The organism is Acidimicrobiales bacterium (assembly GCA_040219085.1).
GTDB lineage: Bacteria > Actinomycetota > Acidimicrobiia > Acidimicrobiales > JAVJTC01 > JAVJTC01.
The window spans coordinates 1-42,034 of the sequence record JAVJTC010000045.1 but is presented as its reverse complement, the minus strand read 5'-3'; the positions used below and the strand labels follow the sequence as shown (position 1 = coordinate 42,034).

General features: G+C 68.4%; 44 protein-coding genes and 1 pseudogene. 30 read left to right on the top strand and 15 right to left on the bottom strand.

Annotated elements, in window-relative coordinates:
- The first annotated feature begins 46 nt into the window (after positions 1–46).
- Both guaA and RIE08_18595 read left to right on the top strand, forming a co-directional pair.
- Positions 47–1,585 (top strand): glutamine-hydrolyzing GMP synthase, encoded by a 1,539-nt coding sequence (gene guaA / locus RIE08_18600; protein ID MEQ8719617.1) that lies wholly within the window; start codon positions 47–49, stop codon positions 1,583–1,585.
- On the top strand, positions 1,582–2,151 hold the full coding sequence (locus RIE08_18595; protein MEQ8719616.1) for a TIGR03086 family metal-binding protein: 570 nt from the start codon (positions 1,582–1,584) through the stop codon (positions 2,149–2,151). Before guaA ends, RIE08_18595 begins: the two co-directional genes overlap by 4 nt.
- On the opposite strand, the gene RIE08_18590 is transcribed toward RIE08_18595, so the two are convergent.
- The 3 genes from RIE08_18590 to RIE08_18580 form a co-directional block, all read right to left on the bottom strand.
- Positions 2,107–3,636 carry a S1 RNA-binding domain-containing protein gene (locus RIE08_18590; GenBank protein MEQ8719615.1) on the bottom strand — a complete coding sequence of 510 codons (1,530 nt, stop codon included), beginning with the start codon at positions 3,634–3,636 and terminating at the stop codon, positions 2,107–2,109. The two genes, RIE08_18595 and RIE08_18590, sit on opposite strands and share 45 nt — an antisense overlap.
- Positions 3,637–3,707: 71 nt before the next feature.
- Positions 3,708–4,640, bottom strand: coding sequence for a TIGR03621 family F420-dependent LLM class oxidoreductase (locus tag RIE08_18585; protein ID MEQ8719614.1), 933 nt, complete (start codon positions 4,638–4,640; stop codon positions 3,708–3,710).
- Positions 4,637–5,362, bottom strand: coding sequence for an alpha/beta hydrolase (locus RIE08_18580; protein ID MEQ8719613.1), 726 nt, complete (start codon positions 5,360–5,362; stop codon positions 4,637–4,639). Before RIE08_18580 ends, RIE08_18585 begins: the two co-directional genes overlap by 4 nt.
- 81 nt (positions 5,363–5,443) lie before the next feature.
- Here RIE08_18580 and pcrA point away from each other — a divergent pair, with 81 nt between their 5' ends.
- On the top strand, positions 5,444–7,711 hold the full coding sequence (pcrA, locus tag RIE08_18575; GenBank protein MEQ8719612.1) for a DNA helicase PcrA: 2,268 nt from the start codon (positions 5,444–5,446) through the stop codon (positions 7,709–7,711).
- Between the two features lie 9 nt (positions 7,712–7,720).
- On the opposite strand, the gene RIE08_18570 is transcribed toward pcrA, so the two are convergent.
- Positions 7,721–8,248, bottom strand: a complete 528-nt coding sequence (locus RIE08_18570; protein MEQ8719611.1) for a hypothetical protein — start codon at positions 8,246–8,248, stop codon at positions 7,721–7,723.
- A gap of 118 nt (positions 8,249–8,366) precedes the next feature.
- Here RIE08_18570 and sucC point away from each other — a divergent pair, with 118 nt between their 5' ends.
- Together sucC and sucD are read left to right on the top strand one after the other, a co-directional pair.
- Positions 8,367–9,509: an ADP-forming succinate--CoA ligase subunit beta gene (gene sucC, locus RIE08_18565; protein ID MEQ8719610.1), complete on the top strand. Its 1,143-nt coding sequence runs from the start codon at positions 8,367–8,369 to the stop codon at positions 9,507–9,509.
- Between the two features lie 10 nt (positions 9,510–9,519).
- Positions 9,520–10,404: a succinate--CoA ligase subunit alpha gene (gene sucD, locus RIE08_18560; protein MEQ8719609.1), complete on the top strand. Its 885-nt coding sequence runs from the start codon at positions 9,520–9,522 to the stop codon at positions 10,402–10,404.
- 210 nt (positions 10,405–10,614) lie between these two features.
- Here sucD and RIE08_18555 read toward each other — a convergent pair whose 3' ends face one another.
- Together RIE08_18555 and RIE08_18550 are read right to left on the bottom strand one after the other, a co-directional pair.
- The gene (locus RIE08_18555; GenBank protein MEQ8719608.1) at positions 10,615–11,043 is read right to left on the bottom strand and encodes a hypothetical protein; all 429 of its coding nucleotides are present in this window, start codon (positions 11,041–11,043) and stop codon (positions 10,615–10,617) included.
- A 10-nt stretch (positions 11,044–11,053) separates the two neighbouring features.
- Positions 11,054–11,464 (bottom strand): hypothetical protein, encoded by a 411-nt coding sequence (locus RIE08_18550; GenBank protein MEQ8719607.1) that lies wholly within the window; start codon positions 11,462–11,464, stop codon positions 11,054–11,056.
- A 123-nt stretch (positions 11,465–11,587) separates the two neighbouring features.
- Between RIE08_18550 and purH the strand changes: the two genes are divergently transcribed.
- From purH to RIE08_18515, 7 genes are all read left to right on the top strand, one after another.
- Entirely contained in the window at positions 11,588–13,090 is a 1,503-nt protein-coding gene (gene purH, locus RIE08_18545) for a bifunctional phosphoribosylaminoimidazolecarboxamide formyltransferase/IMP cyclohydrolase (GenBank protein ID MEQ8719606.1), read from the top strand.
- A gap of 59 nt (positions 13,091–13,149) precedes the next feature.
- On the top strand, positions 13,150–13,380 hold the full coding sequence (locus tag RIE08_18540; GenBank protein MEQ8719605.1) for a hypothetical protein: 231 nt from the start codon (positions 13,150–13,152) through the stop codon (positions 13,378–13,380).
- Positions 13,377–13,772 carry a type II toxin-antitoxin system VapC family toxin gene (locus RIE08_18535; protein MEQ8719604.1) on the top strand — a complete coding sequence of 132 codons (396 nt, stop codon included), beginning with the start codon at positions 13,377–13,379 and terminating at the stop codon, positions 13,770–13,772. Before RIE08_18540 ends, RIE08_18535 begins: the two co-directional genes overlap by 4 nt.
- A 75-nt stretch (positions 13,773–13,847) precedes the next feature.
- Complete coding sequence (locus RIE08_18530; protein MEQ8719603.1) at positions 13,848–14,708, top strand: tetrahydrofolate dehydrogenase/cyclohydrolase catalytic domain-containing protein; 861 nt, start codon at positions 13,848–13,850, stop codon at positions 14,706–14,708.
- Positions 14,705–15,550 (top strand): methylenetetrahydrofolate reductase, encoded by an 846-nt coding sequence (locus tag RIE08_18525; GenBank protein MEQ8719602.1) that lies wholly within the window; start codon positions 14,705–14,707, stop codon positions 15,548–15,550. Before RIE08_18530 ends, RIE08_18525 begins: the two co-directional genes overlap by 4 nt.
- Before the next feature lie 36 nt (positions 15,551–15,586).
- Positions 15,587–16,783, top strand: coding sequence for an NADP-dependent isocitrate dehydrogenase (gene icd / locus RIE08_18520; GenBank protein MEQ8719601.1), 1,197 nt, complete (start codon positions 15,587–15,589; stop codon positions 16,781–16,783).
- Between the two features lie 56 nt (positions 16,784–16,839).
- Positions 16,840–17,829, top strand: coding sequence for a malate dehydrogenase (locus tag RIE08_18515; GenBank protein ID MEQ8719600.1), 990 nt, complete (start codon positions 16,840–16,842; stop codon positions 17,827–17,829).
- A gap of 50 nt (positions 17,830–17,879) precedes the next feature.
- Here RIE08_18515 and RIE08_18510 read toward each other — a convergent pair whose 3' ends face one another.
- Positions 17,880–18,266: a hypothetical protein gene (locus tag RIE08_18510; protein MEQ8719599.1), complete on the bottom strand. Its 387-nt coding sequence runs from the start codon at positions 18,264–18,266 to the stop codon at positions 17,880–17,882.
- Between the two features lie 3 nt (positions 18,267–18,269).
- Positions 18,270–18,848 (bottom strand): superoxide dismutase, encoded by a 579-nt coding sequence (locus RIE08_18505; GenBank protein ID MEQ8719598.1) that lies wholly within the window; start codon positions 18,846–18,848, stop codon positions 18,270–18,272.
- Positions 18,849–18,901: 53 nt separating this feature from the next.
- Between RIE08_18505 and RIE08_18500 the strand changes: the two genes are divergently transcribed.
- Entirely contained in the window at positions 18,902–19,474 is a 573-nt protein-coding gene (locus RIE08_18500; protein MEQ8719597.1) for a hypothetical protein, read from the top strand.
- Between the two features lie 214 nt (positions 19,475–19,688).
- Here the strand turns inward: RIE08_18500 and RIE08_18495 are convergent, their stop codons facing one another.
- Positions 19,689–20,615 (bottom strand): DUF368 domain-containing protein, encoded by a 927-nt coding sequence (locus RIE08_18495; GenBank protein ID MEQ8719596.1) that lies wholly within the window; start codon positions 20,613–20,615, stop codon positions 19,689–19,691.
- Positions 20,616–20,641: 26 nt separating this feature from the next.
- On the opposite strand from RIE08_18495, the gene RIE08_18490 reads away from it, so the two are divergent.
- A complete protein-coding gene (locus RIE08_18490; protein ID MEQ8719595.1) occupies positions 20,642–21,559 on the top strand; it encodes an alpha/beta hydrolase in 918 nt (305 codons plus the stop codon).
- Here RIE08_18490 and RIE08_18485 read toward each other — a convergent pair.
- From RIE08_18485 to RIE08_18470, 4 genes are all read right to left on the bottom strand, one after another.
- Entirely contained in the window at positions 21,525–22,301 is a 777-nt protein-coding gene (locus RIE08_18485) for a succinate dehydrogenase/fumarate reductase iron-sulfur subunit (protein ID MEQ8719594.1), read from the bottom strand. The two genes, RIE08_18490 and RIE08_18485, sit on opposite strands and share 35 nt — an antisense overlap.
- A gap of 12 nt (positions 22,302–22,313) precedes the next feature.
- Entirely contained in the window at positions 22,314–24,236 is a 1,923-nt protein-coding gene (locus RIE08_18480) for a fumarate reductase/succinate dehydrogenase flavoprotein subunit (GenBank protein ID MEQ8719593.1), read from the bottom strand.
- Positions 24,233–25,063, bottom strand: a complete 831-nt coding sequence (locus RIE08_18475; protein MEQ8719592.1) for a succinate dehydrogenase cytochrome b subunit — start codon at positions 25,061–25,063, stop codon at positions 24,233–24,235. Before RIE08_18475 ends, RIE08_18480 begins: the two co-directional genes overlap by 4 nt.
- 182 nt (positions 25,064–25,245) lie before the next feature.
- Positions 25,246–27,411, bottom strand: coding sequence for a hypothetical protein (locus tag RIE08_18470; GenBank protein MEQ8719591.1), 2,166 nt, complete (start codon positions 27,409–27,411; stop codon positions 25,246–25,248).
- Between the two features lie 80 nt (positions 27,412–27,491).
- On the opposite strand from RIE08_18470, the gene RIE08_18465 reads away from it, so the two are divergent.
- Together RIE08_18465 and RIE08_18460 are read left to right on the top strand one after the other, a co-directional pair.
- Positions 27,492–28,910, top strand: a complete 1,419-nt coding sequence (locus tag RIE08_18465; protein MEQ8719590.1) for a sigma 54-interacting transcriptional regulator — start codon at positions 27,492–27,494, stop codon at positions 28,908–28,910.
- A 4-nt stretch (positions 28,911–28,914) separates the two neighbouring features.
- Positions 28,915–30,960: a hypothetical protein gene (locus RIE08_18460; protein ID MEQ8719589.1), complete on the top strand. Its 2,046-nt coding sequence runs from the start codon at positions 28,915–28,917 to the stop codon at positions 30,958–30,960.
- A gap of 7 nt (positions 30,961–30,967) precedes the next feature.
- Here the strand turns inward: RIE08_18460 and RIE08_18455 are convergent, their stop codons facing one another.
- The gene (locus RIE08_18455; protein MEQ8719588.1) at positions 30,968–31,105 is read right to left on the bottom strand and encodes a hypothetical protein; all 138 of its coding nucleotides are present in this window, start codon (positions 31,103–31,105) and stop codon (positions 30,968–30,970) included.
- A 148-nt stretch (positions 31,106–31,253) separates the two neighbouring features.
- Here RIE08_18455 and RIE08_18450 point away from each other — a divergent pair, with 148 nt between their 5' ends.
- The 4 genes from RIE08_18450 (at position 31,254) to RIE08_18435 (ending at position 33,405) form a co-directional block, all read left to right on the top strand.
- Positions 31,254–31,574, top strand: coding sequence for a WhiB family transcriptional regulator (locus tag RIE08_18450; GenBank protein MEQ8719587.1), 321 nt, complete (start codon positions 31,254–31,256; stop codon positions 31,572–31,574).
- 122 nt (positions 31,575–31,696) lie between these two features.
- Positions 31,697–31,870, top strand: coding sequence for a twin-arginine translocase TatA/TatE family subunit (gene tatA / locus RIE08_18445; protein ID MEQ8719586.1), 174 nt, complete (start codon positions 31,697–31,699; stop codon positions 31,868–31,870).
- Between the two features lie 141 nt (positions 31,871–32,011).
- Positions 32,012–32,596 carry a sigma-70 family RNA polymerase sigma factor gene (locus RIE08_18440; protein ID MEQ8719585.1) on the top strand — a complete coding sequence of 195 codons (585 nt, stop codon included), beginning with the start codon at positions 32,012–32,014 and terminating at the stop codon, positions 32,594–32,596.
- Complete coding sequence (locus RIE08_18435) at positions 32,593–33,405, top strand: zf-HC2 domain-containing protein (GenBank protein MEQ8719584.1); 813 nt, start codon at positions 32,593–32,595, stop codon at positions 33,403–33,405. The genes RIE08_18440 and RIE08_18435 overlap by 4 nt, the downstream gene beginning before the upstream one ends.
- 84 nt (positions 33,406–33,489) lie before the next feature.
- Here the strand turns inward: RIE08_18435 and RIE08_18430 are convergent, their stop codons facing one another.
- Complete coding sequence (locus tag RIE08_18430) at positions 33,490–33,738, bottom strand: WhiB family transcriptional regulator (GenBank protein ID MEQ8719583.1); 249 nt, start codon at positions 33,736–33,738, stop codon at positions 33,490–33,492.
- Positions 33,739–33,908: 170 nt separating this feature from the next.
- Between RIE08_18430 and RIE08_18425 the strand changes: the two genes are divergently transcribed.
- The 10 genes and pseudogenes from RIE08_18425 to RIE08_18380 all read left to right on the top strand — a co-directional run.
- Positions 33,909–35,156 (top strand): trypsin-like peptidase domain-containing protein, encoded by a 1,248-nt coding sequence (locus tag RIE08_18425; GenBank protein MEQ8719582.1) that lies wholly within the window; start codon positions 33,909–33,911, stop codon positions 35,154–35,156.
- Positions 35,157–35,215: 59 nt separating this feature from the next.
- Positions 35,216–35,497 carry a hypothetical protein gene (locus RIE08_18420; protein MEQ8719581.1) on the top strand — a complete coding sequence of 94 codons (282 nt, stop codon included), beginning with the start codon at positions 35,216–35,218 and terminating at the stop codon, positions 35,495–35,497.
- A gap of 51 nt (positions 35,498–35,548) precedes the next feature.
- Positions 35,549–37,597: pseudogene (gene ppk1 / locus RIE08_18415) on the top strand (polyphosphate kinase 1).
- A gap of 4 nt (positions 37,598–37,601) precedes the next feature.
- A complete protein-coding gene (locus RIE08_18410; GenBank protein ID MEQ8719580.1) occupies positions 37,602–38,057 on the top strand; it encodes an NUDIX hydrolase in 456 nt (151 codons plus the stop codon).
- A gap of 40 nt (positions 38,058–38,097) precedes the next feature.
- The gene (locus tag RIE08_18405) at positions 38,098–38,823 is read left to right on the top strand and encodes a helix-turn-helix domain-containing protein (GenBank protein ID MEQ8719579.1); all 726 of its coding nucleotides are present in this window, start codon (positions 38,098–38,100) and stop codon (positions 38,821–38,823) included.
- A gap of 22 nt (positions 38,824–38,845) precedes the next feature.
- Positions 38,846–39,505: an arsenate reductase ArsC gene (locus RIE08_18400; protein MEQ8719578.1), complete on the top strand. Its 660-nt coding sequence runs from the start codon at positions 38,846–38,848 to the stop codon at positions 39,503–39,505.
- Positions 39,502–40,317, top strand: coding sequence for an MIP/aquaporin family protein (locus RIE08_18395; protein ID MEQ8719577.1), 816 nt, complete (start codon positions 39,502–39,504; stop codon positions 40,315–40,317). Before RIE08_18400 ends, RIE08_18395 begins: the two co-directional genes overlap by 4 nt.
- A 144-nt stretch (positions 40,318–40,461) precedes the next feature.
- A complete protein-coding gene (locus RIE08_18390) occupies positions 40,462–41,121 on the top strand; it encodes a hypothetical protein (GenBank protein ID MEQ8719576.1) in 660 nt (219 codons plus the stop codon).
- An 11-nt stretch (positions 41,122–41,132) separates the two neighbouring features.
- Entirely contained in the window at positions 41,133–41,519 is a 387-nt protein-coding gene (locus RIE08_18385) for a hypothetical protein (GenBank protein MEQ8719575.1), read from the top strand.
- 176 nt (positions 41,520–41,695) lie between these two features.
- Positions 41,696–42,034, top strand: a 339-nt coding sequence (locus tag RIE08_18380; protein ID MEQ8719574.1) for a hypothetical protein, incomplete at its 3' end; no start/stop codon positions are given.

Sequence of the window (42,034 nt, the reverse complement as noted above, 5' to 3'; positions counted from 1 at the left end):
CGCGCCCAGGGCGTCGGCATGGGCAACTGAGTCGTCTGTCGCGGCGATGAGCGATGACCGATATTTTGTCCTCGTCGTCGACTTCGGGGCCCAGTACGCCCAGCTGATCGCGCGGCGGGTCCGTGAGGCCAACGTCTACAGCGAGATCGTCCCCCACGACATGAGCGCGGCTGAAATGGCCGCCAGGGAGCCGATCGGCATCATCTTGTCCGGCGGCCCGAAGTCGGTGCACGTCGAGGGAGCACCCACTCTCGACCCGGCCGTGTACGAACTCGGCGTCCCCGTACTGGGTATCTGCTACGGCGCGCAGCTCCTGGCCCGCCAACTCGGGGGCACAGTGGACCACTCCGGTCGCGGCGAGTACGGACGGACGCGGCTCGACGTCGCGGCCGGCGGCACGCTCCTCGCGGATCTTCCGATCCACCAGGACGTGTGGATGAGCCACTTCGACTCGATCGTCGAGGCGCCCGCCGGGTTCACCGTGACCGCGTCCACACCGGATGCCCCCGCGGCGGTCCTCGAGAACGATGACAGGCGCCTCTACGGCGTCCAGTTCCATCCCGAGGTCGGCCACACACCGCACGGTCAGGAGATGCTCGAGCGGTTCCTGAGCGGTCCGTGCGGTTCGTCGCGTTCGTGGACCCCCGCCGAGATCATCGACGAGGCGGTCGAGGCCATCCGGGCGCAGGTCGGTGACGGACGGGCCATCTGCGGTCTGTCGGGCGGGGTGGACTCCGCCGTGGCGGCCGCGCTCGTGCACAAGGCCATCGGCCACAACCTCACGTGTGTCTTCGTCGACACGGGGCTGATGCGCAAGGACGAGGGCGAACAGGTCGTGGAGACCTTCCGCCGCAACCAGGGCATCGAGTTGATCCACGTCCGGGCCGGTGACCGGTTCCTCGACCGCCTTGCCGGCGTCGTCGACCCGGAGGACAAGCGCAAGACCATCGGGGAACTCTTCATCCGCGTGTTCGAGGAGGCGGCCGGCGGCATCAGCGACGCCCGATTCCTCGTGCAGGGAACGCTCTACCCCGACGTCATCGAATCCGGAACGAAGGACGCCGCGAAGATCAAGAGCCACCACAACGTCGGCGGCCTCCCCGACGACATGGACTTCGAACTCGTCGAACCACTCCGGATCCTCTTCAAGGACGAGGTCCGGTCGGTCGGTTCCGCCCTCGGCCTCCCGGACGAGATCGTCTGGCGTCAACCCTTCCCCGGCCCCGGGCTCGGCGTCCGCATCATCGGTGACGTGACCGCTGAGAAGGTGTTGATGCTCCAGGAGGCCGACGCCATCGTCCGCGAGGAGATCCACCGGGTGGGGCTCGACCGCTCGATCTGGCAGGCCTTCGCCGTCCTCCCCGACGTCCGCACAGTCGGTGTCATGGGAGACGAGCGGACCTACGCGCATCCCGTGATCATCCGGGCCGTCACCAGCGAGGACGCGATGACCGCGGACTGGGCGCGCCTGCCCTACGACCTGCTGGAGCGCATGTCGAGCCGCATCATCAACGAGGTCGAGGGCGTCAACCGGGTGGCGTACGACATCACGTCGAAGCCGCCGGGCACCATCGAATGGGAGTGAGTTCCGCCGGCCCGTTCGATCACTACAGCCGGGCGGTCGCCGACTTCGGTCGTCGGGTCCAGGCCGTGCGTGACGACCAGTGGGAGCTGCCGACACCGAGTGGGGACTGGGACGTCCTGTCGGTCGTCGCCCACGTCGTGCTGGGCGAATCGCAGGTGCCGCCTCTGCTCGCCGGCGACGGTGTCTCCGCTGTCGCGACGACGGACCCGGGGGTGCTCGGACCCAACCCGATGGCCGCCTGGCGTGGGACCGCGCTGGCGGCCTTGGAGGCTGTGCGTGCCGTCGGCGACATGTCGCTGGTCGTCCATCATCCGCTCGGGGACCTGACGGTCGAGACCGTCGTCGCAGTGCGCGTGTCGGAGAACCTCGTTCACGGCTGGGACGTCGCCACCGCGCTGGGCGCAGATGTCACGATCGATGAGGAAGCCGCCGAGTGGTGCCTGGACCTGTGGCGCCCCGTGGCGCTCGATCTGGCCGGGACGCCCCACTACGGGGAACCGGTGGAGCCGCCGCCGGATGCCTCAGCCGGCGTCCGGCTCCTCGCCCTGCTCGGCCGCGAGATCTGACTCCTCGGCTGCGGCCGGCTCGGCGGAGGGCACGGCTTCGACCGGCGGGGGAGCGATCTGAGGGGCCACGGCGAGGCGGATCGACAGGTCCACGCGTCGTCGCCGACGTTCCACGGCGATCACCTCGACCCGCACCCTCTCGCCGGGTAGCACGACCTCTTCGGGGGTGTTGACCCGGTACTCGGCCAACTCCGAGAGGTGCACGAGTCCCTCGACGCCGTTCTCGAGCTTCACGAAGGCCCCGAAGTCCACGAGGCGCGAGACCGTTCCGTCGTGCCGGCTGCCCGGTTGGAGTTCGCGGAGCGGGTCACCACCGAGACGCATCGTCAGGCCGAGGCGCATCTTGTCGGGCTGGGCCCGCAACACCGCAACGGTCACCTCGTCGCCCACGGATACGACGTCGGCCGGGTCGGCGCTTCCCCGCCAGCCCAGCTCTGAGCGGTGAACGAGACCCTGTAGGCCGTCGCCCACGTCGACGAACGCGCCGAACTCGGCGAGTCGGACGACCTTGCCCGTCAGCTTCTCGCCCTTCTTCAAGGTCTTCAGCCGCTCGCGTGACTCGGACTTGCGCATGCTGCGCTGGACGGCCTTGCGCGACAGCACGCAGCGGCCCTTGCGCTGGTCCACGTCGACGACGCGGCATTCGATCGTCTGGCCGACGAGTTGTTCGGCGTCGAATCCGGGGTCGACGTCGATGAGGCTCTGTGGCACGAAGGCCCGGATCCCGGCATCGACGGCGAGTCCACCCTTCACGGTGTCGAGAACGACGGCCTCGACCACAGCACCTGAGGCACGGGCGTCGGTGAGCGTCTTCCATGCTGTGAGTGTCCGGCCCCACGAGCGCGACAGCACGACGCGGCCCCGCTGATCTTCACGTACGAGCACAGCTGCTTCGACGGTGTCGCCGACGGTGACCTCGCCGGTCAGGTCGATCTGGAGGTTGGGTGCCCAGTGGCGACTGCCGACGACACCGACGAGCCCGTCGCCGAGGTCCACCTCGACCTCGTGGGCGGTCACCGCGGTGACCGGGCCGGAGAGGATCTGACCGGACTCGTAGCCGCCGGGCGCGGTTGCAGGGGCCGGGGGAGTCCCACCGGGCGCCGCGACCGGCGGTGGGTTCGGTCCGGCAGGCTTCGTCGCGCCGATCGCGGGTGTGGCGGTGGCTTCGGGCGCCGGCTCAGGGGATACGGGCGCGGGCGTGGGTTTCGGGTCCGCGGGTTCGGGTTCGGCTGGTTCGGGTTCGGCGGGTTGGGGTGGCGCGGCGGCTGGTTCGGGTTCGGCGGGTTCGGGTGCCGTGGATACGGGTTCGGCTGGTTCGGGTTCGGCGGGTAGGGGTGGCGCGGCGGCTGGTTCGGGTTCGGCGGGTTCGGGTGCCGTGGATACGGGTTCGGGTTCGGCGGGTTCGGGTGCCGTGGATACGGGTTCGGGCGCGTCCGGTTCGTCGGTGCTCACCGTCTCGTCATCGGATGGCGTGGTGTTCGACATGGATTCCCCGGGGTCCTGCGTGGACCGCGAGGGTACCGCGACGGGTCCCCGGCCCGTCCTGCGCGACCGGCTCAGGTGCCGGCGAGGCGGGCGACGACGGGGGCCATCGCGTCGAGGGAATCGCGTCCCCAGGTGAAGTACGAGATCCCGTAGCGCTCGCGCACGGCTTGGACCTTCTCGATGATCTCGGAGACCTCGCCCACGAGCGAGTGCGGACTGTCGAGCGCTTCCTGCGCGCTGATGCCGAGAACCGGACCGACGACCTCGGCCATCGCTCGGGGGTCGTCGGTGACGGCGGCGATGTGGATTCTCGTCTGGAGCTCGATCTGGGAGAAGCGGGCGCCCGCCGCCGCACGGATCCATCCGATCTTCTCGTCAGTGGCGTCGGCCGTCGCGGTGGGACCGGCTTCCTCGTCGATGCGACCGGCGTGCAACGACGGGTTGATCCCGACGATGTCCGCCTCACGACCGGCGAGGTCGAGGATGCGCCGCCCGCCGCCGCCGATCAGGATCGGTGGGTGGGGGCTCTGCACGACGTCCGGCCGGCCCGTGAACGACGAGATCTGGTAGTGGTCGCCGGTGAAGTCGAACGGTTCGCCTCCGAAGTAGCTCTTGAGGATCGACAGCGCCTCGCCGAGACGGTCGATTCGGATACCGGGACGGTCGTAGGGGATGCCGGTGGTGTCGTAGTCACTGCGCTGCCATCCGGCGCCGAGGCCGAGCTCGAGGCGTCCGCCCGACATGAGGTCGAGCGTCGCGCAGTCCCGGGCCAACACGACAGGGTGACGGAAGTCGTTGGCGAAGACGAGCGCACCGACGCGCAGGGTCGTGGTGGCTGCGGCAGCGGCGGTGAGCGCCGGTACGGGGGAGAGGTCGTTGTCGAAGTGGTCGGCCACCGACAGCGTCGAATAGCCGAGATCCTCGATCTTGCGGGCCATGTCCATCCACTCGGCGGCGTCGGTGGGCCCGTTGCACTGCACACCGAAACGCAGGGGCCGGCTCACGGCGTGTATCGGGCGAGGAACGACGTGATCGTCGCGTCCGTGTCGGCGAGAACGTCGTCGTCCTTCCAGCGTTCGACGAGTGTCGCGTTCGGTGCGAGCCGGGCGATCTCCCGTGACGTCGACTGCGGGTGGTACTGATCGTCTCCCATCAGCACGAGCAGGGGCGTCTCCCAGGTTGCGATCTCGTCGCGTGAGGCGGTGAGGACGAAGTCGCCGTCCCACATGTTCGAACGGAACGACTCCCAGGTGGCCTCGTCGGCCTCGGGGTGCTCCGGCGCCTTCTCGGCGGCCCATCCGTCGAACATCTCGACGAAGGCCTCCCGGTTGCCGTCCACGCCGACCGGTTGGAGCATCACCGCCGAGACGAACCTCTCGGGCGCCTCCTGGAGCAGACCCGCTATGTAGGGACCGCCGATGCACATGCCGACGACGTGGCACGACTCGATACCGAGGTGGTCGAGCACGGCGATCTGGTCGTCCGTGTACGTGGCCCAGCCGTCGTTTGCGCCCACCGGTGCAGTCGAGGAGCCGGCGTTGCGCTGGTCCATGGCGACGAGCCGGTACTCGTCCACCAGGGCTTCCAACGGATTCCAGGGCTTGCCGGACCACATCGCGATCTCTGAGCGCATGCCACCCGGTGCGATCGTGAGGACGGGAAATCCATTGTCGTTCCCCGACACCTCGTAGTGGATCCGTGCGTCGCCGTGGTCGAGAAAGGCCATGCGGCGAAACGTAGCCGACGGTGGCCAGGTCGTCGGCGCCGTCACCCGGGGCGTCGCAGGCCCTCGCTAGGGTGAGCCGCAGTGCGACGTGACGACCTTCTCGCCGGCCTGAACCCGGCCCAACACGACGCCGTGCTGCACGGCGACGGGCCGATCCTGGTCGTCGCGGGCGCCGGCTCGGGCAAGACGCGGGTGCTCACGCACCGCATCGCCCACCTGATCGACCAGGGTGTGTCGCCCTTCGAGATCCTGGCCATCACCTTCACCAACCGCGCCGCGAACGAGATGAAGGAGCGTGTCGCGGGACTCATCGGTGAGGTCGCCCAGAAGATGTGGGTGTCGACGTTCCACTCGGCGTGTGTGCGGATCCTGCGCCGTGACGCCGAGGCCATCGGCTTTCCGTCACAGTTCACGATCTACGACCAGGCCGACGCCGTGCGCCTCGTCGGCTACGTGCTGCGGGATCTCGACATCGACACCAAGCGCTTTCCGCCCCGGTCGGTACACGGAGCCATCAGCCTCGCCAAGAACGAGATGCTCGACGACCGGGCGTATTCGGAGAAGGCCTCGGGGAGCCTCGGCACGGTCTTCGAGCGTCGTATCTCCGACGTCTACACCGAGTACCAGAAACGTCTGCGACGCGCCGGGGCGATGGACTTCGACGACCTGTTGTTGCGCACCGTCGAGCTCTTCGAGCGTGACCCCACGGTCCGCGAGAAGTATCAACAGCGGTTCCGCCACCTGCTCGTGGACGAGTACCAGGACACCAACCGCGTGCAGGCCCGCCTCGTCGAGCAGTTGGCCGGGCTGCACGGCAACGTCTTCGCGGTCGGTGACCAGGACCAGGGCGTGTACGCCTTCCGCGGCGCCGACATCCGCAACATCGTGGACTTCGAGCGGGCGTTCCCCGACGCGACGGTCATGTTGCTCGAGCAGAACTACCGCTCCACCCAGACCATCCTGGACGCGGCCAACGCCGTCATCTCCAACAACGTCGGACGCAAGCCCAAGGCGCTGTGGACAGAGCAGGGGGGCGGGTCACCCATCACCCGCTACTTCGCCGACGACGAAGCCGACGAGGCCCGGTGGGTCGCCCACGAGATCGCGAGCCTCCACGACGGTGAGGGTTACCGCTACGGCGACATCGCCGTCTTCTACCGGACCAACGCACAGAGTCGGGTGCTCGAGGAGTACATGGTCCGGGTCGGCGTGCCCTACCGGGTCGTCGGCGGCACCCGGTTCTACGACCGTCGCGAGATCAAGGACGCGCTCGCGTATCTCCGGGCTGTCATCAACCCGATCGACGAGGTGTCGCTCAAGCGGGTCCTCAACACCCCCAAACGCGGTGTGGGCGACGGCTCGGTCGCCCGTCTCGACGCCTGGGCGGCCGCGCACGGCGTGCCGTTCGTGGACGCGCTGCGCAACGCGGACGAGGCCGGCGCCTCCGGCCGTGCGGCCAACGGCATCGCGGAATTCCTGCGGGTACTCGAAGAGGGGGCGGCGTTCGTCGACGACGGACCGGCCGCGGTCATCGGTGCACTTCTCGACGAGTCCGGTTACCGCCAGGAACTCGAGGCCGACGGCTCCATCGAGGCGGAGGGTCGCCTCGAGAATCTCGCCGAGCTGATCGGCGTCGCGTCGAAGTATCCGACGGTCGCCGAGTTCCTCGAACAGGTGGCCCTCGTCTCCGACAGCGACCAGATCGGCGACGACGACTCGTCGGTCGTGTTGATGACCCTGCACTCGGCCAAGGGCCTCGAGTTCCCCGTCGTCTACCTGATGGGTATGGAGGACGGGATCTTCCCCCACGTCCGTTCGCTGGGTGAGCCGGATCAGCTCGAAGAGGAGCGCCGCCTGGCCTACGTCGGGCTGACGCGGGCGATGGAGCGCCTGTCGCTCACCAACGCGTGGGCACGCACCATCTACGGCTCGACGCAGTACAACCCGCCGAGCCGGTTCCTCGAGGAGATCCCGGCCGAACTCGTCGTGGACGCCGAGGGCAGCCGCACCACCCGCCGCTCGCGCAGCGAACGTCGATCCTCAGGCGGGAGCGACGGCTGGACGCCTGGTTCGAGTCGTCGGGGCGGCGACGGCTGGTCGCTGAGCCCGAGCCGCGAGGACCGCGTCGACAAGGCCATGGCGGCCGGGCGGGCGGCCCCGAACGCGTCCGTGGCCACCGGTGACGGCCAGAGCATCAAGGTGGGCGACGACGTGCGCCACGGAACCTTCGGCGAGGGGGTCGTTCTCGACATCCGCGGTGAGGGCGACAAGGCCGAGGTGCGGGTCAACTTCGCCGGTATAGGTGAGAAGCAGCTGCTGTTGTCCTGGGCCCCGCTCGAGAAGATCTGAGCGCCGGATTCAGTTCCCGGCGGTCGTCGCCGGGTCGGACTCCGCGTCGGCGTCGACACCGGTGTCGTCGTCACGGGGCGTGATCTCGACCTCGAGGTCGCCGTTGTCGGTGACGGTCACCTCGTAGCGGGGGAGGTCGTCGCCGTCACCATCGATCACGACGGTCTCGTCGCAGGGGTCGGTGAAGACCTGCGCCTCTGCCTGCCACTGCAGCGTGCACTCCCGGTCGGTTCCCGGGCGTCGGGCGTCGAAGGCGATCCACCCTTCCAGGGGATCGTCGCTGAGGTGGTTGATGTAGATGTCGCGGCTACCGCCGGCGACGTCGGGGAAGAGCACCGGACCGTCCCGTTCGATGGACTCCGCCCGGTTCTCGGCGTCGCCCGCTTCGAACACGTCGTCGCCGAGTTGGACGTCGACACTTCCGGTGCTGGCGAGCTGGGCCATCAACACGACCAGACCGATACCGAGGCCGATCCCGAGGAGGCCGATCACGACGGCGCGGACGGCGTTGAAGTCTGTTCCCTTGGCGACGGGCATGGTGGGTGGTCCGGCACGGAATGTGGTCGACGGTGGGTCGCGTCCTAGTATCGCCGGTCGAACCCGAAATCAGCCGGCTCCCCGACGGAACGACCGTCGAGCCCGGCTCGGAGGCAACGTGGATCTCTTCGAATATCAGGGAAAGCAGTTCTTCGCGTCCTACGGGATGCCCATCTCCGCAGGCGAGTTGGCGATGACGGTCGACGAGGCCGTGGCCGCCGCCGAGCGCCTCGGTACGCCGGTCATGGTCAAGGCGCAGGTCCACACCGGTGGGCGAGGCAAGGCCGGCGGCGTCAAGTTCGCAGGGAGTGTCGACGACGTGCGCACGCACGCCACGGACATCCTGGGACTCGACATCAACGGCCACATCGTGCACCGGCTCTGGATCGAGAAGGCGTCTGACATCGCCGAGGAGTACTACGCGAGCTTCACGCTCGACCGCGCTGCCAAGAAGCACCTCGGCATGCTCTCGGCCGAAGGCGGCGTGGAGATCGAGACCGTGGCCGACGAGAACCCCGACGCAATCTCCAAGATCTGGGTGGACCCCGTAGAGGGACTCACGCCCGAGGTGTGCCGCTCGTGGGTGGAGGGCGCCAACCTGAACCCCGACGCCGTCGAAGGCACGATCGAGATCCTCCAGAAGCTCTACACGGCCTACACCGAAGGTGACGCCGACCTCGTCGAGATCAACCCGCTGATCCTCACCCCCGAGGGGAAGGTCCACGTGCTCGACGCGAAGGTCACCCTCGACGCCAACTCGGTGTTCCGCCACGAGGACTATGCCGCCTACGACGAGACGCAGACCCGCGACGAGCGCGAGACTGACGCCCACGCGAAGGGCCTCCAGTACGTGGGGCTCGAAGGCAGCGTCGGAGTCATAGCCAACGGCGCCGGGCTCGCCATGAGCACGGTGGACGTGGTCAACCAGGTGGGCGGCAAGCCCGCCAACTTCCTCGACATCGGCGGCGGTGCCAACGCGGACGTCATGGCCGGTGCACTCGAGGTCATCAACAACGACCCGATGGTGCGCTCGATCTTCATCAACATCTTCGGGGGCATCACCCGGGGCGAGGAGGTCGCCAACGGCATCCTCGAGGCGATGAACCGCGTCGAGATCGACTCACCGATCGTCATCCGTCTCGACGGGACGAACGCCGACGAGGGTCGGGCGATCCTCGAACCGAAACTCTCGGACGCCCTGCAGATGGAAGCCACGATGCTCGACGCCGCCCGCCGCGCCGTCGAACTAGCGAAGCGCTGAGGAGCCCCTGATGAGCATCTTCGTCGACGAGAACACCAAGGTCATCTACCAGGGCCTCACCGGCTCACAGGGCCGTTACTACGGCCTGTTGAACCGTGACTACGGCACGAAGGTCGTGGCCGGTACCCATCCGACCAAGGCCGGCACCGACGTGGACGGCATTCCGATCTACGCAAACGTCGGTGAGGCCGTCGCCGCAACCGGTGCCACGGCGTCGTGCATCTTCATCCCCGCGCCCTTCGTGAAGGACGCTGTGATGGAGGCGGCCGAGGGTGGCGTCGAGTTCATCGTCGTCATCACCGAGGGCGTCCCTGCCCACGACGAGGCCTGGTTCTACAACAAGTTGCAGGCCGACTTCCCCGATGTCCAGCTCCTCGGGCCGAACTGTCCGGGCATCATCTCGCCGGGCAAGTGCAACATCGGCATCACCGCCGGCCACATCGCCAAAGAGGGAGGCCCCGTCGGCATCGTCAGTCGCTCCGGCACCCTCACCTACCAGGCGCTCTACGAGCTCAAGCAGGCCGACATCGGCTGCACGACGTGTGTGGGAATCGGCGGGGACCCCGTTCCGGGAACCACCTTCATCGACTGTCTCGCCGGCTTCGAAGCCGACCCCGAGACGAAGGCCGTCATGATGATCGGCGAGATCGGCGGGTCGGCCGAAGAAGCGGCTGCCGAATTCATCGCCGACAAGATGACCAAGCCGGTCGTCGCCTACGTCGCCGGGGTCACAGCCCCTCCGGGTAAGAAGATGGGTCACGCCGGTGCCATCGTCTCGGGTGGCAAGGGCACCGCGGAAGCCAAGATGGCTGCGCTGCGTGAAGCCGGCGCCAAGGTCGGCAACAACCCGACCGAGGCCGGCCAGCTCATGGCCGAGGTGGTCGCCTCGCTCTGATCCGCATGCGGAAGGGCGGAAGCCGGCATTCACGCCGCTCGTAGTCTCCGCCAAGCCTCGCTGCGCAAACGCCGGCTCCCGCCCTGATGGAGCGGTTCGAGGCTCGTCTCAGCGCTTGTTCCGGCGTCGGTCGGGGTGCGGGACTCGGTCGAGGACGCGAAGAGGCCCCGCCATCGGCGGGGCCTCGACGCGTTCCAGTGACCTGGTGACTCAGAAAGTAGTTGGTTTCGCGGTCCCGCCGGTGGCGGAGGCGCCCTGTTGGTGTTCCCAGATGGCTCCTGCGAGAGCAACCCCGGCGCCGATTCCCGCCAGGAAGACGCCGAAGGCCGAGTTCGACCGGAACCACTGGCCGAACGCCGTCAGGAACGCAGCGAGGGCGACAACCGTCGTGAGTTGAGTGAGGCTGTAGCCGAGGAGCTTCTCAGGCAGGTTCACCTGAGGCGCGAACGCCTGGATGGCTGACACTGCGATCAACTCGATCGAGAGCAACAGGATCAGAATTCCCGTCAGTCCGAAGAAGTCGCTGTCGTAGGCGTTGGCTCCGAACGGACCGAAGGAGAACCAGTCGAGGAACGAGCCGATCAGCAGGAGGACGCCGCCTCCGAGAACCATGAGTTGGGTGGGTTTGATGTTGTTCATTCCGGGCTCCTCAGAACGTCGTCGCCGAGCCGGTGCCCGACGGGTTGGCCTGCATGTCGGTCACGACGGCGCCGGCGATGGCGACCACGGCACCGATCCAGCCGAGGCTGATGCCGATCTCACTGAAGTCGGAGAACTGGAACGCGAAGAGCCAGATGAACGCCGAGAAGGCGAGAGCGCCGACGAACTGGGCGATCGTGAATCCCAGGATGTTGGACGGCAGCTTGACCTGGGGCGCGAACGCAGTGGCACCGCCGATTCCGGCCGCCGCAATGCCGATGAGCAACGTGAAGATCCCGAGCAGACCGAAGGCGTCGGTCTCGAAGCCACTCGTGCTGGGCCCCCAGTCCAGAAAGCTGCTGAGGAGCAGGAGAACACCTCCGCCCAGCATCAGTATCGGTCCGGGTTTGAGATCGTTCATCGACTCCCCCTCGTTGTTTGTCGGTCACAGCTGCGAATTCCCGCAACACTCAACCTAGTAGAAAGACGGCCGGCTGCGAGCCACCGTCGCGTACCACGTCGGGGCCGACTACGGTCGCCGCCCATGCGCGCACTCATCTCCGTCTCCGACAAGACCGGCGTGGTGGACCTCGCCCGGCGTCTCGTCGCGCTGGGTCACCAGATCGTCTCGTCGGGCGGTACCGCCGCCGCGATCGCCGATGCCGGAGTCGCCGTCACGAAGGTGACAGATGTCACCGGCGCCCCCGAGATGCTCGACGGGCGCGTCAAGACGCTGCACCCGGCGATCCACGGCGGCATCCTGGCTGACCTCGACCGTGAGAGTCACCGCCGGGACCTCGCCGAGCGCGAGATCGAGCCCATCGGCCTCGTGGTCGCCAACCTCTACCCGTTCAGCTCCGATCCGTCCGTCGAGCTGATCGACATCGGCGGCCCCGCGATGGTGCGCGCCGCGGCGAAGAACCACGCGCACGTCGGGATCGTCGTCAACCCTGCCGACTACGAGGTGGTCGTCGCCGAACTCGAGGCTGATTCCGGCCTTTCGGAAGCCACGCGTCGCCGCCTCGCCCGGGCGGCGTTCGCCCACACGGCGGCCTACGACGCGGCCATCGTCGAGTGGTTCGACGCGACCGACGGCGAGACGCTGCCCGAGACGGTGCACCCCGTCTACGAGCGGACCGCGGTGCTGCGCTACGGCGAGAACCCGCACCAGCCCGGTGCCCGCTACCGGCGTCGCGGGACGAAGACCTGGTGGGACACCGCCGCCCAGCACAACGGCAAGGAGATGTCGTATCTCAACGTCGCCGACACCGAGGCGGCCTACTCGATGGTCACAGAGCACGACGATCCGACGGTGGTCGTGGTCAAGCACGCGAACCCCTGCGGTGTCGCCTCCCACGACGACATCGCCGAGGCCTACCGCCGCGCCAACGCGTGCGACCCGGTGTCCGCGTTCGGTGGCATCGTCGCCCTCAACCGACCGCTGACGGCGGAGGTCGCCACGGACCTGGCCGAGGTGTTCACCGAGGTCGTCGTCGCTCCTTCCTACGAGGACGGGGCGCTGGAGATCCTGTGTGCGAAGAAGAACCTGCGCGTGATCGAGGCGCCGGACCGTCCACGGCTGCGCAAGGGTGACCTCCTCGTCCGCTCGATCGACGGGGGCGCCCTCCTCCAGGGTCCCGATTTCGTGACCACCGACCCGACGGCGTGGACCGTGGCCACTCGGCGTGCACCCACCGACACGGAATGGGTGGACCTCGTGTTCGCCTGGCGGGTCGTGGCCCGGGTGTCGTCCAACTCGATCGTGGTGGTCAGGGACCGGCAAGCTTTCGGGATCGGCGCCGGTCAGCAGAACCGACGCGACGCGGGCCGCATCGCGGCGGCCAAGGCGGACGGCCGCGCCGCAGGCGGTGCGTGTGCGTCGGATGCGTTCTTCCCGTTCCGGGACGGCCTCGATGCGGCAGCCGAGGCGGGCTGCACAGCGGTGGTGCAACCCGGCGGGTCAGTGCGAGACGATGAGGTGATCGCCGCCGCCGACGAGCACGGGATGACGATGGTGTTCACCGGCGAGCGCCACTTCCGCCACTGACCCCGTCGGAACCGGGGGCAGCGGCGCCAAGGGACATGTGCTGGCGCTATCGTGGCGCCATGCCGAGCATCCAGGTCAAGAACGTCCCGGAGGACGTGCACGCCGTCCTGCGGCGCCGTGCTGGTGAGAGCGGACAGTCGCTGCAGGAGTACCTTCTCGCCCTGTTGGCCGATGAGGCGCACCGACCGACCATCGCTGAGTTGCTCGAGCGAGTCGGCCATCGCACGGGCGGAAGCGTGGGCTTCGACGAAGCGGTTGCCGCGGTGCGGGCCGAACGCGATTCTCGTTGATCGTCATCGATGCGAGCGTCCTCGTCGTCGGTCTCTGCGATGACGGGGGACACGGGCTTGCTGCTCGCCGTCGAATCGCCGATGAGAGGCTGGTCGCTCCACATCTCGTCGATGTGGAGGTGGTCTCCGCGTGGCGGCGTCTCGTGTCGGCCGGGGAGATCCCTCCGGCCCGATTCGAGCGTGCGCTCGAGGACCTCGATGCCCTGCGCATCGAGCGGGTGCCTCACGGTGGGCTCCTCGGGCGCTGTTGGGAGCTGCGCGACAACCTGACTGTGTACGACGCCGTCTATGTCGCGCTGGCCGAACGGCTGGGGATGGCACTACTCACGTTGGATCGACGGCTCGCTGCTGCTCCCGGGACGCGCTGCGAGATCGAGGTTCTGTCGCCGTAGCCCGTTTCTCGGATCCGAAGGCCCTGCTGCCTGAGCGTCACCGGACGGGCTGAGATCTCGCTAGCGTCGGATGCCGTGACAGCGATCACTCTCGACGGTGAGGCCGTCGCCGCGAAGGTCCGGGCTGAAGTCGCCGACCGGGTCGCGGCCCTGAAGGCGGCCGGGGTCACCCCGGGCCTCGGGACCCTTCTCGTCGGCGACGACGGACCGTCGGCCCGCTACGTGGCGATGAAGCACGCCGACTGCGCCGAGGTCGGCATCGCGTCATTCGACGAGCGCCTCGACGCGACCGCGACGCAGGCCGACGTGGACGCCGTGGTGGACCGCCTCAACAGCGACGACCGGGTTCACGCCTTCCTGATGCAGTACCCGTTCCCGGGCGGCCTCGACTACGAGGCCGCCCTCGAGCGGGTGGACCCCGCCCGGGACGTCGACGGTCTGCATCCCGTGAACCTCGGGCGGCTCGTGCAGGGCGTCGACGCGCCGGTCGCCTGCACCCCGGCGGGAATCGTCGAGTTGCTCGTCGCCCATGACGTGCCGATCTCCGGCGCCCACGTCGTCATCGTCGGCCGGGGCCTCACCATCGGACGGCCGCTCGCCAACCTGCTCACCCTCAAGCGTCCCCACGCCAACGCGGCCGTGACCGTCGTCCACACGGGGGTGGGCGACATCGCAGAGCACACCCGCCGGGCCGACATCGTCGTGGCCGCCGCCGGATCACCCGGGCTGATCACCGCCGACATGATCAAGCCGGGAGCGGCCGTCGTGGCCGCCGGCGTCAGCTTCGAGGGCAAGAAGCTGCTCTCCGATGTGGCCGCCGACGTCGCCGAGGTCGCCGGCTGGCTCTCGCCGCGGGTCGGCGGTGTCGGGCCCATGACGCGGGCCATGCTGCTGCGCAACGCCGTGGCGGCCGCCGAGCGGCGGGCGGGACGGTGATCCGGGACCTCCTGGGCGGTGAGCCGTCGCTGTCCTTCGAGTTCTTCCCACCGGCCGACGCGCAGGGCCGGGCACGCCTCAATGCCACGATCGACGAGCTCGCCGACCTGTCGCCGACGTTCGTGTCGGTCACCTGCGGTGCCGGTGGCCAGGGCCACGACCGCACCCGAGACATCGTCGTCGACATCGCCACGGGCCGCTCCTTCCCGGCGATGGCCCACCTCACCTGTGTGGGACACACCCGGGCCGAGGTGGACGACCTCTTGGCCGACTACGCCGAGCACGGCGTGGACGACGTTCTCGCGCTCGCAGGTGACCCGCCACCCGACGGCACGCCTCCCCGAGGTGATTTCACCTACGCGTCCGAACTGGTCGACGTGGCCGGCGCCCGGGGCGACTTCTCGATCTGCGTCGCGGCCCACCCCGAGGTCCACCCCCGGTCGCCGGACCGGGCGAGCGACAGGCGTCACCTCGCGGACAAGCTCGAGCGCGCCGACTTCGCGATCACCCAGTTCTTCTTCGACGCGTCCCTGTACCGCCGTCTCGTCGACGAGCTCGCCGACCTGGGCTGTGACAAGCCGATCGTGCCGGGTCTGTTCCCCGTGACCGCGCCGAAGACCGTGCGTCGCTTCGCCGCCATGAACGGCACGGCCGTGCCCGAGGACCTGTTCGCCCGGCTCGAAGCCGCTCAACCCGGTGACCGCCGGGCGATAGCGGTGGAGGCCGCCGCCGTTCTCGGCCAGGATCTCCTCGATGCCGGCGCACCCGGGCTCCACGTCTACACGATGAACCGTCCCGAGACGGCCGTCGCCCTCGTGCGGGCCCTGGGCCTGCGGCCATGAGGCGGCGGGGGCCCACGACGCCTAGGATCCGCCAATATGGCTGACAAGATCCACATGAACGACGACGGGACGCTGGTCGTCTCCGACAACCCGATCATCCCCTTCATCGAGGGGGACGGCACCGGCGTCGACATCTGGCCGGCAGCCAAGCTGGTTCTCGATGCCGCCGCGGCGAAGTACGGCAGGACGGTCGAATGGATGGAGGTCCTCGCGGGCGAGAAGGCCTACAACGCGACGGGCAGCTGGCTCCCCGACGAGACCGTCGACACCTTCCGCGAGTACCTCATCGGCATCAAGGGCCCGCTCACGACACCGATCGGTGGTGGTATCCGCTCCCTCAACGTCGCACTGCGTCAGATCCTCGACCTCTACGCGTGTGTCCGCCCCGTGCGTTGGTTCGAGGGCGTGCCCTCGCCGGTGCGTCATCCCGAACTCGTGGACATGGTCATCTTCCGGGAGAACACCGAGGACATCTACGCCGGCATCGAGGCCGAAGCCGGTTCACCGGAGGCGACGAAGCTGCGTGAGGCCGTCCGGGAGATCTTCGGCCGCGAGATCGGCGCCGACGCCGGCATCGGCATCAAGCCCATCTCCAAGAGCAACTCGCAACGCCTGCAGCGCGCGGCCCTGGCGTACGCGATCAAGCAGGGACGCAAGAGCGTGACCCTCGTGCACAAGGGCAACATCATGAAGTACACCGAGGGTGCCTTCCAGCGGTGGGGCTACGAACTCGTCCGTGAGGAGTTCTCCGACGTCGCCGTAGGTTGGGAGGACTGCGGCGGCGACCCCGGCGACAAGATCCTCGTCAAGGACGCGATCGCCGACATCGCCCTCCAGCAGGTACTCACCCGGCCTGCCGAGTTCGAGGTCATCGCGACGATGAACCTCAACGGCGACTACCTCTCCGACGCCCTCGCCGCTCAGGTCGGCGGTATCGGTATCGCGCCGGGCGCCAACATCAACTACGACACCGGCCACGGCATCTTCGAGGCCACCCACGGCACGGCGCCCAAGTACGCCGGTCAGGACAAGGTCAACCCTTCGTCGGTGCTGCTGTCGGGGGCCATGATGTACGAGCACCTCGGCTGGGTGGATGCCGCGCACGACATCTACCGCGGTGTCGAGGCGACCATCGCCGACAAGGTGGTCACCTACGACTTCGCCCGCCTGATGGAAGGCGCAACCGAGGTGAAGTGCTCGGAGTTCGCCCAAGCCATCGTCGAGCGTCTCTGAGTCCCCCGAACACCGACCATTCCGACCCCTAGAAGATCCTCGACGAGGAGGACCCCATGACCAAACCGCCCGTTCGCGTCGCCGTCACCGGCGCCGCCGGTCAGATCGGCTACGCGCTGCTGTTCCGTATCGCAAGTGGCCACCTGCTCGGTGAAGACCAGCCGGTGATCATCCAGATGCTCGAGATCACCCCGGCGCTGGGCGCGCTCGACGGCGTCCACATGGAACTCGACGACTGCGCGTTCCCGCTGCTGGCCGGGGTCGTAAAGTCCGATGACGCCGATGTCGCTTTCGGCGACGCCGACTACGCGATCCTCGTCGGGGCCATGCCGCGCAAGGCGGGAATGGAGCGGGCGGACCTGCTCGAGGCCAACGGTGGCATCTTCGGCCCCCAGGGCCGGGCCCTCAATGCGTCGGCGAGCCGCGATGTGAAGGTGCTCGTCGTCGGCAACCCCGCCAACACGAACTGCCTCATCGCCCAGAACAGCGCCCCCGATCTGGATCCGGCGAACTTCACCGCGATGACCCGTCTCGATCACAACCGCGCGATGAGCCAGCTGTCAGCGCGTGTGCAGCGCCCGGTCTCGTCGATCTCGAAGATGACGATCTGGGGTAACCACTCCTCCACGCAGTACCCCGACCTCTACCACTGCGAGGTCGACGGCCAGAACGCCGCCGCTCTGGTCGGCGACGAGGCGTGGATCGCTGACGAGTTCATCCCCACCGTCGCCAAGCGTGGCGCGGCGATCATCGAGGCGAGGGGAGCGTCGTCGGCCGCTTCCGCGGCCAACGCCGCCATCGACCACGTCCACGACTGGGCCCTCGGGACCCCCGAAGGCGACTGGACGTCCATGTCGGTAGTCTCGGACGGCTCCTACGGCGTTCCCGAGGGGATCATCTCGTCGTTCCCGTGCACGACCTCCGGCGGTGCCTGGGAGATCGTGCAGGGCCTCGACATCGACGGCTTCAGCCGGGAGCGCATCGACGCCTCGGCGGCGGAACTCGTCTCCGAGCGCGACGCCGTGTCCGAGCTCGGTCTGATCTGATCCGGTCGAGCCGATTTCGTCAGGGGCCGGGCCGGGTGGCCCGGCCCCTTTCAGTTCTCGTCGGCGTCGACCGGCACCGCCGCGATGGCCGCCTGGATCACCGCGATGTCGGCTTGGGCCTCGACGAGTGCGATCGTGTCTCCGTCGACGGCGATCGTGCCCATCAGCATCTCCTGGTGGGCCTCGCGTTCACCTCTGATGAGGCCGAGGGCCACGGAACGGTCCATCGTCACCGTCGCGGTCGTCGCGGTCGTTGTTCCGGCCGACGCGCGGTATCCGGCCGCGTCCGCACGGACGTGGTAGCTCACGGCCGAGCCGTCGCGGTCGACCATCCTGTACTCGACGACGAACCCGGTCGATGCGCCCTGTGGACGCGCAACAGCCCGGAGTGCGCCGTCGATCGCGTCGACCCACTCCGGGCTGGCGAGAGCAGGCACGTCTCAGCCGAGGTTGGCTGCCGCGTGCTCCCAGTTGACGAGGTTCTCGAGCCACGTCTCGATGTACGCCGGGCGGGCGTTCTGGAAGTCCAGGTAGTACGCGTGCTCCCAGACGTCGATGGTCAGCAGGGCGGTCTTGCCGTGCGCGAGAGGCGTGTCGGCGTCCTTGGTCTGGACGATCTCGAGGCCGCTGTCACCGCTCACGAGCCAGGTCCAGCCCGAACCGAAGAGAGTGCCGGCCGCAGAGGCGAACTTGGTCTTGAACTCGTCGACGGAGCCGAACGACGCCTCGATGGCGTCCTTGAGAGCGCCGGAGGGGTCGCCGCCGCCGTCCGGGCTCATCGAGTTCCAGAAGAAGGTGTGGTTCCAGATCTGAGCGGCGTTGTTGAACACACCACCCGAGGCGCTGGTGACGATGTCCTCCAGGCTCTTGTCGGCGTCGGGTGTCCCCTCGATGGCGGCGTTCAGCTTGTTCACATAGCCGGCGTGGTGCTTGCCGTAGTGGAAGCTGAGCGTCTCGGCCGACATGTGGGGCGCAAGAGCGTCCTCGGCGAACGGAAGCGGGGGAAGTTCAATGGCCACAGCGGGACTCCTCGGGGTCGGTTCTTCCTTGGACCGATTCTTACCCTAGTCATGTGACACGAAACTCACCCTCTCCGCACGACGAACATCGCCACGTTGCGGACGGATCGCCGCGATGGTCCGAGCGGATCGCCCTGTCGGCGACGTCGGACGACGAGCGGACGGGTGTCTCCATCGACTGGATCGTCGCGGACGCGCAGGGTCGGGGGGCGATCGACGTGCGTCTCACCCGCGCCGGGTTCCCGCTCGTCGTGGTCGTCGATGACGACCTTCCGGCGGCGTCGAAGGGGCGTTTCGAGCTTCGGGCCCCGGCGCTGTGGGTCGACCTCGTGGTCGAGACACCCCTCGCGCACGTGACACTGGGGCTCGAGGCGTTCGGTGTGGCCGTCGGTGAAGGTGCCGATGTCGGCCCGGACGTGCGGGGTGATCGCACGCCGCTGGGCCTCGACCTCGAGTGGGAGACCTCGGCGCCGCCCGGAACCATCGTCGGCGGCTACGCGATCCCGTGTCGGGTCCACGGGGAGGTCCTCGTCGCCGATGGCGCCGTCGAGGTGACCGGCAAGGGGGCCCGGTCCCATATGTGGGGGTCCGCCGCCGGGCCGGAGCCCGGAACTGCGACGCCCTAGAAGACCTTGGGCGAGCTGGCGCCGCTGTGGTTGGACCCCGGGGCGGCGCCGGCCGCCGTGGGAAATGCCACCGCCATCACGAGCAGCGCAACCGCCAGCTTCAGGAACCTCGACATCGACGCATCTCCGTTGCTTCGCCGTTTCGACCCGGCGCACCCACACCGGCTGTGGTGAGGCCGCGCGATGACCGTGACACCTTGGCCTTTCCTGAACCTCAGCTCCCCTTGTCCCGGTTCCCGAGAGCGGTCCCCGCCATGACCGCGATGAATCCGAGGATCGCCGCAATCGTCGGTCCCGGCAGGTCTGCGGTGGCGGGCCAGTCGAGGCCCGTGCCGTCGACCACGTCTGCAGCGTCTTCGGCGATGATCCCGACACCGTTCGGCCACGGCCACAGGACCCGCAGTGATCCGGCCATCAGTCCGATCAGCGCCGCCAGCAGCGGGTTGCGCCACCGGTCGAGAGCTCTGCCGAGGACCGTGGAGAACAGTGAGAGGCCCACGGCGGCTCCTGCCGCGAACACGATCAGGTCGGCCACCGCGCGCTCGTTGACCGCCGCGAGCACCGGCGCGTACATCCCGAGCATCAACAACAGGAACGACCCGGAGATCCCCGGCAGGATCATGGCGCAGATGGCGATCGCGCCGGCCCCGGTGAACTGGATGACGCTCGGATCGGCGACCGGGCCGTTCGACAGGCCGAGCAACGCGAAGGTGGCCAGCGCGACCGTCGTGGCGAGAGCGGCTTCCACGCCCGTCCACCGTCGGACCATCCGCGCGGCGACCACCACCGAGGCCGCCACGAGACCGAGGAACAGGCCGGCCATGACCTCCGCCTCCTCCTCGAGGAGGTGGTCGATGAGCGCCGACAGCGCGCCGATCGCGACGAGGATCCCCACCAGCAGTGGAACGACGAGGCTCCACTCGACCGCCGAAAGGTCCTGGCGCGCCTGTGCCGGGCGGCCTCTGAGAAGGCGCCCCGCAGCAGAGGCTGCCCGCCGGACGGATTCGACCAGGCGCTCGTAGATGCCCAGGACCAGCGCCACGGTGCCGCCGGACACGCCAGGGACGATGTCGGCCGCGCCCATGAGGAACCCACGTAGGGCGTTGCCCGCCAACGTCGCCACAGGGATGTCTCGCCTCACTGTCGACGGAGCGTATCGTCGCCACCATGACCGGCCCGGGACACCAGCGACTGACCGTCGCCGTCGATGACGTCGACCTGCATGTCGAGGTCACGCACCGGTCGGGCTCGTCGCGGCAACCGGTGCTGCTCGTCTCGGGGGCCGACTCGCCCGCGAGTCGTTGGCGACCACGCCTGGTCGACGGCCTCGGCGCGGCCGGGCACACGGTGATCCGCTACGACCACCGCGACATCGGCCGTAGCGGCGCGTCGGGAGTCCCCTATGACCTGCACCGCCTCACCGCGGACGCCGTCGCGGTCCTGGACGCGCTCTCGATCACGGCTGCGCATGTGGTCGGTTCCTCGATGGGTGCGATGATCGGTCAACTTCTCGCCATCGACCACGGTGAGCGGGTCGTGTCGTTGACGGTGCTGATCTCCTCTCCGGACCCGGTCAGCGGTGCGCTGTCGGCCCCGTCGGACCGGTACATGGAAGCAGCGGGGGAGATGATCTTCGCTCCGCCCCCCGTTGACGACGCTGAACGGGTCGAGCGGATCCTGGCGGGTGCCCGCCTGTTGACCGGTACGCGCTACGACTTCGATGAGGACTTCCTACGCCGCGACGCAGTCACGTCGATCGTCGAGAGCTGGACACTCGAGTCCGGGCATCTGAACGCAGTGCTCACGACGCCGGCGTGGTTCGACCGACTCGGACGGCTGACGTGTCCGGCCCTCGTGGTCCACGGCACAGAGGACCCCCTGTTCGGGGCCGACCACCCCGAGGCGTTCGTCGACGCGGTCCCCCATGCGTCGCTGGAGATCGTCGAGGGGCTGGGGCACGAGGTCCCCGACGGTCTCGTCGGGGACCTTCTACCGACGTTGACGGCGCATCTCGCCGATGCCGAGCCGGTCGGTGGCGCCGAGCCCGGTGTCAGTTCTTCTGACCGGTCAGACGACGGTTCTTGAAGGTCGCCTTCACGTAGTCACGGTTCATGTAGGCGATGAAGTCGAGCGAGATCTCCTTCGGACAGGCCTCCTCGCACTCCCCGTGGTTCGTGCAGGAGCCGAAGAACTCCTCCATCGTGTCCACCATCGCCTGGGTCCGTTGCCAACGCTGCGCCTGGCCCTGGGGCAACAGGTTGAGGTGCTCGACCTTCGCCGCGGTGAACAACTGGGCGGCGCTGTTCGGACACGCGGCGACGCAGGCTCCGCAGCCGATACACGCCGCTGCGTCGAATGCCGAGTCAGCAGCCTCCTTCGGGACGGGGATGAGATTCGCGTCAGGCGCACCGCCGGTGTTGACCGTGATGTAGCCGCCGGACTTGATGATCTCGTCGAGGGGCGAACGATCCACCGCGAGGTCCCGGATCACCGGGAAGGCGGCGGCCCGCCACGGCTCGATCGTGATCGTGTCGCCGTCGGAGAACTTCCGCATGTGCAACTGGCACGTCGCGGTGCCCTTCTGGGGGCCGTGCGCGCGTCCGTTGATCATCAGCCCGCATGTGCCACAGATGCCCTCGCGGCAGTCGGACTCGAAGACGACGGGCTCGTCGCCGGCGTCCTGGAGGTTCTCGTTCAACAGGTCGAGCATCTCCAGGAACGATGCGTCGTCGGGGACGCCGGAGATGTCGTGGGTCGTGAACCGACCCGGGTCGTCCGGCCCGTTCTGGCGCCAGATCTTGAGGGTGAGGGAAAGCTCGGTTGACATCTGATGCTCCGGCTACTTGTAGGACCGCGTGGTCAACGCGACGTTGTCGAAGTCGAGTTGTTCGGTGTGGCGGACGGGGTCGGAATCGGGACCTGTCCATTCCCAGGCGGCGACGTGGGTGAAGTTCTCGTCGTCGCGCTTCGCCTCGCCCTCGGGGGTCTGGTGCTCGACCCGGAAGTGGCCGCCGCAGCTCTCTTCACGTTCGAGAGCATCGCGGGCCATGACCTTGGCGAGTTGGAAGAAGTCGTTGACCCGGCCGGCCTTCTCGAGGCTCTGGTTGAGCGTGTCGGCGGAGCCCAGCACACGGACGTTGGAGTGGAACTCGGCCTCGAGCGCCGGGATCTCCGACAGGGCCTTCTCGAGCCCTTCGCGACTGCGTTCCATGCCGATGTAGTCCCACACGATCCGGCCGAGTTCGCGGTGGTAGTGGTCCACGGTCTTGGTGCCGTTGATGGACAGCCACTGCTTCGTGCGGTCCTCCGCCTCGGTGACGGCGGTCGTGAAGACCTCGTGGTCGGTCGGCACGGGCTTGTCGCCGAGAAGGGGCGCCAGGTAGTTGCCGATCGTGTACGGAGCTACGAAGTAGCCGTCGGCGAGACCCTGCATCAGGGCCGAGGCACCGAGGCGGTTCGCTCCGTGGTCCGAGAAGTTGGCCTCGCCCAGGACGAAGAGGCCGGGCAGGTTGCTCATCAACTCGTAGTCCACCCACAGGCCACCCATCGTGTAGTGGGTGGCGGGGTAGATGCGCATCGGCACCTCGTAGGGGTTCTCCCCGGTGATGCGCTCGTACATGTCGAAGAGGTTGCCGTACTTGGCGCGGATGGTGTCCGCCCCGTCGCGCGCGATCGCATCGGCGAAGTCGAGATACACGCCGTTCTTGCGTGGACCCACGCCGCGTCCCTCGTCGACGACGGTCTTCGCGTTGCGACTCGCGACGTCCCGGGGTACGAGATTGCCGAAGGCCGGGTACTTCCGCTCTAGGTAGTAGTCCCGCTCGGCCTCGGGGATGTCACGGGCTGCGCGGGTTTCGTCGAGGTTCTTCGGAACCCAGATGCGGCCGTCGTTGCGCAGCGACTCCGACATGAGCGTCAGCTTCGACTGGAAGTCGTCGCTCGGCGGGATGCATGTCGGGTGGATCTGCGTGTAGCACGGGTTGGCGAACAGCGCCCCCTTCCGGTGGGCGCGCCACGCGGCCGTGACGTTGCACATCTTGGCGTTCGTCGACAGGAAGTAGACGTTGCTGTACCCGCCGGTGGCCAGCACCACCGCGTGGGCGCTGTGCGAGGCGATCTCGCCGCTGATCAGGTCACGGGTGACGATCCCGACGGCGCGGTCCTCGTGGGTGACGAGGTCGAGCATCTCCGTGCGGGTGTTCATCTGGACGGTTCCGAGCGCGACCTGGCGCATGAGCGCCGAGTAGGCGCCCAACAGGAGTTGCTGGCCGGTCTGGCCGCGGGCGTAGAAGGTACGTGAGACCTGTGCGCCGCCGAAGGAGCGGTTGTCGAGGAGGCCGCCGTACTCGCGGGCGAACGGGACTCCCTGGGCGACGCACTGGTCGATGATGTCGACCGACGTCTCGGCGAGGCGGTAGGTGTTGGCCTCACGGCTGCGGTAGTCGCCGCCCTTGATGGTGTCGTAGAAGAGGCGGTACGTGCTGTCGCCGTCGTTCTGGTAGTTCTTCGACGCGTTGATGCCGCCCTGCGCCGCGATCGAGTGGGCCCGCCGGGGGCTGTCGTGGTACGTGAACAGCCGCACGTCGTAGCCGAGCTCGCCCATGGTCGCAGCAGCCGATGCACCGGCGAGGCCGGATCCGACGATGATGACAGTGAACTTCCGCTTGTTGTTCGGGTTGACCAGCTTCATGTCGAACTTGTGGTTCGTCCACTTGTCGGCCAACGGTCCCTCGGGGGTTCTCGGATCGAGTGAACCGATCATTGCGCGGCCTCCTCTCCCTCGAACTGTCCCGACTCGATCAGCCGGACCACCGAGCCGTTGTCCTCGTCGATGACGTCGGCCTGGACCATGATCGGGAAGCTGAGGTTGCCGACGAGGATCACGAGGGCGAACCCCTGCGCGAAGCGTCGGCGGGCGTTGTTGTACTTCGGGCTGTTGATCCCGAGGGTCTGGAACATGCTCCAGGCCCCGTGGTAGATGTGCAGCGCCAGGGCGATGTTGGCCACGATGTAGATGATCGCGACGCCGATGTTGCCGAGGCTCGCGGTCACGTTGTGGTACGGGTCGCCGCGCACGAAGTCGGGGTTGAAATGCCCCCATGTCAGATCGGCGAGGTGGTACACGAGGAACAGGCCGATGATGATCCCGGTCCAGCGCATCGACCGTGATGCGTAGTCGGCGGCGATGTAGTCCCGACCACCCTCGTACTGCTTGCCCCCGCCGGGCACCGTCTTGGGGTTCGCCCGCTGGTTCATCCGGGTCAGCGTCGCGGCCGAGTGGATGTGCAGAGCGAACATGGCGATCAGGCCGATTCGCATGGCCCACAGGAGCCAGGTGCGGGGGACGAAGTGGCCGCCGAGGTCACGCAGGGCCTCGCCGTACTCGTAGGTCTCGAAGGGCCCCTCGTAGAGATGGAGGTTGCCGATCATGTGGACGAGGATGAAGCCCAGCAGGCCGATCCCGGTGAGCGCCATGACCCACTTCTTGCCGACCGCGGTCTGATAGAAGCTCAGTGGCCACGGGAGCCGGATGCGGGGCCCCTTGTTGACCGGTCCCGCAGCCTCGGGGCGGGACATCGTTCTCGCCATCGTCTGTTCGTCCTCCGTATGGGCGCAGCGCCGCGCCCGTGGAGTCTGCGATGTGCGAAGAGATCCAGGGGGCGGCCTAGTTCCGGAGGCAACGCTAGTGCCGCCGGCGCGTGACTGCGAAACCCCACGGGCGTCGATGTGGAGGCGGGGCGCCCTCGGTGCTGTCGGCGTGGGGTCCGGGCTCAGGTGGCTGCGGCGTGGCCGATCTCGCAGCGGTAGCCGTTCGTCGCGAGGTCGGCCCCGTCGACGCGCAGCGTCAACTCGAGGGTGGCGGGGCCCGGGGTGGCGGGAACCACCCAGCTCAGGGTTCCGACCCGGGCGACCGTGTCCGGCTCCACGGGACCCGTCCAGCGTTGCTCGTGCGCGCCGCCGGGCCAGACGAGGCGGGCCGTCACGCGCCCCTCGGTCAGGGGCGCGCGGGTGTCGTTCACGACGTGCACGTCGACGGCGACGGTGTCACCGGGGTTGGCGGTGGCGGGGAGCCGGTCGGCGACCACGATCACGGGGCGGTTCGCCTCGCGCACCGCGGCGTAGGCGGCCTTCGGGCGGCGGTCGGCGTCGAGCAGCGAACACGACACCGCCGGCTGGGCGTCCGCCAGGTAGTGAACGCAGAATCCACCGGTGGGCGAGAACCGGAGCCGACGGAGTTCCTCGATGTGTCGGCGCAGCAGCGCGGCCTGGTAGTCGCGGGTGGCCGCCGCCCACGACCCGATGTCGGAGTGGTCCCCAGGGGGGACGTAACGCTCGAAGAGGTGCCGCTGGGCGCCGAACCGGGACTCCAGCGCATCCCAGTCCAGGGCGCGGGTGGGGTCGCCGTCGCGTACGACGCCGTCGGCGGGTACCGACTGGGCCCCCATGGCGGCGACGAAACGCACCGAGATCGGGAAGCGCCGGGCGAGCGCCGCGAGGTCCCGGCCCGAACCGCGACCCCAGCCGAGCCAGAGGTGGCTCGGATCTCCGAGGAGCGGGGGCCACACACCCGAATGGGTGATGACGGGCCGGGTGCCGTCGGCACGCGTGATCATGCGCCGCACGCGGCGGTCCAGCACCGACTTGTTCCACTCCGGCATCTGCTGCGCCGCGATCCGCCGTGCCCGACCCAGGGGGCCGGCCGCCTCGCCGGGGCGGGGGTTGGCGGTGTCGGTCGGCTCGTTGTGCGCGCACCACACGATGATCGACGGGTGGTGCGCCAACTCGTCGACCATCCGGGTGGCGAGCCTCAGGGCGGCGGGCCGCACCGTTCGGGCGTAGCGGTGCTGGAGAGGGAAATCCTGCCAGACGAGGAGCCCGCGCCGGTCGGCCTCGCGGTAGAGGTGGGTCGGTGCGACGTGGGCATAGACCCGTACGAGGTCGAAGCCGGCCTCGACGGCGAGATCCAGGTCAGCCTCGATCGCTGCGTCGCTGACGTAAGCGGGCGTGATCGACGTGGGGTAGAGGTTCACGCCCTTGAGGAAGACCCGCTCGCCGTTGATCGAGAAGACGAGGTCGTCGGCGGTGACGGTGCGGATGCCGGTACGTACGACGTGGCGGTCGCTCTCGGTGTCCCCGTCGGCGGTGGACACCACGATCTCGAGGTCGTAGAGGGGTTGGTCGCCCAGTGCGGTCGGCCACCACAGCCTCGGGCGTCGAACGACCACGGACTGGGTGATCTCGTTGGGGCCGGCCGCGAGGGGGTGGATCTCCGTGGACTCGGCGACGATCATCCCCGGTGAGTCGGCGGGACGTACCGAGACCCTCACCCGCGCGTCGCGGAGAGTGTCGCTGTCGAGGATCAGGCGCATCTCGAGCCGGGCGCGTTCGGGGTCGGCCGAGGCACACACGACCCGCGTCCGTGTCAGAGAGATCGGCCCCGTCTCGACGATCTCGACCGGGCCCCATATCCCGCCCGGGTTCCAGTCCCGCGCTATGCCCGTGGCGTCGCCCCACAGTCCGGTGACGGCCCGCTTCATGTCCAGGTCGGGCTCAGGTGTGGAGACGACCTCCATCGCGATGGAGTGTTCGGAACGGGCCGTGAGGGCGTCGGTCACCTCGAAGCGGTGCGGGACGAACGATCCGGTGGTCGCGCCGACGTCGTCGCCGTCGAGCCAGATCTCCGAGCTGTGGTGAACCCCCCGCGCGATCAGCCACGCACGACGCCCCGGGGCTGTCGAGGCCGTGAAACGGCGGTGGTGCACGACCGGGCCGTCGGAGTCGGCGAACGCGCGATGGGTACGCCAATGGCCCGGGATCGTGACCTGCTCCCACTCGCCGGAGTCGAAGTCGGACTCCACGAGCGCCCGGCGGGAGGCTTCGTCGGCCTCGGCGGCGCGCCATGCGCCGCTCAGATCGATCGTGTCGACGACGCCCATGTCGCGACGCTACCGGAGGGCCGTCTCGAAGTCCTCGGGGCGGCCCCTCGCCGACGCGGGGCTGAAGGTATGGTCCGGACATGACACGTCCGGGGACGCTCGCGGAGCTCAGGGAATCGGGCTGGGACTCGATACCGATCAAGGAGGAGATCCGCCGCAACACCATCAGCCGGATCCGTGCGGGGGAGCAGCTGTCGACGGGCATCATCGGTTACGAGGACACCGTCGTGCCCCAACTCGAGCACGCCCTCCTCGCCGGGCACGACATCATCCTGCTGGGGGAGCGTGGTCAGGCGAAGACCCGCATCATCCGGTCCCTGACGGCGCTGCTCGACGAGTGGATGCCGATCGTCGCCGGCTCCGAGGTCAACGACGACCCCTATGCACCGGTCTCGCGCCACGGACGCGACCTCGTCGCGGAGATGGGTGACGACACCCCCGTCGAATGGGTCCACCGCGACGACCGTTTCGCCGAGAAGCTCGCCACCCCCGACACGTCCATCGCGGACCTCATCGGAGAGGTGGACCCGATCAAGGTCGCCGAGGGCCGCTACCTCTCCGACGAGTTGACCCTGCACTACGGGCTCGTACCCCGCGCCAACCGGGGCATCTTCGCCATCAACGAGCTTCCGGATCTCGCGGAGCGGATCCAGGTCGGACTCCTGAACGTCCTGGAGGAACGCGACGTCCAGATCCGCGGGTACCGGGTCCGGCTGCCGCTCGACGTTCTTCTGGTCGCTTCCGCCAACCCGGAGGACTACACCAACCGGGGCCGGATCATCACGCCGCTCAAGGACCGCTTCGGCGCGCAGATCCGTACGCACTACCCCCGTGACATCGACGTCGAGATGGACATCGTCGCCCAGGAGGCCCGGTCCTTCGACGAGGCCACCGACGGCGTCACGGTCACGATTCCGGATTTCATGGCCGAGATCGTCGTGACGGTCAGCCACCTCGCCCGCCAGAGTCCCCAGGTGAACCAGCGCTCGGGTGTGTCGGTGCGCCTGTCGGTGTCCAACCAGGAGACGCTCACGGCGGCCGCCTCGCGGCGGGCCCTTCGTGCCGGCGACACCGCCGCGGCCCCCCGCATCTGCGATCTGGATGCGCTCGTCTCGTCGACCCTCGGCAAGATCGAGATCGAGAGTCTCGAGGAGGGCCGCGACGCCGAGATCGTCGAGCACCTCGTGAAGGCGGCCACCCTCGACGTGTTCCGTGCCTCGCTCGACCCCGACGACTACGCGGGCCTGCTCGACGCGTTCGACGGCGAGGTGGTGGTCCATGCGGGCCCGGATGTGGCCGCCGCGGACCTCGCCGAGACCGCGAGGTCGCTCCCCGAACTCATTGCGGTCCTCGGCGCGCTCGGCTACGAGGACGCCGATCTCGACCGACCCGAACTCGTGGCGAGCGGTGTCGAGTTCGTCCTCGAGGGTCTGCACCTCGCGAAGCGCCTGAACAAGGACACCGCCGGCACGGCGGCGGTGTTCCGCGGGCGGCGCTAGGCCGGTGGGCCTGCGTCGGTTCTCCCGCCGCCGGCGCCGTTCCGCGTCCAATGCGATCCGCTATTCGCGCTGGGACGGGACACAGACCGGGTTCGACGTGGGGGCGGCCGACGTCTTCGCGGAGATGACCGACGACCTCATGTACCACGGGGACCCCGATGCCGCGCTGCGTCGCATGCTCCAGGGCGGCTTCGACACCGACGACGGTCGGGTCGAGGGGCTCCGCGAGATCATGGAGCGCATCCGCGAGGCCCGGCGCGAGCGGCTCGAGAACCACGACCTCGGTGGGGTCTACGACGACATCGCCTCGGAGTTGCGCGAGGTCGTCGACACCGAGAGGGCCTCGCTCGACGAGCTTGCCGCGGAGGCCGCCGAGATGGCCGACCGGCGGCGTCGCGAGGAGACCGACACCGCTGTTTCCGAGCGCCGCATGGAACTGGACCTGCTGCCACCGGACCTGGCCGGCCAGGTGCGAAGCCTGTCGGACTACGACTTCACGTCGGCTGAGGCCGCCGAGAAGTTCGAGACACTCATGGACCGGCTGCGCGAGCAGCTGATGCAGAACGTGGTCGATCAGATGGGGGAGTCGATCGCGAACACCTCGCCCCAGGAGCTGGCGCGCATGAAGGACATGCTCGCCGACCTCAACGCGATGCTCGACCAGCGCCGGCGGGGGGAGGAGCCCGACTTCGAGGGCTTCATGGACCGCTACGGCGACATGTTCCCGGAGAACCCCCGCGACCTCGACGAGCTCCTCGAGGCCCTGGCGCGCCGGATGGCGGCCGCCCAGCAGATGCTGAACTCCATGACGCCCGAGCAGCGGGCCCAGCTCCAGGAGTTGTCCGATCAGCTGCTCGAGGACCTCGATCTGCGCTGGCAGGTCGACCAGCTCGGCGAGAACCTGCGCTCGATTTTCCCCGATGCCGGCTGGGAGCGGTCCCAGGAGTTCACGGGGACGGACCCGCTGGACTTCGGCTCGGCGCAGCAGATGATGTCCGAGCTCGGCGATCTCGACCAGCTCGAGAATCTGTTGCGAGGGGCGGCGTCCCCGGGCGCTCTCGCCGAGGTCGACGTGGATCGGGCCCGTGAGCTGGTCGGTGACATCGCCGCGGACAGCCTCGAGAAGCTCGCTGAGCTGGCCCGCATGCTCGCCGACGCGGGTCTGATCGAGAACCGCGAGGGTCGCTGGGAGCTGACGGCGCGGGCGATCCGTCGCATCGGTCAGAGCGCACTCGACGACCTGTTCGCCAAGTTGTCCCGGGACCGGATCGGTACCCATGAACTCGAGCGCACGGGTGCCGGCCACGAGCGCGACCACACCACCAAGCCCTACGAGTGGGGCGATCCCTTCAACCTCGACATCGGGGTGACGGTGCGCAACGCCGTGCGCCGGACCGGTGGGGGGACCCCGGTCGCGCTGACGCCCGACGACTTCGAGATCGAGCGGACCGAGTCGCTCGTGCGGACCTCGACCGTGCTCATGCTCGACCTGTCCCTGTCGATGCCGATGCGGGACAACTTCCTGCCCGCGAAGAAGGTGGCCATGGCGCTCCATGCGCTGATAACCGGCCACTACCCCCGTGACTACCTCGGCATCGTCGGATTCTCCGAGGTCGCCCGGGAACTCGAGGCACGTGACCTTCCCGAGGTCTCGTGGGACTTCGTGTACGGCACGAACATGCAGCACGGGTTCCAACTCGCCCGCAGGATGCTGGCGCGCGAGAGCGGGACCAAGCAGATCATCATGATCACCGACGGTGAGCCGACGGCACATATCGACGACCGGGGAGAGCCCTTCTTCAGCTATCCGCCGGTCCGTGAGACCGTGGATCGCACGCTGCGACAGGTCGCGGCGTGCACCCGCGAGGGGATCCGCATCAACGTGTTCATGCTCGACGCCACGGCGCACCTCACCCGGTTCATCGAACAGATCACGGCGATGAACGGGGGGAGGGCCTTCTTCACGACCCCCGAGACGCTCGGCGACTACGTCCTGGTGGACTTCGTCGAGCACAAGCGCCGACTCCTCGGCGGGCGCAGAAGCGCCTAGGCACACCTCAGGCGGTGTTGACGATGGCGTCGACCTGCAGGGTCGTGATGTCGCCGGTGACCGCCGAGATGCGCATGACTGCCATCTTCGCGGGCCCAACGGGTGGATTGGTAGAGGACTCTCGGTGCCTCTCGATGGTCGACATGAACTCATCCGCTTGCGGATCCCGTCATGAGCAGGCATGATCACACCGATGTAATTACACGGCCGTGCCTGTATCGGGTAGCGGACGGCGGCGGTCTCGGGGTGGGGTCGTCGGGACGGAACCCGGCGCCATCCCCGGAGGAGGAGACATGGCAATCAGCGAACAAGCGGGCCTGGAGGCGATCTCCCTGCCCACCATGGAACCGAAGCCCTGGCAGGCCTACGCCAACTGCATGGGTGTGGATCCCGATCTCTTCTTCCCCGAGCGGGGTGCGTCGACACGTGAGGCCAAAGAGGTGTGTCGCGGGTGCGTCGTGCGCGACGACTGTCTCGAGTACGCGCTCACCAACGGTGAGAAGTTCGGCATCTGGGGCGGAATGAGCGAGCGGGAGCGTCGTCGCATCCGCCGCCAGCGCGCACTCGCCCGCCAGGCCGCGGCACTCGGCCAGTCGAGCCCACCCGCATCCTGAGCGCCGTCAGCGCGGCCAGGTTCGCGTGCCGTTGGTCGACTGTTCACCGTGTGGAGGGCCGCGCCGGACCTTTTCGGCTCCGCGCGCGGTCGTGAGCCAGCCGCGCCCGCTACGGTGAGCCCATGGGATCACTCGGAACCGGTGAGCTGCTGATCATCTTGATCATCGTTCTCCTCGTGTTCGGCGGTGCGAAGCTGCCGAAACTCGCACGGTCACTCGGCCAGGCTCAAAAAGAGTTCAAAGAGGGCGTGGCTGAGGGCGCGGAAGACGAAGAGAAGGACGAGAAGAGGGCCTGAGGCCCGTCTCACCTGACATGTCACGCGGGTCGTGCGACGACTCGCGACCCCGCACGATCCACGGCAGGATCGAGTGGGAACTCCCGGCCGCTTCGCGTCGTTGGTCATGGTGATGAAGTTCACCGGACCAGGACGACGCCGATGCCGGCGCTCATGACCGCGGATCCGCCGCGGGCGCTGCGCGTGGTCACGCAGGCCGACGCAGCGGGAGAGGCCGCACGGGTACCGACGTGGGAAGAAGTGGCCCGTGACCACGGCCGCTTCATCTACACCGTTGCCCGACGTCTCACCGGAGACGACGCCGACGCGCAGGACCTCACCCAGGAGGTGCTCATGCGCGTCGAGCGTGGCCTGCGGACCTACCGGCCGGGTTCGCTGCGCGGATGGCTGGGGCGGATCTGCACGAACGCCTTCCTCGACGAGACCAGGCGTCGCAAGCGGCGCCCGGTGGAGGCGCTGCCCGACGATCCGGAACGTGTTCTGCAGGGCGCGCCCGGCGCGGATGACGCGCTCGCGGCGGCGTCGCTCCCCGAGCATCTCCACGAGGCGCTCGCGCGGCTGGCCGAGGACTACCGCGTCGCCGTCGTCCTGTGTGACCTGGTCGGCTTGAGCTATGACGAGATCGCCGAGAGCGTGGAGGTGCCGGTCGGCACGGTCCGCAGTCGCATCCACCGCGGTCGTCGCCTTCTGCGCGATGACCTCGCGGCCCGGGGGATCACCCCGTGAGCGGTCCGATGTCGCTCCCCGACGACGACCGGATCTCCGCCTATCTCGACGACGAACTGTCGCCCGGAGAGCGGCGCGCCTTCGAAGAGGAGCTGGCGACGTCTCCGGAACTCGTGGCCCAGGTCCGCTCGGTCGGGTTCCTGCGCTCGGCTCTGCGTGATCTCCCCGAGGTCGAGTCTCCGGTGGATCTCGTGGCGGAGGGCCGGCGTCGGCGCCGTGTGGCAAGGACTCGTCGGACCGCTCGCCCGGCCCTGGCGATCGCCGCCGTCGCCGCTGCGTGGTTCCTCGTGCTCGGGTTCGGCGCGGGATCGGCCCTACCGCGGATCGTCCCCGCCGTCGACGAGCTCGTCGACGCGCACGCTGCGGCCGCCTCCGGCGCTCCCAACGGTTTCGCCGAGATGGACATGGCGATGATGGGCGAAGACCACCCCGGGACACTCGGTGACGGGATGGAACTGTCTGCGGTCTTCGCCCGGGGACCGCTCGTGCTGTTGTCCTACAGCGACGGTGAGCACGCGGTGTCGGTGTTCGAGCAACCGGGCGTCGTGGACTGGAAGAAGATGCCCGACGGTGGCGAGATGAAGCCGATGGTCGACGACTCGATGTCGTGGACCAAGGACATGGAGGGCACCGAGGTCATGGTCGTCTCCTCCGGCGACACGGTTCTGACCGTGGTGGCCGACCCGGGGACGGTGCCGATGGCCGATGCGGTGATGACGATGGCCGATGGAGACGACGGCGGACCGTCGATCGGCGAACGGCTGAGGCGGGCTGCCGCCGACATCGTCGGACTGTTCGGTCTGGACTGAGTTGCTGCGTTCGCGAGATCGCCCCGGACCGAGGTCCGGGGCTACCAGGGGCGATGGGCTGCGGAGCCGGTCGGGCCTCCCGGCTCAGGCCTGTGTGACGGGGATACCGAGGTCTCGGCGCTTCTTGAGAATGCGTCGGCGGGAACGCTCCGAATGACCACCCCATACGCCGTGTTCGATCCGGTTGCGCAGCGCGTACTCGAGACACGGCTCCTTGACAGCGCAGGTCTCGCAGATCCGACGCGCGCGGTCCACGCCGACACCATCGCTGGGGAAGAACTTCTCGGGGGGCTCCTCGGCACAGCGGCCGACGCTCATCCAACTCGTGTCCATCACTGCTCCCGTTCGTGCCCGCGGGACTTTTTCACGACACTATGACGCACAGACGAGGCCGAAAGTTCCCGTAAAGGGTCTTTCCACAGGCCCCGCGTGGCATCGGGGCCCCCCGTGAGCGACGATGGGCCATCGCCGCGACCCCCGATCCGAACCGACAGGAATCCCCGATGGAAGCTGATCGGGCCCCGGTCCTCGCGCCCCGCGCGCCATCGGGTCCTCCGCTCTACGATCCCGAGGTCGACGGCGACCGCCTGTTCACACCCGTCCGGCGCCCCGACCCGACCCCCGCCCCCGTGACGGTCGTGACCGGGCCGTCACGGCGGGCGATGGTCGTCGTGGCGGTCATCATGGCCGTGATCGCGGCATTCGGGGCCGGCGTCACCGTCGCGTGGCTCGGCGGTGGCGACGAGGCCCCCGTCGCAGTGGCGCCGGTCGACTTCGAGGGACTCGGCCCTGCCGACGCTCTGGCCGGCGAGCCTCTCGACGTCCAGCAGGTCCTCGCACGCGTGGGGCCGTCGGTGGTCACCATCGTCACGAACTCAGAGACCTTCCGCGGGATCTTCGAGGGTGCCGGCTCGGGCGTCGTGGTCTCGGACCGGGGCCACATCCTGACGAACGCCCACGTCATCAGCGGCGCCGACGAGATAGAGGTCGGATTCTTCGACGGGACGACCGTGACGGCTGACCTGGTCGGCAGTTTCCCCGACGACGACATCGCCCTCATCCGGGCGCGTGGCGTAACGGGCACGACGCCGGCCGCCCTCGGCGTGTCCGCGGAGTTGCGCGTGGGGGACGAGGTCGTCGCAATCGGCAACGCCCTCAACCTCGGTGCCACCCCGACCGTCACGCGCGGCATCGTCTCAGCCACGGGGCGACAGATCGATGCCGGGCTCATCAGCCTCGACGACCTGATCCAAACGGATGCGGCGATCAACCCCGGCAATTCGGGCGGCCCCCTGGTGAACGTGGTCGGTGAGGTCGTGGGGATCAACACGGCGATCATCAACGAGGCTCAGAACATCGGCTTCGCGATCGCCATCGACTCCGTGAAGCCACTGCTGGACGACCTGCTCTCCGGCGACGGCGCCATCACACCGGACACGGCGTTCCTGGGGATATCGACGCTCACCGTCGACGAGGTCGATGCCGCGACGCTCGACGAGTTTGACGTGGTCGTCGACTCGGGCGCGTTCGTGACCGACGTCCTCGCGAGCTCGGCCGCGGCCTCCGGCGGGCTGCAGGAGGGCGACGTGGTCATCGCCATCGCCGACGAACGGGTCGCCTCGGCGCCCGACGTGTCAAGGGTTGTGAGAGGTCTCGATCCCGGTGATGTCGTCATCGTGAGCGTGCTGCGGGGCGGGGTTGCGGTCGACCTCAGCGTCGTCATGGGCTCGCGCTCCGATGCCGGGGACTGAGACGCGGCCCTAGACTCCGATCGTCAGCGTCGCCGGGCCGTGCCCGGCAGGAGGATCACATGGTCGACGTCGCGCCAGAAGAAACCGAGCCGGTACCACCGGTCGGTCACGTCAAGATCATCTACCTCGGCCCGGTCGCGCCCCACTGGGACTTCCGCTCGGACTTCGGCGACTCCTCACTGATCGACGACTTCAGGGCCCGGGTCACCGCCCGACTGCTGCTCCTGCCCCCCCACGACCCCCAGTTCCGTCGCAACCGGGAGCGGGTCAACCGTGACGCCGAGCGTGAGAATCTCATGCTCGAATGGGATCTCGGGTATGAAGAGGAGACTTCGGCGTAGTCGAGCCGGAGCCGAGTCGTCCCCCATCTCGACACCCGGCAGTCACACGAGAGGCAGACGGTGGATCCCGAGGACCCCGATCGGTTCTTCAATCGAGAGTTGAGCTGGCTCGATTTCAACGCGCGGGTCCTGGCCCAGGCCGAGGACGGGCGACTGCCGCTCCTCGAGCGGGTGAAGTTCTGTGCCATCTTCGGCCAGAACCTCGACGAGTTCTTCCAGGTGCGCGTGGCGGGGCTCAAGGACAAGGTCTCCCACGGCCGTACCGGCCCGTCGCCGGACGGCATGAGCCCTTCCACCCAGCTCGCCGAGATCTCCGATTCGGTCACCCGCCTCGTTCACCGGCTCGAGGCTGTGCTCACCGGTGAGATCCTTCCCGCGCTGACCGCCGAGCAGGTCGCCGTCGTCGACTGGGCCAGTCTGGGCCCTGACGACTGCAAGTTCCTCACCGGGGAGTTCGAGAATCGGATCTTCCCGATTCTCACGCCACTGGCGGTGGATCCGGGCCATCCGTTCCCCTACCTGTCGAACCTCTCGATCAGCCTCGGGGTGCTCCTCGGGGAGCCCGAAACCGGGGATCGGCACTTCGCCCGGCTCAAGGTCCCGCTCTCCTACGGCCGATTCCTCACGTTGCCCGACGGCGAACGGTTCATCCCGATCGAGCGGGTCATCGCCGCGCATCTCGAATCGCTTTTCCCCGGGCTGGAGATCCTCGAGAAGGTCGTCTTCCGGGTGACGCGCAACGCCGACCTCGCCGTCGACGAGCGTGAGTCCGACGACCTGTTGACCGCCATCGAGGCAGAGTTGCGCCAGCGGCGGTTCGGCAAGGTCGTCCGCCTCGAGATCGAACGGCCGATCTCGGTCGAGTTGCGGGACCTGCTCGTCGACGAACTGGATCTCGGTCCCGATGACGTCTACGTCTCGCCGGTGCTCCTCGATGTCGCCGGTCTGTGGCAACTCCATGCGCTCGACCGTGACGACCTCAAGGCGCCGGGTTTTTCGCCCGTCGTCCCCGAGCCGCTGCGCGACGTCAACGAGGACGTCGTGGACCTGTTCCACGCCATACGGCTCAAGGACATTCTCGTCCATCACCCGTACACGAGCTTCGACGGAACCGTCGCGGAGTTCATCCGCCAGGCCGCTTCGGACCCCCACGTACTCGCCCTCAAGTGCACGCTGTACCGGACCTCCGGCGACAGCCCGATCGTCGATTCTCTGATCCGGGCCGCTGAGCACGGCAAGCAGGTGGCGGTCGTCGTCGAGTTGAAGGCGCGCTTCGACGAGGCGGCCAACATCGAATGGGCCCGGGCCCTCGAGCGTGTGGGCGTGCACGTCGCATACGGCCTCGTCGGCCTGAAGGTCCACGCCAAGACGTGTCTGGTGGTGCGCGACGAGGCGGACGGACTGCGGCGCTACTGCCACATCGGTACCGGCAACTACAACTCGAAGACGGCCCGGATCTACGAGGATCTCGGCTTGTTCACCTGCGACCCGGAGATCGGCGACGATCTCTCCCACCTGTTCAACAGCCTGACCGGCTACGGCCACGACATCGACTATCAGCGCCTCGTGGTGGCACCCCGGTTCATGCGAACGCGGGTGACCGAGCTGATCAACGGCGAGATCGCCCGTGGCCCCGCCGGTGCGATCACCTTGAAGATGAACAGCCTCGTCGACCCGCCGTTGATCGACCTGCTCTACGAGGCCTCCCAGGCCGGAGTGGACATCGATCTCATCGTGCGGGGCATCTGCTGCCTGCGTCCCGGGATGCCGGGCCTGTCCGAGAACATCCGAGTAAGGTCTCTCGTCGGCCGCTACCTGGAACACTCGCGCATCTACCGGTTCGCGAACGGCTCCGGTGACGGACGACCAGTCCACCTCATCGGGTCCGGCGACCTCATGCCGCGCAACCTCGATCGGCGGGTCGAGTGCCTCGTGCCGGTCGAGGACGAGTCGCTTCAGGCCGAACTGGATTCCGTGCTCGCGATGAATCTGGCGGACGAGACCCTCGCCTGGGCGCTCGAGCCCGACGGTCGTTGGGAGCGGGTCAGCGAGGCAGGGGGTCTCAACGCCCATGACGAGTTCGAGAGATCGGCCCACTGACCCCGTGAGGGGGAACGACCCGGATTCCGCGGCGGCCTCATTCGAGGTCGAGGCCGCCGGGGGTGTGGTGATCGACGACGGCCGCGTGCTCGTCGTGCACCGCCCACGCTATGACGACTGGTCGCTGCCCAAGGGCAAGCTCGATCCCGGCGAGACCCATGAGCAGGCGGCGTTGCGTGAGGTCGCCGAGGAGACAGGCCACGTGTGCGCGCTCGGCCGCCGTATCGGCGACATCACCTACACCGATCACCGCGGCCGTTCGAAACGGGTCCGCTACTGGGTCATGACGGCCACCGACGGGGGAACGGGCTTCGTGCCCAACGACGAGGTCGACGAGCTGGCCTGGGTCGGGGTCGAGTCCGCCTATGCGCTTCTGTCCTACGAGCGCGATCGGGCGGTCCTGCGTCGGGCCCTCGCGTCCAGGCCCCACCTCCCGCCAACCGGCGACGGTGACTCATGACAAATTGACTCATTAACTATTGAGACGTATCGTGGGCACGGTGAGGGACGAGCGGCCCGACAGCAGGCCCGATGGCGACAGCCACGAGGAGCGAACCCCGACGGAGGGGACGGTCGGGGCGATACGGCACCGATTGCTCAGGGCAGAGCGCCACGCCGCGCTGGGTGATCCTCTGCGCCTGGCGATCGTCGACGACCTCGCCGCCACGGACCGGTCACCCACCGAGATAGCCGGGCGCCTCGATGTGCCCTCCAACCTGCTCGCCCATCACCTCGACGTGCTCGCCGCGGCCGGCCTGATCGAGAGGTTCACCTCGAGTGGTGACAGGCGCCGCCGCTACGTGCGGCTCGTGCGCCCGGCGCTGTGCGATCTCGGGGTGGCGTTGCCCCTGCCGGCCGGACGTGTCCTTTTCGTCTGCACCCACAACTCCGCGCGCTCCCAGCTCGCAGCGGCCATCTGGCGCACCGTCACCGGCGGGGAATCGGGATCGGCCGGGACCCATCCCGCACCCAGGGTGCATCCGGGTGCAAGTGAGGCCGCGCGGCGGGCCGGTCTGGACCTCGGCTCGGCGAAGCCCAGGGCGTTCGACCCCGACGAGCCGGCCGAGCTCACCGTGACGGTGTGTGACCGCGCCCACGAGGAGCTCGCCCCGGGCGACGACTGGTGGCACTGGTCTGTGCCCGATCCCGTCGAAGTCGGCACACCGGCCGCGTTCGACGACGCGATCGACGACATCGGGGCGCGGGTCCACGCCCTCGTCCGATGACCCCCGACAGCAGGAGAAGCCAATGAGCGATGACACCCACGACCCGCTGGGCGCGGAGCTGACCACCGAGCAGAAGCTCCTCGTGCGACAGGCGGCCCGTCGCCTCGGCGAGGAGTTCGAGGGAACCTTCAACACCGAGACCATCGAGCGCTACATCCACGACTCGCAGCTCAAGCTGGAATCCCGCGCGAAGTTCGCGACATGGTTGCCGGTACTGATCGAACGTTTCACCCGCGACCGCCTCAAGGCGCTGGCCCGCCTCGAGGTCGGTGGGCTCGCCAAGCCCGCCGTGCTGTTCCTCTGCGTCCACAACGCCGGCCGGTCCCAGATGGCCGCGGGTTGGTTGCGCCACCTCGCGGGTGACGGCGTCGAGGTCTTCTCGGGAGGGTCCGACCCCGGTCTGGAGACGAACAAGGCGGCGATCGAGGCGATGGCCGAGGTCGGCATCGACATCTCGACGGAGTACCCCAAGCCGTGGACCGACGAGATCGCCCGGGCTGCCGACGTGATCGTGTCGATGGGATGCGGTGACGCGTGCCCGGTCCACCCGGGCAAGCGCTACGAGGACTGGGAGCTGACCGACCCCTCCGGCCAGCCCATCGAGGTGGTGCGTGAGGTCCGAGACGACATCCGGGGCCGGGTGGAGGCGCTCATGGCGAGCCTCGAGCTCGCGCCGGCATGACAGCCACGGGTGACCCCGGGACCCGGCTACGGCACGGCGCCGAGGCCGCCGCCCCCGACGTCACCGCCGCCCGTCCGTCGTCGCCCGCCTCCCCGGGGGCCACCAGGCGCGGCCCCGCCGCCCGGGAGCTCGTCGCCGAGCTCGTCGGCACCGCGTTCCTGCTCGCGGCCGTCGTCGGTTCGGGGATCATGGCCGAGAACCTGACCGACGACGTCGGCCTCCAGCTCCTCCAGAACGCAGTGGCGACCGCCGGGGTCCTCGTCGCGTTGATCCTCGCTCTCGGCCCCGCGTCGGGCGGACACTTCAACCCGGCGGTGACGCTCGCCGACCGCTACTTCGGCGGGATCGACACGCTGACCGCCGTCGGGTACATCGCCGCCCAGAGCGTCGGCGCCGTCCTCGGCGTGATGATGGCCAACGTGATGTTCGACCTCCCGGTCGTGCAGTGGTCGACCACCGACCGATCGGGTGGGAACCTCGTCTTCGCAGAAGGCGTCGCGACGTTCGGCCTGCTGCTCGTGATCTTCGGGGTCGTCAGGTCGGGCCGGTCCGACGTCGCCGCGTTCACTGTCGGCGGCTACATCGCCGGTGCGTACTACTTCACCAGTTCGACGAGCTTCGCCAACCCGGCCGTGACGGTCGGCCGGATGTTCTCGGACACCTTCGCGGGCATCGAGCCCGGGTCGGCGCCGGGTTTCATCGCGGCTCAGGTCCTGGCGACGGGTGTGGCGATCGCTGCCATCCGCCTCGTCTACCCGCACATGTCCGACGTCGCCGACATGGTCGTCGTCCCCCACCAGCGCGAGGACTGAACGAGAGCTGAACCATCGGCCGACGGCGGGTTGCCTGGCGGGTGCTCAGGGGGCGCCGGGGACCTTCGCCCGTCGTCGGAGGCAGGCGCACCGCCGTATGGTTCGATGGTCGGGCAGTCGCGCGCCCGCGGAGGAGCATCGGACGTGGGTGTCTTCGAACGGTTCCTGACGGTCTGGGTGGGAGCGGCGATCCTCAGCGGCGTCGGCCTCGGAACCGTCGCACCCACCGTGTTCGAGGAGGTCGCCGACCTCGAGATCTCCAACGTCAACCTGGCGGTCGCAGCTCTCATCTGGCTGATGATCTATCCGATGATGATGAAGGTCGACCCGGGCTGTGTGCGCGATGTCGCACGCCGGCCGAAGGGCCTGGCGCTGACCCTGACCGTGAACTGGCTGATCAAGCCCTTCACGATGGCGGGCCTCGCGATCGTCTTCTTCCGGTTCGTCTTCGCGGGTCTGGTCCCGGCCGACGATGCGGAGCAGTACATCGCGGGGATGATCCTGCTCGGCGTCGCCCCGTGCACCGCCATGGTCTTCGTCTGGAGCCAACTCACCGACGGCGATCCCAACTACACGCTCGCGCAGGTGTCGGTGAACGATGTAATCCTCGTCGTGGCCTTCGCCCCGATCGCGGGCCTGTTGCTGGGTGTCACGGATCTCACGGTCCCGTGGGGGACGCTCGTCGCGTCGGTTGTGATCTTCGTGGTCATCCCGCTGGCCGCCGGCCTGGCCACGCGCAACCGGCTCCTGCGGGCTCGGGGGCTCGGGGGCTCGACGCGGTCGAGGCGTTCGCCGTTCGGCTGAAGCCTGCCGCCGTGATCGGGCTGCTGCTGACGGTCGTGCTCCTGTTCGGGTTCCAGGCGGAGACCATCACCGACAGCCCTGGACGGGTCGCCCTGATCGCCGTGCCGTTGCTCATCCAGAGCTACGGCATCTTCGCGATGACCTACGTCGCGGCGCGACGGCTGCGACTCCCCTTCGCCGTCGCTGCCCCGGCGGCGATGATCGGCACGTCCAACTTCTTCGAGCTGGCAGTCGCAGTTGCGATCAGCCTCTACGGGCTCTCGTCGGGCGCAGCGCTCGCAACCGTCGTCGGGGTGCTCATAGAGGTGCCCGTCATGCTGTCGCTCGTCGCGTTCGCGAACCGGACCCGCTCCTGGTTCGCCGACGTGCCGGTGCAGCCGGCGACGGCGCGCACCTGACAGTCGCCCGGCGAAGCGACGGACGGTCCCCAAGCTTCGGGTGCCGTTCACCTTTCGTTCACCGTTCTGTCCGTTGACCTTCACACCCCCTCCCTAGCTTGCACGACTGACCCCCGGAATGGGTCCGGCAAATGTGACCCGAAGACGAGCTGACCAGCTCGAGGAGGCATTCCCCTGTGCTCAAGCGAAATCGACTCATGCTGTTGCTGGGTCTGTTGTTGTCGTTCGCGCTCATCGCCGCAGCGTGCGGTGACGACGACGACACGACGTCCAGCGGCGACGACGGAGGCTCGTCCTCCGATGACGGCGGCTCCTCCGATGACGGTGGCTCTTCAGACGACAGTGCCGCCTCCGACGGCGGCGGCGACGTGTCCGGCGAGGTGAACATTTCGGGTTCGTCGACTGTGGAGCCGATCTCGGTTCGTGTTGCTGAGCTGTTGGAGGATGTGGCGCCGGGTATTTCGGTGACCGTGGACGGTCCGGGTACCGGTGACGGTTTCGCTCTGTTCTGTGAC

Excerpts from the sequence above, each read along its gene's own strand:
- guaA (MEQ8719617.1), top strand. The coding sequence starts at position 47 with ATGAGCGATGACCGATATTTTGTCCTCGTCGTCGACTTCGGGGCCCAG.
- RIE08_18590 (MEQ8719615.1), bottom strand. The coding sequence starts at position 3,636 with ATGTCGAACACCACGCCATCCGATGACGAGACGGTGAGCACCGACGAA.
- RIE08_18580 (MEQ8719613.1), bottom strand. The coding sequence starts at position 5,362 with ATGGCCTTTCTCGACCACGGCGACGCACGGATCCACTACGAGGTGTCG.
- RIE08_18570 (MEQ8719611.1), bottom strand. The coding sequence starts at position 8,248 with ATGCCCGTCGCCAAGGGAACAGACTTCAACGCCGTCCGCGCCGTCGTG.
- sucD (MEQ8719609.1), top strand. The coding sequence starts at position 9,520 with ATGAGCATCTTCGTCGACGAGAACACCAAGGTCATCTACCAGGGCCTC.
- RIE08_18555 (MEQ8719608.1), bottom strand. The coding sequence starts at position 11,043 with ATGAACAACATCAAACCCACCCAACTCATGGTTCTCGGAGGCGGCGTC.
- RIE08_18550 (MEQ8719607.1), bottom strand. The coding sequence starts at position 11,464 with ATGAACGATCTCAAACCCGGACCGATACTGATGCTGGGCGGAGGTGTT.
- purH (MEQ8719606.1), top strand. The coding sequence starts at position 11,588 with ATGCGCGCACTCATCTCCGTCTCCGACAAGACCGGCGTGGTGGACCTC.
- RIE08_18540 (MEQ8719605.1), top strand. The coding sequence starts at position 13,150 with ATGCCGAGCATCCAGGTCAAGAACGTCCCGGAGGACGTGCACGCCGTC.
- icd (MEQ8719601.1), top strand. The coding sequence starts at position 15,587 with ATGGCTGACAAGATCCACATGAACGACGACGGGACGCTGGTCGTCTCC.
- RIE08_18515 (MEQ8719600.1), top strand. The coding sequence starts at position 16,840 with ATGACCAAACCGCCCGTTCGCGTCGCCGTCACCGGCGCCGCCGGTCAG.
- RIE08_18490 (MEQ8719595.1), top strand. The coding sequence starts at position 20,642 with ATGACCGGCCCGGGACACCAGCGACTGACCGTCGCCGTCGATGACGTC.
- RIE08_18485 (MEQ8719594.1), bottom strand. The coding sequence starts at position 22,301 with ATGTCAACCGAGCTTTCCCTCACCCTCAAGATCTGGCGCCAGAACGGG.
- RIE08_18480 (MEQ8719593.1), bottom strand. The coding sequence starts at position 24,236 with ATGATCGGTTCACTCGATCCGAGAACCCCCGAGGGACCGTTGGCCGAC.
- RIE08_18475 (MEQ8719592.1), bottom strand. The coding sequence starts at position 25,063 with ATGGCGAGAACGATGTCCCGCCCCGAGGCTGCGGGACCGGTCAACAAG.
- RIE08_18470 (MEQ8719591.1), bottom strand. The coding sequence starts at position 27,411 with ATGGGCGTCGTCGACACGATCGATCTGAGCGGCGCATGGCGCGCCGCC.
- RIE08_18465 (MEQ8719590.1), top strand. The coding sequence starts at position 27,492 with ATGACACGTCCGGGGACGCTCGCGGAGCTCAGGGAATCGGGCTGGGAC.
- RIE08_18455 (MEQ8719588.1), bottom strand. The coding sequence starts at position 31,105 with ATGTCGACCATCGAGAGGCACCGAGAGTCCTCTACCAATCCACCCGTT.
- RIE08_18450 (MEQ8719587.1), top strand. The coding sequence starts at position 31,254 with ATGGCAATCAGCGAACAAGCGGGCCTGGAGGCGATCTCCCTGCCCACC.
- tatA (MEQ8719586.1), top strand. The coding sequence starts at position 31,697 with ATGGGATCACTCGGAACCGGTGAGCTGCTGATCATCTTGATCATCGTT.
- RIE08_18440 (MEQ8719585.1), top strand. The coding sequence starts at position 32,012 with ATGCCGGCGCTCATGACCGCGGATCCGCCGCGGGCGCTGCGCGTGGTC.
- RIE08_18430 (MEQ8719583.1), bottom strand. The coding sequence starts at position 33,738 with ATGGACACGAGTTGGATGAGCGTCGGCCGCTGTGCCGAGGAGCCCCCC.
- RIE08_18425 (MEQ8719582.1), top strand. The coding sequence starts at position 33,909 with ATGGAAGCTGATCGGGCCCCGGTCCTCGCGCCCCGCGCGCCATCGGGT.
- RIE08_18420 (MEQ8719581.1), top strand. The coding sequence starts at position 35,216 with ATGGTCGACGTCGCGCCAGAAGAAACCGAGCCGGTACCACCGGTCGGT.
- RIE08_18400 (MEQ8719578.1), top strand. The coding sequence starts at position 38,846 with ATGAGCGATGACACCCACGACCCGCTGGGCGCGGAGCTGACCACCGAG.
- RIE08_18395 (MEQ8719577.1), top strand. The coding sequence starts at position 39,502 with ATGACAGCCACGGGTGACCCCGGGACCCGGCTACGGCACGGCGCCGAG.